We start from the raw sequence: 56,593 nt of genomic DNA on the forward strand, positions 1-56,593 counted from the left end.
CAACGCCCTAAGCCACGCCGTGGCCCTCGCCGAATGGATACTTTGGAAGCGGTTAGAGGATCCCTCTGGCCCACCAAACTGCCTGCGAACTTGTTTCTGCGAGCTGTGGTTCGTCAAGTGTGCAGCTGTGCTGTGTCGCGACGCGATCGGTCTTCGCAGAAAACGGACACATGATGACAAAGATGTCGCGCCAAAGCTCGATGACGCATGGTGGTGAAACAGGTTTTCACCACAAGGGGTCCAGGTAGACGAATGCCCCCGATCTATGCAGCTTTTGTTCGAGCCTGGCCCGCTGCAAAGGTAGGGTTCGCGTTTGAACGCGCAGAGACCCTGGTCGGCCGGTTTCAAGGTGAGCAGGGCGAGGCTGAGGGCGGTCCAAGCTTGACAATCGCCCGCGTCGCCCGTCCAATTCCCGCCTGACCTGCGCCTGACCCCAGCCAAACCGAAAGACGCGTGCATATGGATGAGCGGACACACCACATGCTGACGTCGCCGGCGGCGCCCTTGTTGGTGCGCATGGCGACGCCGAATGCGCTTGCCTTTGCTATTCAGTCGTCGGTGAGTTTGGCGGAGGTTTGGATTATTGGCCAATTGGGGACCAGTGCCTTGGCGAGTATCGCCTTGGCATTCCCGCTGTTGATGCTCATTCAAACCATGTCGGGCGGGGCGGCGGGTGGGGCGGTCACGTCGGCCATTGCGCGCGCCTTGGGGGCCGGTGACCGCGAACGGGCGCAACAACTGATTTGGCATGCTTTGGCCGTGGCAGCTGCAGGAGCCGGGTTGTTTCTCCTGCTCTTCTTGCTCTTTGGTCGCCCGCTGATCGCCTTTCTGGGGGGGCGCGGACAGATTTTGGAACAGGCAATCGCCTATTGCAGCGTGATTTTCTGGGGTGGGCTCTTTCTCTGGCTGGTGAGTGTGGTTGGTGCGGTGTTTCGTGGCATGGGCGACATGAAATTGCCGGCTGTTTTGATGGTCGCCAGCGCGTTTCTGCAAGTGCCACTGACGGCAGTTTTGGTGTTGGGCCTATTTGGTTCGCCTCAATTAGGCATCGTTGGCGCAGCTTTTTCAGCCGTGATCAGTGGTTTTGTCGTCAGCGCCATTATGCTGGTGGTACTGGCGCGTGACGGCCGCGTCATCCGTTTGGACCGCACCTATCTCTCATTCTCCAAAGCGCTGTTTCGCGACATTTTCAAAGTCGCAATGCCCGCTTCCCTGTCGCCCATTTTCACCATTTTCATCATTTTAAGCCTGACGGCCATGGTCGCGACCTTTGGGGAGGCAGCGCTTGCGGGCTATGGCATTGGATCACGCATTGAGTTTCTCCTGATCCCGCTCGTCTTTGGGATTGGCGCGGCCATGACGTCGCTCGTCGGCCTCAGCATTGGTTCGGGCAATGTGGAGCGGGCTGAGCATATTGGCTGGATCGGCAGTAGTTTTGCTGCGGGCCTTACCGGTATCGTCGGGCTGGTTTTGGCTCTGTTTCCAACTGTTTGGATCCACGCCTTCACACAAGACCAAGCAACCTTCGAAGCCGCCCGCAGCTATATCCAGATTGTGGGACCCTTCTTTGCGTTCCAAGGCCTAGGTCTGTCACTGTATTTCGCCAGCCAAGGGGCAGGGGCCATGAAGTGGCCTGTGATTGGGATATTGGCGCGGGTGGTGCTAGCAGTCGGGGGTGGGTGGCTTTTGGCCTTTGGCCTCGATCTCGGCCTCAAAGGCGTCTATATCGGCGCGGCCGCTGCCATGGCGACCTTTGGTGTGATTATCGCCGCGGCTTTGAAACTTGGAGCGTGGCGACGTCTGGCGGGATAAGACCTGCTGACACCTATGCCCCTTAGACAGCGACGCGACGAGCCAAAGCCCAAGCCGCCCGTATTTCTCAAGCAGACATTCAATAAAGTCTTGACCTAGGCTATGGTTAATGGAATGCCGGACGGGTGTTGTGAAACAAAGTTCAAATTGAGGTGTCAGATTTGATTTGGATGAAGGTTTGACTGTTAGTTTCAGGCTTGGGTGAGACTTGAGGTGCGTGAAGTGAAGCGGATAATTGGTGTTTCAGCGCTGGCGATTTCTGTTTGTGTGCCTGTATGGGCCGTTCAGGCCTCTGGTTTTGAGCCGCCTGTGGATGCTACGACGCCTCAAGCGGTAATGTCTGAACCCAGTTCCACCGCACCAATTCCCGTGCCTGCAGGAGAAGCCGCGCCGCCACAAACGACGCCGCCGCCTGAAGCCATCGCTGCACCCCCACCGGTTCCTGTGGAAGTTCCTGCCTTTGATATGGCCGCCACCGCGGCCCGCTTTAATGCCTTGGTGGGCGAAGCCGATCGCTTGACGACTTTGCGCACCTTAACCCCTGAGGCGGTGCAGGGCGCTTTGATGTCAACGGCGCGCTTGTCGTCATCGGGCATTTCAGAAGGGGCGGCATCTTACGCGGTACTTTCCGCCTCTGCCCATGCCCCCTTCGCGTCAAGCTTGCAGACAGCAGTCAATCTTTTGGGTCGCGATGCGGTGCTCGATCGATTGAAGAACGATCCAGAAGCATTTTTGGGTCTGGTGGCGTCCTCCAATGAGGCAGCCACCATTGCCAGCGGCGTCATGGCCGATAGCTTGGCCAAGATGGATAAGGCCACCCAAGTTTTGGGTGATGCGGCTTATAGCGTTCAAAAGGAAGCCTGGGCCCAGCGCGAAATGGACCCTCAACTGGTACTGGCCGCGCACCGGACGGCTTCGACAAGTCCCGCCGATATCAGCCCTTTGGCTGCCTCAGACATGCGCAACACACGCGCCGAACTACCCTTGGACAAGCGCTTTTTGGTGGCTGCAGCCTATCATATCTTGGGCGATGACGTGACTTCGACCAAATTGATCGCAAAGCCCGCTGGTAAAATGTGCATGAACCGCGTCCAGTTGAATGTGAGACAATGCTTGGCAGCCAGCCGCTATCCCTATGAGCATTTGTTCTGTTTGGCCCGCCACAGCTTCCAAGAATCCTCCGGCTGCGTGCGCGACACCATCAAATAGTCCTTTCTGGCCCATCTCAGCCTTTCTCCTTGCTCTGCCCCCACAAGACGCTAAGTCTGGTGGCAGAAGAATTTCATGGGAGTGGCCACTATGAGCAGTTTGAAAGATAAGACCCTTTTTATCACCGGGGCATCGCGCGGTATTGGTCTGGCAATCGGCTTACGCGCCGCCCGTGACGGGGCCAATGTGGTGATTGCGGCCAAGACATCAGAACCCCACAAGCATCTGCCCGGCACTATTCACTCGGCAGCCGCCGAGATTGAAGCCGCAGGTGGCCAAGCCCTGCCGCTGGTGGTCGATGTGCGCGAGGAAGCATCCGTCCAGGCCGCGGTAGACCAAGCCGTGGCGCGCTTTGGCGGCATTGATATTTGTATCAATAATGCCAGTGCCATCCAGCTCACCGGCACGCTCCAGACCGAAATGAAGCGCTATGACCTGATGCATCAAGTCAATGGACGGGGGACGTATCTGGTAAGCCGGGCATGTATTCCGTTTTTGAAGAAGGCGGCTAACCCCCATGTCCTCAATCTCTCGCCGCCTTTGGACATGAGCCCAAATTGGTTTGGCAATCATGTTGCCTATACGATGGCGAAATACACCATGAGTATGTGCGCTCTGGGCATGGCGGAGGAGTTTAAAGGGGATGGCATTGGCTTTAACTGCCTGTGGCCACGCACAGGCATTGCGACCGCCGCCATCCAATTTGCCCTCGCAGGCGACGAAGGGCTGCGCCACTGCCGCACCGTCGATATTATGGCCGACGCCGCCCATGTGATCCTCACGCGCGACGCGAAAACTTGCACCGGCAATTTCTTCATTGACGATGTCGTGTTGGCGGAATCCGGCGTGACATCGTTTGACCATTATCGGGTCGATCCCAGCAAGGATCTGATGCCAGATTTCTTTGTTCCAGCCGATACACCCATCCCGCCGGGCGTTTCCATGCGTGCGATTGGCTAGGTCGTCGACCCGAAAATTCGCCTGTCGCGAGAGCCCGATTGGACCGGGACCAAGCGGGGTCTCGGTCTTCTCTTCAGCGCCAGTCGATGGATCATTCAGGCTTTCTCTCACGCACGGCCATTAACTGCGGGGAACTGCCAAGAATTGTTAAAAATCGCAGGACTTTGGGGGTTTGCGGCCTTGATTTGGTCGCCATGAAGCGGCACGACCCAGAGTCAACACGTGCGAATCATCGCATAGAACAGACTTAGAATCGCGAGAAAAAAATGTTCGGACGCCTCTTCAACTGGTTTTCCAGCGACATGGCAATCGACCTTGGTACGGCCAACACCCTTGTTTATGTCAAAGGGCATGGGGTTGTTCTGAATGAACCTTCGGTGGTGGCCTATCGCCAGCGTGGTGGACGCAAAGAAGTGCAGGCTGTTGGCCATCAGGCCAAACTGATGTTGGGGCGTACGCCGGGTGAAATTCAGGCGGTTCGCCCAATGCGTGACGGCGTGATCGCAGACTTTGAAGTCGCCGAAGAAATGATCAAGCACTTCATCCGGCGTGTGAACTCCAACAAGGGCTTTTTGCGGGGCCGTCCGCGGATCATCATTTGTGTGCCATCAGGGGCAACACCGGTTGAGCGTCGCGCGATCCAAGATGCAGCGCTGAATGCCGGTGCGTCAGATGCGTATCTGATTGAAGAGCCGATGGCGGCAGCCATTGGGGCTGGCCTTGCCATTGATCAGCCCTCTGGTTCGATGGTTGTCGATATTGGCGGTGGCACCACAGAAGTTGCGGTTTTGTCGCTGGAAGGGATTGTCTATGCACGCTCCGTGCGTGTGGGTGGCGACAAAATGGATGAGAGCATCATCAATTTCCTGCGCCGGACCGAGAATATGCTGATTGGTGAGACCACGGCAGAGCGCATCAAAAAAGAAATTGGCACGGCTTTGCCGCCTGCAGACGGCTATGGCTTGTCTTTATCCGTCAAAGGGCGGGATCTTCTCAATGGCGTGCCGCGCGAGATCCAAATCTCGGAACAATTGATTGCAGAAGCTTTGTCTGACCCCGTTGATGAGATCATTGAAGCAGTTCGCGTCGCGTTGGAAACCACGCCCCCCGAACTGGCAGCTGACATTGTCGAAAAAGGCATTATGCTGACGGGCGGCGGCGCGCTGTTGCGCAATCTGGATGTGGTGCTGCGCGAGCGCACAGGCCTGCCGGTTTCAGTAGCCGATGATGCCTTATCGTGCGTGGTGTTGGGTACCGGCAAATGCGTCGATAATTTCGAGCAGTGGAAAGGCGTCTTGTCCAAAGTCTAAGCCGGATAAGCGCCCCGACTGGCTCGGGTCTATGAGGTGAAGGAGCAGGCATATGGCGCGCAGAGGCAATCGGCGAGCAGGGGGGGCAGGGCCACTCATTGGGGTCGCTGCGCTGACGGCGCTGATCTCTGTCGGGGCCACGATTGTTGTCACCGATCAACGTGGTGGTGCGGTTGCTGGTATTGCGTCTGATGTGTCCGGGGCCATTGGCGGGGTTTTGATGACGCCGGTTCGGTGGGGCGAAAATATCGTTACCTCCGTCGGTGCCTTTTTTGGTGGGGCCACCCTCAACAAACAGCTTCAAGAAGAAAATCGCGCGCTTCTGCAATGGCGAGACCAAGCTAAAGCCATGGCGGAGCGTTTGGACGCCTATGAGAAGCTGCATGGCGTTAAGGCCGAACAATTACCGCAAGGCTTGACCGGTCGCCTGATCAGCGAGAGCAGCGGGCCATTTGCAAAGTCTGGCATCGTTAATTTGGGTGCCAAGTCCGGCGTCAAAGTGAATTGGATCGTGCTCAATCAAAATGGTTTGGTGGGCCGGGTCATTGCTGTGGGCAACGACACCTCGCGTGTTTTGTTCTTAGCCGACGGCGATAGCCGCGTTCCTGTCATGGGCGAGATTACCCGGGCTCGCGCGATTGCGATGGGGGACAAGACATCTGCCCCCAAGCTGGCCCATTTGAACACGCCTACATTGATGCGCGATGGCGAGCGGGTCATGACTTCTGGCGATGACGGGATTTACCCACGCGGTATCGCTGTTGGACAAGCAGGCATTGCTCCCGACAAGCAGTGGCGGGTGCGCCTAGCATCCAGCGCTTCCCCGATTGATTTTGTTCGCCTCGTCCCGCCCTCCAATTTCCCGCCGCCGCTCGACCCTGTGACACCGCCAACTTTGGCCGCCCCGCCGACAGAGGCTGCGACAACAACGCCGGTGCAAGGGGGTGTTCTGCCTCTTGCACCCGATGCGGCCGGTGTGCCTACGGCCGCAACGCCGGAAGCCATCCGCGCGGCTCAGGCGTCGCGTAGCAGTGAAGTCGAGGCAGCACGTGCAGCCGCCGCGCGCCTTGCCAAGGAACGTGATGAAGCCCGAGAGCAAGCGCGCAAGGCCGAAGCCGCCCGTTTGGCAGCCGAAAGCCGGTCGGTTCCGGTAGCAGGATCGGCGACAGCATCCAGCGCTGGGGCAAGTGTGCCCACCACCCCTGCCGCACCTGCGGCCGCACCTACATCTGCGACCCCACCCAGCGGGGCACCCAAACAGTGAGCACGCTCTTGCCTGGCCGTCCTTCGACCAGGTCACGCCTCTTTTCCGGTCTCGCCATTGTGGCCGGGACAAGCTTGCTTAATCTTGTCTCGCTCAATCTCGGACCATTTGGCAGTATCTGGCCGGCTAGTTTGGTCTGGGCGGCGTGCGGCTGGGCGAATCAAGGACCAAACGCCTTGATTGGCGTTTTATTGTTTGTTCTTGGGCTATGGCTTGACCTTTTGACCGGCGGACCCTTGGGGGCGTGGGCAGTGGTTGCACTTCTCGCCCATGGATTGACCATTCTGACGGCGCGCTTGAGTGTGGCCATGGCCTCTACGCCTTTGGGGTCGGCCGCGATTACCGGCTTTTTTTTCTTGTTGGCGGCGTTCATCTTGTCGATTTCAAGTGGGAAAGGGTTTAATGTGCTGGCGATTTTGGTGCCAATTATCAGCGCGGTTGTAACCTATCCATGGCTGGCACCGTGGTTTGATCTGTCTGAGGATGAAGCATGAGCCAGAATGGTGGGCCAGATCTTTTTAGCCGTCGGGCCATGATCTTGTCCTCGCTCGGGGGCTTGTATTTTGCCGTCCTCGGCCTGCGCATGGCGCAGCTTCAGATTTTCGAGAATGAGGAATTCCGTCTCGAAGCAGCTGAGAACCAATTCAACCTTCTGGTCAATCCAGCTTCCCGTGGGCCAGTCTATGACCGATTTGGCGTACCGCTGGCCGTGAACCGGCGCGATTTCCGCGTTTCTGTCATGCGCGAGGATGTCGACGATCTACCCACCACCATCAAGGCCCTGGCTTCGATCTTGCGCTTACCCCCAGAGAAAGCAGAAGGATCTTTAAATGAGGCCAAGATTTCCCCCCGCTTCATGCCCTCGATGGTGGCTGAGAATTTGTCGTGGGAGGAATATTCAAGGGTTAGCGTCTATGCGGCCTCCTTTCCGGGCGTGCGGTGCGAAATGGGCGAAGCCCGCAATTACCCACTTGCTGAAAGTATGGCTCATGTGCTGGGCTATGTGGCCAAGGCCAATGACAAGGATGTTGCCGCTGACCCCCAGGCCCGTCATCCCGGTATTCGGGTGGGAAAAGAAGGTATTGAGAAGTCCCAAGAAAAAGGCCTCAAAGGTGTTCATGGTGCCACTAAACTAGAGGTCAATGCCCATGGTCGGGTCATTCGCGAAGTGGTCGACCCGCGCCTCAATCCCAAAAGCGGCACGCCAATCGTCCTCACCATTGACGCCGAGATCCAGCAAGTCGCCTATGATCAGTTTCAAGCCAAGGACAAGAGGCCAGTCGAGGCAGGTTCGGCTGTGGTGATGGATATCCATACTGGCGAGCTTTTGGCGCTGGTATCGGCTCCTAGCTTTGACCCCAATAAATTCGTGGACGGCATTAGCCGGACCGATTTCAACGAATATAATAATGCCGAGATGCGCCCCTTGTATCATAAGGCGGTGCGCGGCATTTATCCCCCAGGCTCGACCTATAAGATGGTGACAGCTTTGGCTGCCCTTGAGGCGGGGATTACCGATCCCGAAGAGACCGTCAATTGCCCGGGTTTTTACATGTTGGGCAATCATCGCTTCCATTGTCACGCCCGGCGCGGACATGGCAGTGTCAACCTCCATACCGCCATCAAAGTCTCGTGCGACGTCTATTTCTACGAAATGGGCCGGCGCATTGGTGGGGACAAAATGGCACAAGTCGCCCGCGAGTTTGGCTTTGGCCAAAGGTTTGATCTGGGCATTCCCGGGATTGCCGCGTCGCACGTGCCTGACAATGCTTGGAAAGTAAAAAATCGCGGTAAGCCGTGGCAGGTTTATGACTCGCTCAATGTGGCGATCGGTCAGGGCCTGATTGCCGCAACCCCGCTGCAATTGGCCGTGATGACGGCACGCATCGCCTCTGAGGGCAAAGCGGTTGTACCGCGTCTTATTCGCGAGGGGCCTGGGGCCGCCCCATTTACCCCCTTCAAGCAATTGCCTTTCAATTATCAGCATATGCATCTGGTCCACGAAGGCATGATTGCCGTGTCCAATGAAGCTGGCGGCACTGGTCGGGGGGATTTGGGTATTGAAGGCGTGCGCATGGCCGGTAAGACTGGCACCGCCCAAGTCCGGCGTATTACCATGGCCGAACGCCGAACGGGTGTGCGCTCAAACGCCTCGCTCCCGTGGAGACAGCGAGATCATGCTTTGTTTGTCTGCTACGCGCCCGCCGAAGCCCCGAAATATTGTTGCGCCCTTGTTGTCGATCATGGCGGGGGTGGTGGTGCTGCGGCCGCTCCGCGTGCGCGTGAGATCATGCGGGCCACCTTGCTGAAAGACCCTTCTTCCAAGCCCGCCTTCACGACCCGGGCAAAGACGGCGGATTTAGCCCCACCCGCCGATGGCACCCCACCGGGGGATGGCAAAGCATGACCTTCTTGCCGGATATGGAAAGCGGTCGCGACAGCTTCTTTGGAAAGCTGCGTCGAATCGAGTGGGGCTTGGTCTTTGTCATGGCCATGATCAGCGTGGTCGGCACCATTTTGTTGTTTGGCGCGGCGGGTGCGAGTTGGGAGCCTTGGGCAGGAGACCATATCATCCGCTTTTGTATCGTCACGTGCCTCATGCTGGTGGTGGCAACTGTGGACGTCCGTATTTGGTACCACTTGGCGTATCCCGCCTATATTGGCGTTTTCATCCTATTGATTGCGGTGGAATTGTTCGGAAAAGTCGCGTTGGGTGCCCAGCGTTGGCTGGAAGTGGGCCCCATCCGGTTGCAACCATCCGAATTCATGAAGATCGCCTTGATCTTGGCTTTGGCCCGCTATTATCAAGACGCTGAATCTGACCGCATGTGGACCCTTCGGGCCCATGCCATTCCGTTGCTGATGCTCGCAGCACCTGCAGCTTTAATCACGCTGCAACCTGATTTGGGCACCGCCATTATGGTGGCAGGGGTTGGGTCGATCATGGTGATATTGGCTGGCCTGTCTTGGTGGTATGTGGTGGCGGCGGCTGGAAGTGTTGCCACTTTTGCCTTGGCCGCCTTCTTTTTCTTTATGGCAGAGTTTCAAAAGAACCGTATCCTGACTTTCCTTGATCCATCGCGCGATCCTTTGGGAACCGGCTATCATATCACCCAGTCTAAGATTGCGATTGGTTCGGGCGGTTTGTTTGGTGTCGGCTATATGCAGGGCACCCAAAGCCAGCTCGATTTTTTGCCCGAGCGCCATACCGACTTTGTGTTTGCTATGCTGTTGGAAGAGTTTGGCATGGTTGGTGGCTTGTTTGTGCTGGCCCTCTACCTCGCCGCCATGGCTTTTGGCATTTATATTTCGATCGGCTGTCGCCATCGTTTCGGCAAGTTTTTGGCCGCTGGCGTCACGATGCTATTGTTCATCTATGTCGGCATTAATGCGGGCATGATTATGGGCCTGATGCCGGTGGTGGGCGAACCTCTGCCTTTTTTAAGCTATGGCGGTAGCGTCATGCTCTCGTTGATGTTCGGTCTGGGCCTGGTTCAAAATGCCAAAGTCTTCCGCGACAAAACGTTGGGGTCTGGCTTTAAATCGTCCAAGCGCGTGCGATAGAGGTGCACGAGGATACCTCATCTCGCGCGAAGCGACGCACGCCTTGCCTTTGCCACAGCAGAGCCGTTGGCAAAGGCGTTCACGTCATCGGTTCGGTGAGATAAGGGGGTGGTTTTTGTCCCTATTTCGCACTTTCAACCTTGATATAGGCGATCACATCGCGGCGATCTTTTTCTTGCTTTAGGCCCACAAAGCTCATTCGGTTGCCGGGCAGGAAGCCCTTGGGATCGGCGAGCCATTGGTCTAATTTCTCAGCATCCCACGTAAAGCCTGCCCCTTTGAGGGCTGGGGAATAATTGAAGCCAGGCACAGTCCCGGCCGTCCGGCCAAACATGCCATGCAAAGCAGGACCGACGCGGTTATCGCCCCCTTTCTCAATCACATGGCACGAACGACACTTGGCAAATTGCCGACGGCCATTGGCAAGATCGCCTTCGCTATAGGGCGCTGGAAGGCTGGCTAGGATTTTCGCATCTTCCGGGGAGGGACCGGCGGCGGCTGCAGCGGGGGCAGGGGCGGCAGGGGCAGCGGCCGGCGCCGGGGTAGCGGGGGCAGCCGCCTCCTTGTTGGGTGCTGCTTCGGGTGCGGTCTCCGTTTTGGCCGACTGGGGGGCTTGGCCGCAAGCGACAAGGGTTATCAGCGGGATCAGGGCAAGGCTGGTGCGGATCATCATGGTCTCTTCTCCACAGACTAAAGGGGGTGGGCGATGCGCGTGCAGACAGCCCGATAAGGGGGAGGTAGAGCGTTGAGCCAAAGCCGAACAGGGGTATGAGGCGGATCTGTCAGTCACAAGCGATCACTTCCCAGTGAGGGCTTTAAGCAAGAGAGAACCAGCCCAAAGGCAGTCCCGCCACAAGGCTTGTCAGGACGTTATGAATGGGGAGAATGGTGCCGATTGCAGGAATCGAACCCGCGACCGTCCGATTACAAATCGGGCGCTCTACCTGCTGAGCTAAACCGGCATCGGGGGTGTCTCTAAACGTTTTGGGCGAGGTTTTGCAAGGGAGAAGCGCAATGAAAGGGCAGGCAAAAAACAGCGTCACCCGCAGAGGGGCCTTAAGTCACCTTGCTGCGCCTGCTGCCATTTTGGCCGCGCCAGCCCTTGCAAGCGCTGCATCTGTGGCGATCCAAACCCGCAAGAGAAAGACCTATGTGCTGGTGCATGGCACCTGGCATGGCGGTTGGGTTTGGCGGCAGGTGGCCGAACGCTTGCAGGCTGAGGGGCACCGTGTTTTGACCCCAACTGCGACCGGCTGCGGGGAGCGGGCCCATCTGATCAGCCCCACCACCAATCTGTCCACCCATGTGCAAGATATGTGCGCGGTGATTGAGGCCGAGGACGCCGAGGAGGTGATCTTGATTGGCCATTCTTTTGGCGGGTTGACCATCACTGGCGTGGCCGATCGACTGGGCGACCGCATTGCCCATATCGTCTTCTATGATGCCTTCATCCCAACGCGCGCGCGACCGGCTTGGGTGATGCCCGAAGCTGACGGGGCTTGGCCCAAATGGTGGCTAGATCGCCAAACCCATTTCATCGACGGCTATAAGATGATTTTCTTTGATCATTATCCGATCAAGATGCTGGTGCCAGAGGAGGATGCGGCCAATGTCGCGCTTCTCAAACGTAAATTGACGTGGCACCCCGCCGGGCAATGGACAGAACCTGTAAGCTTTGCGCAAGGGGGGTGGGAGGACCGTCCCCGCACCTATATTCACACCACCTTACAGACATTTGCGCCCTCGTCGCCGGCCATGTGGGGGCCAGGTAAAGAGGCCGGTTGGCGCTGGATTGATGTGCCGACCACCCGCAACGGCATGTTGACCCACCCCGATGTGGTGGCAGCCTGTTTTGCCAGCTTGGGCTGATCTTTAAAGAATTTTCGCAGGACTTTACCGCCTTGGCGCATTGCACCAAAGCCCACTCCAGCCTAGTAAAATCAGATTCGAGTGCCGTAGCTTGCAAGCGCTGCGGGCAACTTACAGAGTCGTTTCAAGAGGGCACACATGGCCGATAGTGCAGTGTCAGCAGTCACCCAAGCCGGGGCAGGCGTTCAACAGACCTTGGTCTCGAATGCATTTCTGCTCGACTTTCTCCCCATCATCATTTTTCTGGTGATTGCGGCAGGCCTTGGTTGCGCCTTCATGTTAGCCTCTTGGGTGTTAGCCCCGTCGAGCCCTGATCCAGAAAAAGTGTCGACCTATGAGTGTGGATTTAATGCGTTTGACGACGCGCGCATGAAGTTTGACGTGAAATTCTATCTGGTTTCCATCCTGTTCATTCTGTTCGACTTGGAGATTGCCTTCCTGTTCCCATGGGTGTTGGCGCTCGATGAAATCGGGCCCTTCGGCTATTGGTCGATGATGAGCTTTCTTGGCATCTTGCTGGTCGGATTTATTTATGAGTGGAAGAAAGGTGCTTTGGAATGGAACTAAAGCTTCCCCCTCGTGCGGGATCGGCTCCCGCTACGCTCGACAAGATTGGCCCGGTCATTCCCAACGATCCCTATTTCTCGGGACTGTCTGATGAACTGGCCGATAAAGGGTTTGTGGTTGCAGCGGCAGATGATCTGATCACATGGGCGCGCACGGGCTCGCTCATGTGGATGACCTTTGGTCTGGCTTGCTGCGCGGTTGAGATGATGCAAGCTGCCATGCCACGCTATGATATGGAGCGCTTTGGCTTTGCCCCACGCGCCAGCCCGCGCCAGTCTGATGTCATGATTGTGGCGGGCACTTTGACCAACAAAATGGCCCCCGCTTTGCGCAAGGTCTATGACCAGATGCCAAATCCGCGCTATGTGATCTCCATGGGATCGTGCGCCAATGGTGGCGGTTACTACCACTATAGCTATGCGGTGGTGCGCGGCTGTGACCGCATCGTGCCAGTAGACATCTATGTGCCCGGTTGCCCACCAACTGCCGAAGCTTTGATGTATGGCATTTTGCAATTGCAGAAGAAAATCCGTCGCGAAGGAACGATCGAACGATGAGCGCTTTGGCTGATCTGCAAGAGCGCCTGACTTCGGCTCTGGGTGCATCCATCCTGTCTGCGACCCAAGCGACGGGCGAATTGACCTTGGTGGTTCGTCGCGACGATATTCTGGTTGTCCTGCAACATTTGCGCGATATTGAAAGCTTTTCTTCCTTCGTCGATGTGTGCGGCGCAGACTATCCAGAACGCGCGGAGCGGTTTGAGGTGGTCTATCATCTCCTGTCGATGAGCAAAAATGCCCGTATCCGGGTGAAAGTCACAACGGACGAAGATACGCCGGTGGCGTCGGCCTGTGCGCTTTGGCCAGCAGCCGATTGGTTTGAGCGGGAAGCCTTTGATATGTATGGCATCCTCTTCTCTGGCCACCCAGATTTGCGTCGCATCTTGACCGATTATGGCTTCCATGGCCATCCGCTGCGCAAGGACTTCCCGCTGACGGGCTATACCGAAGTCCGCTATGACGAAGCCCAAAAGCGGGTGATTTATGAACCCGTCAAGCTCGTGCAAGAATATCGCAATTTCGATTTCTTGAGCCCTTGGGAGGGGATGCTGCCTGGGGATGAAAAGGCCGCCGAGTAGGGGCGGCCAACTTGTCATCTCCGCCGAAGCGATAGCAAAAAGCCGGGACCTTGGATCGCTTATGCGCTCTCCATGAGTTGCGTTCGGAGGAGGGGGGGAGTTCAATCTGCAACCAAAACAACACTTGGAACGGCTCTATGCCTCGCTTTGCTCCCATGAGAGCCGCCCGATAATTTTTATTGCGCAAGCTCGAACACGGCCTTTGCGTAAGCATAGCCTGCAGCAAAGGTGTGTGTGGACGCCCTGGTTTTTGCAAGTGCTTTTTCAGTTTGTTTGGCTGGATCAGTTAAGTGCGGTCGTGTGTCCGGCTTCTGGTGCAGCCTTTCAACGACTGCGAGCCACGATGGTGTGCGCGATCAGGTTCATATCGTTCCAGCGTGCTTTGATGCACCTACCTTTGCTCTGAGTATCCTGATCGTGTTTCCTAAACTGTTGCGCCATACTCCCTGTTGCACTTGCCCTGACCGCCTCTGTCTGACGACTGATCTTCAGTGCTTGTAGATCATGTCGTCATTGGAGATTGATACACGCCGCCTTTGACCTGCAGAGCCCAGACGATACGCGCTATTTTATTCGCTAACGCTGTCACCGCTACCATGCGCGGTCTGCGCGCTAATAGCTTTGCCAGCCACAGATCCGGCACCGTGCGCGAACGAGCTATCGATGTGATCACCGTGCCCGCACAAATCACAAACAGCCGCCTCAAGGTACGATTGCCTTTCTTGGTAATCTTGCCAAGTCGTTCCTTCCCCCCTGACGAATGCTGTCGTGGAACCAAACCCATCCAAGCCGCATAATCACGACCCGAAGCAAATCCCCGCGCATCAGGCCCCAAGGCTTTAACCGCCAGCGCTGTGATCGGACCTATTCCTGGAATGCTCATCAAGGCCTTGTTCACAGGATCGCGCTTGGCCAGCTGTGTCATCTTCTTCTCAAGTGCGCCAATCTGCTCCTCAAGCTGTTCAATACTCGCCATCAGAAGCTCAAGCACCTCTCCGGCGACTTCTGGCAAATCTGTGGCCTCACCAATCAGCCCCTTCAAAGCCTCATAGCCCTTGTGACCTGTCGGCGCTGAAAGCCCAAACTCTGCACAATGCCCGCGCACCGCATTGATCGCTTGGGTGCGTTGACGCACCAACAAATCTCGGCTGCGAAAGACCATGGCTTGACTATGCTGCTCCGCGCTCCTGATCTCAACAAACCGCATCGTCGGACGGCTTGCCGCTTCACAGATGGCTTCAGCATCCGCCGCATCATTCTTCCCACGCTTCACATAGGGCTTCACATAATGGGCCGGGATCAATCGTACTTCATGACCCAATGCCGCTATCTCACGACCCCAATAATGCGCCGACGAACACGCCTCCATCGCAACAATGCAAGGCTTCTGGCTCTTGAAGAAACCCAAAAGCTGAGCACGCGACAGCTTCCTTGAGAATAAACACTTGCCAGACTTATCCCCACCATGCGCCTGAAAAATACGCTTGGCCAAATCTAACCCAATTATGCTAACCTCTTCCACGGACGCCTCCTTCGTATGTGACTCCAACAATCCACATACTGGCACATAGATGCCGTCAGGGGGCGTCCACCCCATCATTCCAAGTGAAACGACCATTAGTAAACCGCCCCACTCGTAAAAACAGTTTGACCTCAGGTTGAAATTTTGTGACGCTCAAGCTTGAACTTGGCGCGCGAGAGTTTTTGATGTGGCACTCTTTCTTGCAATCTCTTCCCTTGTATTTTGGGATCATGTTCATCGTAAAACTGCTCTTCACGCTCCAACGTAAGCGCAAAAGAGCTGCAGTCTTGGGGCGCGGTAAATTTCTTTTTTATTGCTTTCTTGAAGCTTCGATTGAAGCAACCATCTTTGCGTTTATCTTGTTTGCCATTTTCTTTTTGGATGAAAATGAACCCATGATGGGTGACTTTGATTTCAATTTATTGACCTTTTTGGTTGTAGTCGGTGGCGCTGTTGCGGTTGGCATGATTTTGCGTAACTTACCTTACATTCGCGATGCGCTAGCCAATTTGGAAGAGCCACCGAAAGCTGCAAAGTCCGAATAGGTTGCCGCCGCAGGGTGTGTCCCATCCCGGTGACGCTCTTGGCAAAAGCCGCTATTGACCCTCGTATGCATTGCCAACCCATCTTCTCCCTTGCCGATGCCGATATTTGGGTCGCAACCGATGCCGACCGGTCCGATTTGGCAGCCTTCTGTCGCGACAATCCGGAATATGATGTGTTTCTGACGGGGGAAGTGCCCGATGAGACCGAGTGGGCTGAGGATTTCATGACCGACCTACCGCCCGCATCTTTCAATTGGACCCATACCCACAAGCTGATCGCGCGCCGCCATCAAGATCCCGCCAAAATCGCCGCCATCCTCGATGTTACCGAAGACATGATCGACACGGGTGTTGGCCATATCGGCCTGTTTCAAATCGCGACCTCCTTGCAGGGTACAGGTTTCGCGCACCTTCTCTATCAAGGCTTGCAAGATTGGTTGGCCAGCCGTGGCATGGATGTGCTGCGCCTGGGTGTTTTGGAAGGCAATCCGCGCGGCATGGCGTTTTGGACCCGTCATGGCTTTTTAGAAACCCGCCAGCGCCAAGGTACCGCCCCGACTGGCAAAATCCATCAGAGCCATGTGATGTATAAGCCACTCACACCGCTCACGCTTGATGCCTATCGTTTGCGCGTGCCGCGCGATGATCCGAGTAGTTCTTAGCCTATCTTTTTCCTTTTATTCTTGCGGGTAATGTGTATATTTCTTGTCAGGGATACACATAATGCGCACGAACATAGAAATTGATGATGATTTGATGGCCGCTGCCATGGCGGAAGGCGGGTTTTCGACCAAGAGGGAAACCGTTGAAACCGCGTTGCGGGAGTTGTTGGACCGACGCAGACAGGGTCGCCGGTTGCGTGCTTTGCGCGGTAAGGTGGAATGGATTGGGGATCTTGACGCGATGCGGCGCGATCCGCTCGGTTCCCCATGATCATCGTTGATACAAGTGTTCTCATTGACTATTTCCGGGCGGTGGATAGCAAAGAGACCGCCTTACTCGATTTGTTCTTGGACACGGATGTTGAGATTCTGATCGGCGATCTGGTTTTGATGGAGCTTCTTCAGGGGTGCGGAACGAACAACAGGCACAAATGGTCCTTCAAGAATTGGGTGCTTACAGGACTATTTCGATTGCAGGCCCCGATTGCGCCATCCATGCCGCACAACATTACCGCCAGTTGCGAGGGATCGGCATTACGCCACGCAAATCTATCGATACGCTGATCGCAACGCGATGCATCATAGACGACATTCCCCTCCTTTTCAGCGATCGCGACTTTGACCCTTTTGTGAAACATTTGGGTTTGGTTTCTGCGGCGAATTCTTGAACGCATGCGCATGAAAACCGCAGGCAAAACTATTGATCCTGCGGTCATCTTGGCCCACAAGGACACGATGAATCGGGCGCGTTAAATCGCGCGTGACTTGGTAGGATTTTGACCCATGGCAGACGGCACACAAACCCTAGAAACCAATTCTTCTGCCGATCTTTTGCCGGGCGAGACCGCCATGCGCAATTTCAACATCAATTTCGGGCCACAGCACCCCGCCGCCCACGGCGTGTTGCGTCTGGTGCTGGAGCTGGATGGCGAGATTGTTGAGCGCGTCGACCCCCATATTGGTCTTCTCCATCGCGGGACCGAAAAGCTGATCGAGTATAAGACCTATCTGCAGGCCATGCCCTATTTTGACCGGTTGGACTATGTGGCCCCGATGAACCAAGAACATGCGTGGTGCTTGGCGATTGAGCGTTTGGCCGGGATTGAAGTACCCCGTCGGGCGCAATTCATCCGCGTGATCTTCTCCGAAATTGGCCGCATCCTGTCGCATATCTTGAATGTCACAACCCAAGCGATGGACGTAGGCGCGCTGACCCCGCCACTGTGGGGCTTTGAAGAGCGTGAGAAATTGATGGGCTTTTATGAGCGGGCTTCAGGTTCGCGGATGCACGCAGCCTATTTCCGCCCGGGTGGCGTCCATCAAGACCTGCCAGACGCTTTGGTGCGCGACATTTACGAGTGGTGCGACCCGTTTTTGAAGTTATGCGACGATATCGAAACCTTGTTGACTGATAACCGCATCTTCAAGCAGCGCAATGTCGATATTGGCGTGGTTGACCAAAAGACCATTCTCGATTGGGGCTTTTCGGGCGTGATGGTGCGCGGTTCGGGCATTGCTTGGGATCTCCGTCGCAGTCAGCCCTATGAAGTCTATTCCGAGCTGAAGTTCAAAGTGCCCGTTGGCAAGAATGGCGATTGTTATGATCGCTACCTGTGCCGGATGGATGAAATGCGCGAGAGTGCCAGCATCATCAAGCAATGTATTGAGATGATGCCCAAGGGGCCGGTTCTCGCAGAAAACTCGAAAGTGACCCCGCCGCGCCGCGCCGATATGAAGGGCTCGATGGAAGCGCTGATCCATCACTTCAAGCTCTATACCGAAGGCTTCCATTTGCCAGCAGGCGAAGTCTATGCTGCTGTTGAAGCCCCCAAGGGTGAGTTTGGTGTCTATCTGGTGGCCGACGGCACCAACCGGCCATACCGGGCCAAAATCCGCGCCCCAGGCTTTGCCCATTTGGCTGCGATGAGCCACCTGAACAAAGGCCACATGCTGGCCGACGTGTCAGCCATCCTTGGCTCGCTCGACATCGTGTTTGGTGAGGTGGATCGCTAGCCATGCCGCAAGTTGAGCCAACTACATCAAAATGGCTTGCGACGTTTGACGACCTGACTGCTTTGCCGAAGGCGAGGGTGGCTGTATTTGTTTATGCGTTGCTGTCAGGTTTGGCGTTAGTGGCTATCGGTGCACTCTTGTTTCCACTGCACAAACTTGCGCTGATCTATGTGCCAGTTTTGGGAACCCAATGGGCCTTTGAGCCGAGGTATGGCGGCTCATTTAATGCCGATTTAGGCGCTATGATCTTGACGATTTGTGGTGTCTTGGCTTGGACGAAAGTCCTACCATTTGTTAGCAAGATTGCTGTTTCGGCTGGCGGCAAAACGAAGGAAGTACCGCAATGAGCTCGATCATCGACGCAAACTATGCTGCCTATTCCGCCAATGACCTTGAAGGCGTGTTGGCGACCTTGGCGGATGATTACACCGTCTCGCCATTTGGTGGCGCCCCCTGGCTGACCAGCAAGGACGGAGCGCGCAAAATGTATGCGCGCCATTTGGTCGATTATCCGATGAACCGCACCGAATTATTGGGCCGGATGGACTTGGCCAATGTTACCATCAAGCGCGAACATTCCGAGCCGGGCGAAGGCTCTAAAGCCCCCGCCGCCGATGTGATGATGATTTATACCGTGCGCGATGGCTTGATTGCGCGCTGTGAATCGATCACCCAACAAGGCGATGAAGCAGCCGCGCTCGCGGTCGTGTCCAAACAGCTTGAAGCCTATAATAAGCAAGATCTCGATGCCCATGTCGCTTGCTTTGCCGATGATGTGGTGATTGCAGACCTTAATGGCGCAGAAAACTTGCACGGCATCGGCGATTATCGCGCCCGCTATCAAGGGGTGTTTGCGCAATATCCACAAAACCATGCAGAGCTTGTGAACCGTCTCGCCTGTGGCAATGTCGTCGTCGATCACGAGCGCGTCCGTCGCAGCCCTGAGGGCGAGCCCTTTGAAGTGCTGGCGATTTATACCATTAAAGATGGCAAAATCGCGCGCGTGGACTTTGTGAAATGAAGGGGCACTTGATCCTTGCTTTGCTGGCGCTGATGATCTTAGCAAGCTGTGCTTGGATTTGGGTGAGCTTGATCAGGCCAAATCCAAAGATCGTGGAACAGATGCCTGGTGGCTTAGTAAGGCTTCGGTTGGCACGTCTGACCGAGATGATTGCATTGCTTTGGCCTTTGGTTGGGAGGCTATTGCTGGCCTTACTTGGCTTTGATTTGCCAGACTATGCCACTTATATCGCACTTGGTCTTAGCTCGACCTCGTGGTTAGCCTTGAAGTACTGGAGTCCATTAGGGGCATTATGGAATGACCATGACCGTGCGCAATATGAAGTAGGCCGTCTTCAACGACTTCATGCCTATAATTCTAGACGATAGAGAGAGTCCTCTACCCATGGCCACACGTCGCCCAGCACCGATTGAAGTTCAGCCAAAGTCGTTAGATGTCTTGGCTACTCATTCCGTGCGCGACGGGAAAATCGCGCGCGTGGACTTTGTGAAATGAGTGACGGTGCCCTCAGCCATATCCTGTATCCTGTGATGATGCTGATAGTCTACCTCCCCATTGTTTTGCTGGGAGTCGGCAAAGAGTTTAGGCGACTGCAGGGACATTTTCAGGGCAGTGACGCTGCTTTGCGACGGGCATTGTATCTTAAAGGTCTGTTACCCTCGCTTGGGATGGGAATAGCCTTTACTGGCCTGGCCGTAGCGCAAGAACTCAATGGTTCGATCTGGTCTTGGGTCGTCGGGTTTACATGCTTGTTCGTAGCTGCTGGTGTGCTGTCGCTTTTCTACGTTGGTCCGCTCCGCCTGCTATTTGCCGAATTGGAAGACGCTGACATCTCCGCCCACAAATACACAAACTCCGACAAATCTCATCAAGGCAGTTAATCATGGCCACACGTCGCCTCGCACCCCCCGAAGTTCAGCCCAAATCGTTTGATTGGTCGGCAGAGAGTGCCGTGAAAGTTGCGTTTTGGCTGGGTAAATATCCAGAAGCCCGCAAGCAATCGGCGGTGATCCCGCTGTTATGGCTGGCGCAAAAGCAAGAAGGCTGGGTGAGCGAGCCTGCGTTGCGCAAGATCGCGCTCGACCTCGGCATGGCCTATATCCGCGTCTATGAAGTTGCGACTTTCTATACGATGTTCCACTTGGCCCCGGTCGGCAAACATCATTTGCAAGTGTGCGGCACCACGCCCTGCATGCTGCGCGGCTCTGGCGACTTGATTGACGTCTGCAAGAAACGCATTGGCCATCACCACCATGTCACGCCGGATGGCTTGTTCTCGTGGGAAGAAATGGAGTGCATGGGGGCCTGCGCCAATGCGCCCATCGTTGCCATCCACGATTATTACCATGAAGATCTGACGGCGGAGAGCTTGAGCGCGATTATCGACGATTTGGCCGCTGGCAAAGACGTCACGCCAGGTTCTGCCATTGGTCGCCTAACCAGTGCACCCGATGGCGGCCCCAATGTCTTGAAGGACGAGACCTTGTTTGACGGCAGCCTCGCCAAAAAGATCAAACTACCAAACTTGCCCGAGAAGGCTTAGGCGAAGGTCAGGGGCTGGATTTCCCATGAATACGGGTTCCAGTCCGCCCTTTCTTCGCCCGCAGGATGATCCAAACCGCGTTGGGATTCCTGTCACCAGTGACGCTGCCTTTTGGGCCTCCATGTTTTTGTCATGGATAGCCCAATCCGTTGATGATTTGCTTGTCGTTGATCGTTGGGCGCTCAATTTCATGGCAGTTGCAGCCGTTAGCCTGCTTGGCCTTGCGATTTTCAAAGGCATTGAGCGGCCTTGGCAGATTTCTATGCGCCTACCCCGCACCACCGCCTGGATCATGCTGGCCGTGATGATTGTTGTCACTGGGGTATGGCTTTGGTGTGGTCTGTTCTATACGCGCGATGTGGCCGCACGCTTGCTCTATGGCCTATGTGGCAGCCTCACAGCGTGGAGTGCTTTTGCCACGTTTCACGCATTAGCGACCAGCAGGGCTAAATCGGACGATCTTTAAAAGCTCACCCGGCTTAAGTGGGCGCTCGGCACTCATGCCATTGATCATCAAGAAGCGCTCGGTCTTGAAGTCGGGATAGGCCATGCGGGCAGACAGGCTTGCCACCGTGTCGCCAGCCCGGACGGTCACAATTTCAAGCTCACGTGGGCGCAAAGCCGCAATCTCAGTGGCCGATAATTCGCGGAAGGTTTGGGTGATGGGGAAGGTGGGCGACAGGCCATCGGCCGGGCCCATCATCACAAAGTGAAAGGCCCGCCCATTTAAGTTATAGGCAATCACGCCGACATCGACGGGCCCAGAGCGGGTTTGCGTGCGCGCCAACAAAGTAATTGTTGGCATGCCATTGGTTGTGCCAGGCGTTGCTAGTCCCAAAGTCGCTGGTGTCTGGCCTAAGGTCTCACGCGCTTTGGCGATGGCATAGGTATCCAGACCGCCGGATAAGGTGCTGCCACCGCCGAACCGGCCTTTGCGGCCATTTGGTCCTTCAATTTCAACAGCTTCTGTCGTGTTGTTGAGGGAAAATCCTTGCGGCACTTCAAAGGTAATCTTCATGCTGGGATGGGAAAAGCGCCGCCCATCGACAAAGCCTTGTTCGGGATCATCGCCTACGCGCAGGCCCGCTAACGCCGTTAAATAGGGACGCACGAGTTCTGGCGGCACATCGCGGCTGGCCTTGGCGGCACGGGCGGCATTGGCGGTGCGCGCAACACGCTCTGTCGTGATGGGGTGACTGCGCGCCCAAGTCGGCACATCGCGCGGCTGGCGGCTATTCACCTTGGCGTTGAGTGCTTCCTGCGCGGCTAAAGCCGCCAACATGTCGGACGCGGCAAAGAGATTATAGCCATTGGCTTGCAGATAGCGCACGCCATAATCGTCGGACTCATTTTCCTGCTTGCGTGAGTAGCTGAGCGTATAGACTTGCGCCAATTGCCCGGCCGTCTGCATGATTTCGTCGGATTTGGTGGCAATCCCAAGGGCGATGGCCCCTAAGGTTGACAGTGTGGAGGCTTGGGTGCGCTTCAGTGAATGCTTGCCGACAATATGGCCGACTTCATGACCCAACACGCTGGCCAGCTCGTCTTCGGAATTCATAATCGCCATCAGGCCGCGGGTGATATAGATGTAGCAGCCAGGCACCGCAAAGGCGTTGACGACGTCTGAATTGATCACGGTAAAGGTGCATTGGTCCTTGAGCCCGGCGGTGGTGGCTACCTTTGCCCCGACACCGGAGACATAGGTTGCAAGCGGGCCGGTGATGGCACCGCCAAATTGGGCAACGATTTGGGGATGCTGCTTGATGGCTTGGGCGCGCTCATTCGGCTTGATGATTTGGGCCGCAGCCGGTGTGGCGACAGGTGCGGCGAGGACGGCTAACGCTCCCATAAGAACCCAATTCTTGCGCATCACACTTCTCCAAGTTTGAAACTCATGATGGCGGCATTGGCTTGATCTGGCTAATCAAATTCGCAGGCTAGGCGGGCCGGTTTAGGATGACTAGGCAGTAGCTTCCTTCCTGCAGTGCGAATGCGCTTCTACCTGCAAATGTCGTTGGCAGGCTGGATGAAGCCCTATAGAAGCTTACACACGAACTATCCCGCTTAGCTGATCGAGTGTTCTATGATTGCCGATAAAGACCGTATCTTCCTGAACCTCTATGGCCGCCATGATTGGCGCTTGGAAGGGGCTAAGCAGCGTGGCGCGTGGAATGCCACCAAGGATATGATTGACGCAGGGCGCGATTGGATCATTCAGCAAGTCAAAGACTCGGGTCTGCGGGGCCGGGGAGGGGCGGGTTTCCCGACGGGCCTCAAATGGTCCTTTATGCCCAAAGAGGTGAAGGATCGGCCGCATTATCTGGTCGTCAATGCCGATGAGTCTGAGCCTGGAACCTGCAAAGACCGTGACATGATGCGCCATGATCCTCATTTGCTGATCGAAGGCTGCTTGATTGCCTCATTCGCCATGCAGGCTCATACCGCTTACATCTATATTCGCGGCGAATATGTGCTGGAGCGCGAGCGTTTGGAAGCCGCGATCAAGGAAGCATATGAAGCCAAGCTGATCGGCAAGAACAACATCCACGGTTGGGACTTTGACCTTTATGTCCATCACGGGGCAGGGGCCTATATTTGCGGGGAAGAAACCGCTCTGCTCGAAAGCCTTGAAGGCAAGAAGGGCCAGCCGCGCCTCAAGCCGCCATTTCCTGCCAATGCGGGTCTCTATGGTTGCCCAACCACGGTCAATAATGTGGAATCAATTGCGGTGGTGCCAACCATTTTGCGCCGGGGTGCCCAGTGGTTTGCCGGCTTTGGCCGCCCGAATAATACAGGCACGAAAGTCTTCTGCGTGTCGGGCCATGTCAACAAGCCCTGCAATGTTGAAGATGCCATGTCGATCCCGCTCAAATATCTGTTGGAAGAACATTGCGGCGGCGTGCGTGGGGGGTGGTCGAATTTGAAGGCCGTCATCCCCGGCGGGTCATCGGTGCGCATGATCACCCAGGAAATGGCCGAAGATGCCTTGATGGACTTCGACAGTCTGTCAGCCTTGAAGTCGGGCCTTGGTACCGCGGGCGTGATCGTGATGGATAAGTCGACAGACCTCATCAAAGCGATTGCCCGTCTGGCCTATTTCTACAAGCATGAAAGCTGTGGCCAATGCACACCGTGCCGCGAGGGCACTGGCTGGATGTGGCGCGTGCTGGAACGTATGGCGGTTGGACAAGCCGAACACCGCGAAATCGACCTATTGCTGGAAGTGGCTGGCCAAGTCGAAGGCCACACAATTTGCGCTTTGGGCGATGCGGCTGCGTGGCCGGTGCAAGGCCTGATCTGGCGCTTCCGCGGTGAAATCGAGGAACGTATCGACCGCTATCGTCTGGGCAAGCCCCACGTCTTAGGGGCCGCTATCGCAGCGGAATGAAGCCAGCGAAGTTTACCGCGTGTTGTCAAGAGCGTTTCTACCCACTGCCAAGTGGGCAGGTTCGCTTCCTTATGTTAGCATTAGGACCGATCCAAGCATGCTTTAGCAAGCCATGAGGCTGTGGCATGCTTTGGCAGGTGCTTGACGTGATTGCCAATTTGGCTGGCGGTATAAATGCTCCTGACCTGTTTGCAGACTAACTTTATTCGGAAGCCGAAGATATTGCGGCTTTCTGGGCTTTGAAATTGAAGCTTTTTCTGATTTCTTGACTGTTCATGATGCATCATGATAAAGCAAATTCTGTGGTTGAACTCAAAGGTAAATGGCAATGACGCAGCCGATCCTCGAAAAATTTGCAACCCAAGTTGAGGTCGAGAAGCTAGCAATAGTGCGCGAGTTAGCTCGTAAAGAAGGAAGGTTGTTGCAATCCCTCATTGACGAAGCGCTAACGGATCTTTTGGAAAAGCGGCGCCGAAGCCAAGTGCGTGCCTCAGTTATGGAAGCATATCAATCTAGCCACGAGACTTTTGCCCCACTCTATAAGAAACTCGCTGATTGACAGAGTATCTGACCTTAGATGAAGTGCTTTTGATACATGCTGACCAAATCGAGAGATATGGTGGCACCCATGGGGTGCGGGATTTGGGCCTTATTGATTCTGCGCTTTCAAGACCTAGGTCGGGCTATTATGGGTCCACCATTGAACAAGCTGCAGCGCTTTGGGAGAGTTTCGCCCAGAACCATGCCTTTTTGGATGGGAATAAGCGGACAGCATTTGCGGTAACATATACATTTTTACAAATTAACGGATGGCGTATTCGAGCCGGACCTGACGAGACCTATGACTTTATAGCTCATTTGTACTCGAGGCAGGCATTTGTCTTCATTCATCTTGTCGAATGGTTGCATTCAAACACGTCAAAAGCATAACGGTCGGAGGTGAGCGACAATTTTTGGGTCGCCGCCAAAATCACATAGCTCCAACGTCATTTTCGTCGTTTGACGAATAGCTAAGTGCGTGCCCAAATCCTGACTTTAGGTGAGGGTTTCAGGATGGCTTTGGAGCGGATCAGTCGGGACTGGCGATGGGCAAAGCTGGCCTTGGCACTGTGTGCTTTCGCGCTCACGGCGGCCTGCACACTCTTAGTCGGGCCATATTCATCGACCCGTGATTGGCCGTTTGGTAAGGATGTGACTGAAGTGACGTTGGAGCTTCAGCCGCTTGACTCTCTGTTTCCACCACCTCAAACAATTCGTTTGTCGCGTACCATGGATGGCATCCAGTTTTTGGCGTCGTCACCGGGTGAGGGCGACTTAAATGGCCGAGTTTCAATAAAATATCTGGGCTCAAACGCGCTAGGCCGCGTCTATGGCTATGCAATCCCAAAATCAGACCTCCCAGATAACATGGAGGGGCGCAAAACAGCGTCTGAACTTCGCTTAGGTCGACACCAAGCAGCCGCCGCCTACTATGGTATGATGTTGATCAAAGCCACACGGAGTGAGGTACCAGATCAAGAGCTGGCGCTTCGGGTGCCAGTCTGTGATGGGGCTTCGGCGGAAGAATGTACCTATGAAACTTCCGCCGCGGTTTGGGCTTTGTTGGCAGCAAAGGTTCCTGAGATGACGTTTGAAGATATGCCAATTTACGTCATTCGGCATTAGGGTCTTTCGTGCGAGACTAGGTTGTCTCCACGACGCGAAACATTTCGCCACTACCCAAATCGCGAACCAGATCGACGCGCCGACCATCCCAATGATAGGCGAGATGGCGGCCTTGGACCGGATTAGAGGCGCAATCTGGATAGAAGAGACCAGCGCATGTTCCCGCTGCGTGGCGCACACTGGGATAGACAATCCCATCAGACCCTGCTGCCCGAAGTGTCGCTGCCAAAGTCTGCGATCCGACATAAGAATTGGGATCAAGCGCGGAGGCATGCTCGGGTTCCCCTAAACGCAAATCATGCAAATCGGCGTCGACCGACAAGACGATCTCGCGAAACTGCGACGTCCAACCGGGGGCCTCCCCCGTGCGCGCCAAGAAGCGACCATGGTGGTGGATCGTTTCAAATAGCGCCGTTTCGAAATGGGCGGCGACATAAAGCACGCCATAGCTGCCGTCGCTAAAGCGGCTGGGTCGATCTGGGCTGATATGGGTGAAGGGGGCCATAAGATAGCTCGCCCCCGTGCCACCAACGCGGCGCGCAGGCGGCACCAGATCGAGATTGCCAATCGAAGCCATCAGGCGTGGATTGGTCTTTTGCTCGGCTGAGATCAGCAAAGCCCAGTCTTCTGGGTCAGCAATATCCTCAAACAAATCAATCGGAGGGAAGCTACTTCGGATGATCCGAACCGCGCTTTTCCAACTGACCTTGGCGAGAGGGAGGGCAGGCAACCCACTCACCAGCCTGCGCGCTCGGCATCGAGATAGCGGCGCACCCGCATCAAGTCGGTCAGCTCTCCGCCCAACATGATGTCGAGCGCACTGGTCCCGTCAAAGGCTGTGTTTGCCGTTTTGACCCACCTATAGCCGCGGCCGGGTTCGCTAAAGATAATCCGAAGCGCTTTGTGGATGCCCAATAGGTTTGACAGCCGCGCCCGCCCATCGCGCGACAAGCGCCCCGGCCCCTCTGCCTTCCAGCGGCGATAGCTACGAACTGGCATGTCCAAGAGAATGGCGGCCTGCTCATCCGTCACATCCCATTTGCCAAATAGATTAAGGGCGGCCCGAAACATGGCCGCACCCTCATCTTGGGTGATGGGTTCTGCCCGAAAGGCGGGGCCAGATGTGTCAATGCGTTCTAAAGCTAACATAGGGTCTCCGTTTGGCAGGATTTAAAGTAAAGGATGCCATTTGGCAATATAAATCAGCGTCCCTGCCGATATGGGCTTCGCCACCGTTCCAAATTGATTTACATAGTCATCACCTTCTCAAACCAAGGTGGAGGACAATCCGCTCCATGAAGCAGCCCTGCCAAGCCTGTCTCATTTTACGTCTGATCCTCGCCATCTTGGCCCCCCTTTGCATCGCTGGCTGGATCGTTTTGGCGCTGGTTTATGAGCTTGCTGTATCTGGCTGGATTTTTGCTGGTTTTGGGGTGAGTTTGGCGGTGGCAATTTGGGGCGTAGCGTCGTATCTCGGCGAACGGCGGGTCAGCTTGGCTGAGTCTGTTTCAAACGATGGGGCGAGAAGATGACGAAAATCGTCGTCGATGGAACCGAAGTAGATGTGCCTGGCGAGTACACGCTGTTGCAAGCGTGCGAAGCCGCAGGGGCAGAAATTCCACGGTTCTGTTATCATGAGCGTTTAAGTGTGGCTGGCAATTGCCGCATGTGTTTGGTCGAAGTCAAAGGTGCGCCTAAACCTGTGGCGTCTTGCGCCCAACAGGTCAAAGACCAGCGCCCCGGCCCAAATGGTGAGCCTCCCGTTGTTGTCACCAAGTCTTCGAAGGTAAAGGCCGCACGCGAAGGCGTGATGGAATTCCTGTTGATCAACCACCCGCTCGATTGCCCAATCTGTGACCAAGGCGGGGAATGCGACCTGCAAGACCAAGCTGTCGCCTTTGGCCGGGCTGGTTCGCGCTATGATGAGAATAAGCGCGCGGTTGAAGAAAAAAATATGGGCCCCTTGGTCAAAACGGTGATGACGCGCTGCATCCAATGCACCCGCTGCGTCCGTTTTGCGACTGAAGTGGCCGGCGTGTCAGAGCTGGGGGCCATTGGTCGCGGCGAAGACATGGAAATCACCACCTATCTCGAAAAATCTTTGACGAGCGAGCTGTCGGCCAATGTGGTTGATCTCTGCCCCGTCGGTGCGCTGACCTCCAAGCCCTATGCCTTTAATGCCCGCCCGTGGGAGTTGAAGAAGACCGAAACTGTGGATGTGATGGATGCGGTCGGCTCCAACATTCGCGTTGATGCGCGTGGCAATGATGTATTGCGCGTGTTGCCGCGCCTCAATGAAGAGATCAATGAGGAATGGTTGTCGGATAAGTCGCGCCACGCGGTCGATGGCTTGCGCCGTCAGCGCCTCGACAAGCCCTATCTCAGATCCAATGGCAAACTCGCCCCGGTCAGTTGGCCACAAGCTTTGGAAGCTTTGGCGGCCCGCCTTAAAGGGGATGCGGCAAGGATTGGCGCGATTGCGGGCGACTTGAGCGATGTTGAGGGCCTGAAATCCGCCCTGGATTTGTTGCGCGGCCTGGGTGTCGCCAATACAGATTGCCGTCAAGATGGTGCAGCAATTGGCCTGTCGGGGCAACGCGGCGAATATCTCTTCAACACCACGATTATGGGCATTGAAGATGCCGATGCCTTGTTGATCATCGGCTCTAATTTGCGTCTGGAAGCCCCGCTCATCAATGCGCGCGTTCGCAAGACTTGGCTGCGCGGCACGCTCGATCTCATTGGCGTTGTGGGTGAGGCAACCGACCTGACCTATGCCTATGAGCTTGTAGGGGCAGGGCCTAAGACTCTGGCTGATTTGGCCAAGGGCAAGGGTGATTTCTTCAAGCGCTTTGCCAAGGCTGAGCGCCCGATGATCGTCCTTGGCTTGGGCGCTTTGGCGCGTCCTGATGGCGCGCAGATTTTGAAACTCGCCGCTGAAATCGGCATGAAAGCTAAGATTGTGCGCGACGGCTGGAATGGCTGGAATGTCGTCCATACCGCTGCTGGCCGCGTCGGTGCCCTCGATTTGGGCTTCTTGCCAGCAGAGCAGGGCCTCTCCACCGCCCAAATGTTGGAGCCAGGCGCGCTCGACACCCTGATCTTGTTGGGGGCGGATGAAGTCAAAGCGCCTGCCGGAACCTTTGTGGTCTATATTGGCAGCCATGGTGACGCAGGCGCACAACAGGCCGATCTGATCCTGCCAGCCGCGGCCTATACCGAAAAGAGCGCGACCTATGTCAACACCGAAGGCCGCGTACAACAGGCGCGCCGGGCGGTATTCCCCAAGGGCGATGCCCGCGAGGACTGGGCCATCTTCCGTGCGGTCTCGGCGCTGGTAGGTAAGACTTTACCCTATGATAATTTGGATGCGCTGCGCGCTAAGCTGATGGCCGACAGCCCCAGCTTTGCCGGTCTCGACTTTGCACCAGGGGCCAGTACGCCTTTGGAGTTGAAGCTATTGGGAGTGGCAGGCGATGTGGATGCAGCGCCCTTTACCAGTCCGATTGCAGACTTTTATCTGACCAATCCAATTGCCCGGTCCAGCCAAATCATGGCGGAATGCTCGGCAGCCAAGAAAGCAGCCGCTCAGGCTGCAATAGCAGCGGAGTAGGGCCCTATGCAGGATCTCGTTCGCGATTGGGGCCCGGTTTGGGGCGTGATTGGTGGAGCAGGCCAGATCTTAGCGATCATGGTTATGCTGTTGTTGACCTTGGCCTTTATTCTGTTGTTTGACCGCAAGGTCTGGGCAGCAGTGATGATGCGCAAAGGGCCAAATGTGGTTGGCCCCTTTGGCTTGTTGCAAAGCTTTGCTGACTTTTTGAAGTTTGTCGTCAAGGAAATCGTGATTCCAGCTGGCGCGAACAAAACAGTCTTTATCCTGGCCCCCCTGATCACCATTACACTTGCCTTTGTTGCGTATGCGGTTGTGCCCTTCGCGCCAGGCTGGGTGATTTCCGACATGAATGTCGGGATTTTGTACCTGCTCGCCATGTCGTCCTTGGGTGTTTATGGCATCATCATGGGCGGCTGGGCGTCTAACTCCAAATATCCATTCTTGGGCTCGCTACGTTCTGCGGCACAAATGGTATCTTACGAAGTCTCGATCGGCTTTGTGTTGATCACCGTGCTTTTGGTGGTTGGCAGCCTCAACCTGACCGACATTGTCGACCATCAAAAGGCGGGCATTTGGGATTGGCACGCCTTTTCCTTCATCGGCGCCCTGATCAATCCTCAGGAAGGGGCAGGCGTAGTCGGCACGCTCTATGGCTTTATCGTCGGCCTAGTGATGTTCATGATGTTGGGCATTTTCTTTGTCTCGGCCTTAGCTGAAACCAATCGCCCGCCGTTTGATTTGCCCGAAGCTGAATCTGAACTCGTGGCCGGCTACCAAGTCGAATATAGCTCCACCCCCTATCTTTTGTTCATGATCGGGGAATATCTGGCCATCGTGCTGATGTGCGCGATGATCTCCATCCTGTTCTTAGGGGGCTGGAACGCACCTTGGGGCCCGATTGAGAACCCATGGGTCGGCTTCTTGATCCTCTATATCAAGATTTGGCTCGTCTTCTTCATGTTCGCCATGGTGAAGGCGATTGTGCCCCGTTATCGCTATGACCAGCTGATGCGTATTGGCTGGAAAATCTTTTTGCCCACGACCTTGGTCGCCGTGGCAGTGGTAGGCGGCCATGTCGCTTACTTCGGGAGGTAGATGATGGCGGGCATAAACTGGGACAAGGGCCTTACCTTGGATCAACGTCGTTCGCTGGTGACCGTGGCACTTAGCGCCATGAGCTTTGTTCTGGGCATCGCTAGCATCCTTCTTTACGCCGGTGGGACGGTTTCTGAGAATAGCTTGTGGCTCATCGCACTTGGTTCTTTTCTGTTTGTTGCGACCATCTTCCTCGCGATGTCAGGCGTTCGGGGGTTGTTGATGATTGATAAGCCATCGAAACATCATGGAAATGGGGATATGGCATGAGCATTGCCCAAGCTCTCAAAGGCGCTTTGATGCTCGACTTTGCAGGTGCCTTCGGCCTTGCGATGAAGAAATTTTTCGAGCCGAAATTCACCATCAACTATCCGTTTGAAAAGGGTGCGTTGAGCCCACGATTCCGGGGCGAACATGCCTTGCGCCGCTATGCCAATGGCGAAGAGCGCTGCATCGCCTGCAAATTGTGTGAAGCCATTTGTCCGGCTCAAGCCATCACGATTGAGGCAGAGCCCCGGGATGACGGCTCGCGCCGTACCACACGCTATGACATCGACATGACCAAATGTATCTATTGCGGCTTTTGCCAAGAGGCCTGCCCGGTGGATGCGATTGTCGAAGGTCCGAATTTCGAATTTGCCACCGAGACGCGCGAAGAATTGTTCTATGACAAAGACAAGCTTCTGGCCAATGGCGACCGGTGGGAACGCGAAATCGCGAAGAATCTAGAGTTGGATGCGGCTTATCGTTAAGTCGCAGACCGGGGCATTTTTGTAAAACGCGTGTCTGCTCCAAGCCGGGCAGGGCGCAAAGGGGAAGAGAGTAGCGATGATTGCGGTCGCCGCCTTTTACATTTTGAGTGCGATTGCGATTGCCTCGGCCTTTATGGTCGTGGTGGCTCGCAACCCTGTGCACTCCGTCTTGTTTCTGATCCTGACCTTCTTCACTTCCGCGGGCCTGTTCGTGCTTTTGGGGGCAGAATTCCTCGCCATGCTCTTGATCGTTGTCTATGTGGGCGCAGTCGCGGTTCTCTTCCTGTTCGTTGTGATGATGCTCGACATCGACTTTGCCGAGTTGAAGGCAGGCTTTTTCACCTATCTGCCGTTTGGCGGATTAATCGCGCTGATCTTGTTTGGTCAGTTTGTCATGGTTGGTGGGGCTTGGATTGAAAAGTCCGTATCCGCAGAAGCCATTGCTGCGCCAACACCGGCCGCTGCAGCAGTCACCAATGCCGAAGCTATCGGGCGCATCCTCTATACCGATTACATCTTCTTGTTCCAATCAGCTGGTATCATTCTGTTTATTGCCATGGTGGGGGCGATTGCGCTGACGCTACGCCATCGTGACGGCATCCGCCGCCAGAATGTCACCGCCCAAGTTGGCCGCACCCGCGAGGGCGGCGTTGAAATGACTGACCCGAAGCCGGGCGAAGGAGTGGTACTTTGATCGGCCTATCTCATTATCTGGCGGTTGCGGCCGCTTTGTTCACCATTGGCGTGTTCGGCATCTTCGTGAACCGCAAGAATGTCATCGTTATTCTGATGTCGGTTGAGCTGATCTTGTTGGCAGTCAACATCAATCTGGTGGCTTTCTCGTCCTTCTTGGGCGATCTGGTCGGGCAGATTTTTGCCATGTTCGTGCTGACTGTGGCGGCTGCTGAAGCCGCTGTCGGTCTTGCCATTCTGGTCGTCTATTTCCGAAACCGCGGCAATATCGCGGTTGAAGATCTCAATCTGATGAAGGGCTAACGCGTGTCTGCAGAACCTCACGCCACGACAGGCCTTGCCGAGACGCTTGCGACCATCGTCGTGTTCGCACCCCTTTTGGGGGCCATCATTTGCGGGCTCTTCAACCGCTTCATAGGCGAGAAAGTGGCGATGTTTGTTGCCACCGCCTTGTTGTTTGTCGCCGCAGCCTGTGCCGGAACCATCTTCATCGGCCATTGGCAGCACAGCCTGCATTTGCCGGCGGAACCCATTCGCATCGCGACCTGGATCCACGTGGGTGACCTGAAAAGCACTTGGTCCATCCGATTGGACGCTATCAGTGCGGTGATGATGATTGTGGTAACAGGTGTGTCGTCCTTGGTGCACCTTTATAGCTGGGGCTATATGGCCGAAGACCCGCATAAGCCGCGCTTCTTTGCCTATTTGTCGCTTTTTACCTTTGCCATGTTGTCGCTGGTAACGGCGGCAGACTTCATGCAGCTTTTCTTCGGCTGGGAAGGGGTGGGCCTTGCCTCATACCTCTTGATCGGCTTCTGGTATCACAAGCGCTCAGCCAACGACGCCCAAATCAAGGCCTTTGTGGTCAATCGCGTCGGCGATTTTGGCTTTGCTTTGGGCATTATGGCGGTCTTCTTTGTGTTTGGCTCGATTGAGTTCAAGGAAGTCTTTGCCCTCGTGCCTGAAAAGGTCGGCGTGATGCTGAAGTGGGGCAGCTATCAATTGCCCGCCATAGAAATCATCGCCTTCTTGTTATTTATCGGGGCGATGGGCAAGTCGGCGCAATTCTTCCTGCACACGTGGTTGCCCGACGCGATGGAAGGCCCAACCCCTGTGTCGGCCTTGATCCATGCCGCAACCATGGTGACGGCTGGTGTCGTGCTCGTCTGCCTGTGCTCGCCCATATATGAAGCTGCACCGATGACGGCAGGCTTTATCACCATCATTGGGGCGGTGACGGCCTTGTTTGCGGCAACCGTTGGCCTTGCCCAAAACGACATTAAGCGCGTGATTGCCTATTCGACCTGTTCGCAATTGGGCTTTATGTTCTTTGCTGCAGGCATTGGTGCCTATCAGGCAGCCATGTTCCATTTGTTCACCCACGCCTTCTTCAAGGCCTTGTTGTTCTTGGGCGCAGGCAGCGTGATCCATGGCATGCATCACGAGCAAGACATGCGCAAAATGGGCGATGTGGCCAAGCATATGAAGATCACCTTTGTGATCATGATTATCGGCACCTTGGCCATTACGGGCGTTGGTATCCCGCATACGCCATTCGGCTTTGCGGGCTTCTTCTCGAAAGATGCCATTATCGAAACCACCTATGCCGCTGGCATGACGGGCAATACTTCAGCTCAATTGGCCTTTTGGATGGCCTTGTTGGCCGCGACGCTCACCAGCTTCTATTCTTGGCGCTTGGCCTTCATGACTTTCCATGGCACGCCAAAATGGAAAGCCGATGGCGGTCATGGCCATCATGATGATCACAGCCACAGCGATGCCGCCCATGCCCATGGCCAGCCAGCTGTTGCCCATGTGGGTGAAGGTGGCTCCGACGCGGCTGGCAGCCATGATGACGACCATGGCCATCATGCGTGGCATGGCCCGCATGAAAGCCCGCTGGTGATGTTGATCCCGCTGGTGCTTCTGGCTTTTGGCGCGGTGTTTGCCGGCTCGATCTTCTATGACGCCTTCGTCGGCCATCATGCCAAGGAATTCTGGGGTAGCTCCATCTATACCGCGCCAGACAACACGGTCTTGAAAGACAAATATTCCATTCCAGGCTGGGTCTTTTATGCGCCTTTGGTGGTGATGGTGATCGGCCTTGCCGCTGCCCTTTACTTCTATTTGTTCAATGAAGGCCTCGGCAAAAAGATCGCCGACCGCAAGGGCATGGCGCACGCCTTCTTGGAGAACAAATGGTATTTCGACGAACTCTATGACTTCGTCTTTGTAAAAGGTGCCCGCGCGCTGGGCGACTTTTTCTGGAAAATCGGTGACGGCAAGCTGATCGACGGGCTTGGGCCCAATGGCATCGCCGCCGCTTTGAACTTCGGTTCGAAGAAAGCTGTGAAAATCCAGTCTGGCTATGTCTATCACTATGCCTTTTTGATGCTGATCGCGGCGGTCGCGCTTGGCGCTTTTGTTCTATTCCGGGGTGCCTGAGGCTATCATGGACACGCTGCCCATCCTCTCGATCCTCACCTGGCTGCCCGCTGTTGCGGCCGTCCTCATCCTGCTCTTGCCGCAAATCATCAAGAGCCCAGAGGCCGCGCGCGCCAATGCGGCCCGCTGGATTGCCTTGGTTGCTACCCTCATTGTCTTTGGTCTCGCGCTTTGGATGACCTTGGCCTTTGATGAAACCAACCCAGACTACCAATTCGTCGAACGGGCTGATTGGTATGGCATGATCCAATATCATTTGGGCATTGATGGTATTTCGGTACTTTTGATCCTGTTGACGGCCTTCTTGATGCCGCTTTGTATCTTGGCCAGTTGGACCTCGATTGAGAAGCGCGTCGTGGAATATATGGCGGCCTTCTTGATTTTGCAGACTTTGATGATTGGCGTGTTTTGCGCGCTCGACATCGTGCTTTTCTATATTTTCTTCGAAGCGGGCCTTATTCCGATGTATCTCATCATCGGGATTTGGGGCGGTAAGAACCGCGTTTATGCGGCCTATAAATTCTTCCTCTACACGCTTTTGGGTTCGCTCTTCTTGTTGATCGCTGTGGCGTGGATGGCGATTACCGCCAAGACGACCTCTATCCCTGACCTGCAAGCCTTTGGGTTTGCCAAGGATGCGCAAACCTGGTTGTGGCTGGCTTTCTTTGCCTCCTTCGCCGTGAAAATGCCCATGTGGCCAGTCCACACGTGGTTGCCAGATGCGCACGTGGAAGCGCCGACGGCGGGCTCTGTCATTCTGGCAGGGGTGCTGTTGAAGATGGGTGGCTATGGCTTCCTCCGCTTTTCCTTGCCGATGTTCCCAGAGGCCTCCAACGACTTTGCACCCTTCATCTTTGCCTTGTCGGGTATCGCGATTGTCTACACCTCGCTGGTTGCCTTCCGTCAGACCGACATCAAAAAGCTGATTGCTTATTCTTCGGTCGCGCATATGGGCTTTGTCACGATGGGGATCTTCTCGGGTAATGAGCAGGGGATCCAAGGTGCCATGTTCCAAATGCTCAGCCACGGGGTGATTTCGGGCGCGTTGTTCCTTTGCGTCGGCGTGATTTATGACCGCATGCACACCCGCGAGATCGCTCAATATGGCGGCCTTGTGAACCGCATGCCGATTTATGCGGCTGTCTTCCTCCTTTTCACTATGGGCAATGTCGGTTTGCCGGGCACGTCGGGCTTTGTTGGCGAAATTCTGACCATGCAGGGGGCGTTCAATGTGGACCCCGTGACAGCCATGGTGGCCGCCAGCGGTGTGATCTTGTCGGCAGCCTATATGTTGACGCTCTATCGCAAGGTGATTTTTGGGGTGATCGTCAATCCGGCGCTCAACACCATCACCGATATGAATGCGCGCGAGATCTTGATCTTCGTGCCTTTGATCGCGGCAGCCCTTTATCTGGGCTTCCAGCCCAACATCATCTTTGACCAGACGGCGACTTCTGCCGTTGCGCTCGTGGACGCCTTCCACGCCAACTTCAAGTGACCGGTGCGGTAATGGCCATCAACCAAACCATGACAGCAGAGCTCTTCTTCCAGCAGGTTCCCTATATCCTGCCAGAGATTACCCTTGCAGCAGGGGCTTTGATCATCATGTTGATCGGGGCTTTTATGGGCGACAAGGGCGCACGCTTGGTCACGTGGCTCTGTGTCGCAACCCTCCTCGCCGCAGGCTCGATGGCGGTTTTACATATGCCGCCAGAACAAGTGGTGGTCTTCTCCGGTTCTTATGCCGCAGACGGCTTTTCGGCCTATGCCAAGCTGATCATCGCCTTGACTGCCAGCAGCGCCCTTTTGCTCTCCATCGACTTTTTGGCCGAGAAAAAGCTCGATAAGCCAGAGTTTCCGGTGCTGGCCCTCTTAGCCACCTTGGGCATGTTCATCATGGTCTCTGCCCATGATTTGATCGCGCTATATGTGGGTGTGGAGATGCAGTCTTTGGCGCTTTATGTGCTTGCCGCCTATGCGCGCGATGACGCGAAAAGCTCGGAAGCGGGCCTCAAATACTTCGTTCTGGGTGCCTTGTCGTCGGGCCTTTTGCTCTATGGCTGCTCGCTTGTTTATGGTTTTACCGGGTCAGTCAATTTCGATGTGATCGCAGCACAAGTGGCAGACGAACGCTCTATCGGCGTGGTCTTTGGCTTGGTCTTCATCCTATGCGGGCTGGCATTTAAGATGTCGGCAGCCCCCTTCCATATGTGGACGCCCGATGTTTATGAAGGCTCGCCCACAGTATCGACGGCCTTTTTTGCCTCCGCGCCCAAGGTTGCGGCCTCTGTGCTGTTCGCCCGCGTCTGCTTTGAAGCTTTCGGGCCGCTGCAAAAGGATTGGCTGGGCATTGTGATCATTATGGCTGTCCTTTCTATGGCGATTGGCGCTTTGTTTGCGCTCCAGCAGACCAATATCAAGCGCCTGCTGGCTTATTCTTCGATCGCGAATATGGGCTATGTGTTGGTTGCTATTGCCTGCGGACCTGAATTTGGACCTAAAGCCCTTTTGGTCTTTGTTTCCATCTATGCCATCACGTCGGTTGGCTTGTTCGGGGTGGTGCTATCTTTGCGCAATGCAGAGGGCGAACGGGTAGAGACCATTTCGGCCCTCTCGGGCCTCTCGCGCTCCAACCCGCTTTTGGCGTCTGCCTTAACGATGCTGCTCTTCTCCGTCATGGGCATCCCGCCATTGGCAGGCTTCTTCGGGAAGTGGGAAGTGATTTTGGCGACCAGTGCGTCTGGCTTATTGCCACTGGCCATCGTGCTGATCTTGGCCTCGGTGGTGTCGGCCTTCTATTATTTGCGCATCATCAAGACGGTTTGGTTTGACGAACCACGTATGGCCATGGTGCCTGTAGGGGCTTCCACCACGCTGACCCTAACCGGAGCAACCTTTGTGTTGGCGGCCTTGACCTTGGTGATTGGCCTGGTCGGTTCTGCGGCTAGCATCGCTGGAGCTGGCTTCCATTGAGGCCAGGCCGAGCGGGTGGACGGGGCGACGTCCGACTTTATGACACGATTGATTCCACCAATGATGAAGCGCGCCGCCTAAGCGAAGGGGGTGAGATCGGCCCCTTGTGGGTGCGTGCGCTGGGACAAACAAAGGGCAGGGGCAGGCGGGGCCGCAGCTGGCTGGGGGAGCCCGGCAATTTGTTCACAACAGGCCTGTTCACCTTGACCTGCGGACCTGCAGAAGCTGCGAATCTGTCCTTCGTTGCCGCTTTGGCGGTGGCAGAAGCGATTGACTGCTTTGTGCCCCCCCATGAAGTTAGCTTAAAGTGGCCAAACGATGTTCTGATCGATGGCAGAAAGACCAGCGGCATTTTGTTAGAAAGCTGGCAGGGCCCGCACGGCTTTCACTTGGCCATTGGGATTGGGGTGAATGTGCGCACCAGCCCCGATGGGATCGACCAACCCATTACCTGTGTTTCTGATCATTTACGCACTGGCCAAAGCCCTGTCAGCGCGGAAATCCTGTTTGAGGGTTTGCAGGCGCGCTTTCACGACTGGTTCGACCTTTGGTCCCAACAAGGCTTTGCGCCAATTGCTAAGGCGTGGCTGGCACGCGCCTCTGGGCTCGGCCAGCCGATGATTGTGCGTTTGCCGCATGAGACGTTGGAGGGCCGTTTTCATGGGCTGGCCGCTGGTGGCGCGCTGCAATTGGAACAAGCCGATGGCACGATTGTGGATGTCACAGCGGGCGATGTATTTTTTGGCTAAGCTTGCCTGCACTTGTGGCACTGGCGCAGCCCCCACCGGACAGGCTAAAGAGAGCACGAAAATGGTAACCCACGTGGGCCGGGCCCCGTATCACAGACAGACCTAGGGGGATGCATGCTGCTGGCCATTGATGTTGGGAACACCAATTCGAAATTTGCGGTTCATGATGGTACCAAATGGCGCGGGACGTGGCGGGCGGCCAGTAATTCGTCGCGAACGGCAGATGAATATGCCGTTTGGTTGGATGCCGCCATGCGCTTTGCGGGCTTGTCCATCAATGACCTCAACCATTGTGTTATCTCAACAGTGGTGCCGCAAGCCTTGTTTCACTTGCGCAATTTGTCGCGCCGCTATGTGGGCGCAGAGCCCTGGGTGGTGGGGGAAAATGCCGAACTCGGCATTGATGTGCGCATCCCAAAACCATCGGAAGCGGGGGCAGACCGCCTCGTCAATGCCATTGGCTCGTTCATCCAATATGGCGGTCCATCCATTGTGATTGACAGCGGCACGGCGACTACATTTGACATCGTAGGCCCAGATGGCGCATTTGAGGGTGGTGTGATTTCGCCGGGGATCAACCTTTCCCTTCAGGCGCTGCACACAGCCGCGGCACGCTTACCGCGCATTGAAATTCGCAAGCCAGACAAAGTTATTGGGACCGACACGGTCGGCGCGATGCAGTCTGGCGTTTTTTGGGGCTATATAGAGCTGATTGACGGTCTGATTGGCCGGATTAAGGCTGAATATAATAGCCCCATGAAAGTTATCGCAACCGGGGGTGTCGCCTCTTTGTTTGAAGGCGCATCGACCCATATTGATCATTACGATCAAGACCTGACCACGGTCGGGCTATTGGAAATCTTTGAACGCAATGGCGGTAGGTCCGCCAATCGGAACCCAACGTGACAAAAACAAAAAATAAAACAGATGAACTCGTCTTTCTCCCCCTTGGTGGCTCTAATGAAATCGGCATGAACCTCAACGCTTACGGCTTCGGCCCGGAAGGCGATAAGAAGTGGATTGTGGTTGATGTCGGTGTCACCTTTGCCGGCGAAGAAGGCATTCCGGGCGTGGATTTGATTCTGCCCGATCCTGAGTTTTTAGAGACCAATAAGGACGATATTCTCGCCATCGTCCTCACCCATGCCCATGAGGATCATATTGGCGCGATGGGCTGGTTGTGGCCACGAATCCCGGCACCTGTCTATGCTACGCCATTTACCGCGCATCTCTTGCGCGACAAGCTGCGCGAACGCGGGATTGAGCGCAAAGTCCCGCTTCATGAAGTGCCCTTAAAGCACCGCTTCCAAATCGGCCCGTTCGACATTGAGTATGTGACGCTGACTCACTCGATTGCAGAGCCCAACGGGCTTGCCATCCATACGCCTTTGGGCACGGTCATGCATACGGGGGATTGGAAAATCGACATCGATCCCCTGATTGGCGAACAGACCGATAGCGGCCGCATTCGCCAGATTGGTGATGATGGCGTGCTCGCTATGATTTGTGACAGCACAAATGTGTTTTCTGAAGGCGAAGCAGGTTCGGAAGCTGGCGTGCGCCAAGGCTTGTTTGAAGCCATTGCGGAACAAAAGGGCAAGGTGGCTGTGGCGTGCTTTGCCTCAAACGTGGCGCGCATTTTATCGACGGTTGAGGCCGCAACTGCAGCCGGCCGTTCGGTTTCGCTGATTGGCCGTTCGATGTTGCGCATCACAGGGGCCGCCAAAGCCGTTGGCTTGCTGCAAGACGCCACCTTTATTGAGCCTGAAATGGCCCGCCATTTGCCAGACGACAAAGTGCTTTACCTCTGCACGGGCAGTCAGGGTGAGCCGCGCGCTGCTTTGGCCCGTATCGCCGAAGGCAGCCACCCCTTTGTAACCCTTGGACGGGGCGATACCTGCCTGTTCTCTAGCCGCGAGATCCCCGGCAATGAGCGCGCGATTCTAGAGTTGCAAAACAAGCTCGCCATGCGCGGCGTGACGATCATCACAGGCAAAGACCGCCATATTCACGTCTCAGGCCACCCGTGCCGCGATGAGTTGCGCGCCATGTATGAGATGGTGCGCCCACAAATTGCCATCCCAACCCATGGTGAACAGCGCCATTTGATGGAGCACGCCAAATTTGCGTTGAGCCTGCAAGTGCCTGAGGCTTTGGCCGTCAAAAATGGCGATATGATCCGCTTGGCCCCGGGCCCAGCTGCTGTGATTGATGAAGTGCCGAATGGCCGGCTTTTGGTGGATGGCGATGCGATCATTGCCTCTGACAGCGAGACCATTCGCGACCGGATTCGTTTGGGAGAGCATGGCTATGTAATGGTCTCCATCGCCATTGACGCCAAGGGCCGCATCAAAGCAGGCCCAGATGTCCGCGCGCGTGGCCTGTCTGAACGCAATGGAAGCCCCGCCGAGGGCCGATTGGAGCAAGTGGCCGATGCCGCAGAAGAAGCCTTTAATCGCCTTAAGCCAGATCAACGCATGGATGAAGAAACCGCGGAAGGCTTTGTCATGCGCGCTGTCCGCAAAGCTTGCGACCGCATCTTTAACAAGCGGCCCATTGTCGATGTGGTGGTGATGACGATTTAAGGTGGGCAGGCCCGCGTTTGGAAGTCCGTATGCGCCCAAAAAGGCAAAGCCCCGCGCGTGCGGGGCTTTGTAGACACTTTGGAAAGGTTGCGATCTCGACCCCAAGCAGCCAACCGAAGTTGAACCTAATTGTTGGCGTTACCTAAGCCCTAAAATTGATAAGTGTTCTTCTGGAAAAAATCAATTAAAGGTTAAAGCCGCGCTCTGCGAGCCTTCAAGTCTTCCAACCATTACCCCCTTTGGCCACGATTTCGAAAGTCTAAGGCGTCCCCAAGAACGTGAAGGCAGCAACCACATAGCCTTCCACACTCGACTTAACAGAGGCCTCTGGCTCAATCCGAAACAAAGGCGAGTGGTGGGGCGGGGCTTGGCTCATGTCATCGGTGATGCTGCCGCCCACATTGAAGAACACGCTTTTGATCCCGCCCCATTCCGGCGCGCCATAATAAGCGAAATCTTCTGCCCCCATCCCTGAGCGGGGAATCTTGGACATGCGATCGGCCCCAAAAGCTGTTTCCAAACTGTTGCGCAGTTTGGTGGCAGTGTCTGGATCATTCAGATTGGGCGGGGCTTTTTCTGCTAGATTGGTCACAATGGGCATGCGGTCTTCCGGCACACCATAGGTGCGCGCGACCCCATCAGAAATGCGCTTGATCCCGTCGAGCAGTTTTGCCCGCACTTCCGGCGTATCGGCCCGCACGGTCAGTTCCAAGCGCGCTTCTTCTGGGATGATGTTGCGCTTTGAGCCGGCATGCACAACACCCACCGTCACAATGCCAGGCTCTAAGGGCGAGATGTTGCGGCTTACCAACGTCTGCAACGCCATCACAAGGTTTGAGGCCACAACAACCGGATCAACGGTCTGTTGGGGCGAAGCGCCATGGCCGCCGACCCCACGCACGATAATATTGACGCCGTCAGAACTGGAATTGGCCACCCGGTTTTCCACCTTAAATTTGCCGCGCTCAAGGCCGCTGGCAATATGGAGCCCAAGCGCGATGTCTGGCTTTGGGAAACGCGTATAGAGGCCATCTTGTAGCATGGCCAAAGCCCCACCCAAACGCTCTTCAGCGGGTTGGAAGACCAGAACAATCGTGCCGCGCCATTGGCTCTTACGCGCCATTAATTGCCGTGCTGCCCCGATCAAAGCGGCGACATGCACATCATGGCCACAGGCATGCATGACGGGCATCTCAACCCCGTCTGCGTCGACTTGGCGCACTTTGGATTCATAGGGCAGGCCATTGCGTTCAAGGATAGGCAGGCCGTCCATATCGGCGCGCAGCATGATGGTTGGGCCGGAACCATTGCGGATCACGCCTACAATTCCGGTGCCCCCGACTTTCTCGGTGATCTCAATACCGCCAATGGCGCGAAGCTCGCGCGCGACCACGCCTGCGGTGCGAGTCTCGCGGAAAGAAAGCTCTGGATTGGCATGCAAATCTTCCCACAAGGCTTTGAGCGAGCTTGAATAATCAGCAGCCACACTGGCGCTTAGTTCCTGAATTTTCAGCGTTTGCACGGGCGAAGAAGCTTTGGGTGCGGCAGCGCCCAAAATCATCAGGGCGGCAATCGTGGCTAAAGTGGTTGTTCGTTTCATAAGCATCGCTCCAAGTGCAGCCCATCAATCACAGTTTCGTGAAGCTACGGACCTCCGCCCCACTTGTCTATCCAAAAGTGAAGCCTACCTGTCGGCTAAGATTGACGTAGCCGCCTAAAGCCATGATGGAAGCAGGCCACTTGCACAGGAAGCGCATCATGAAACTGGGTCGTCTTAATCACGTCGGCATTGCCGTTCCGTCTATCGCTGCTGCCTTAGAGAATTATAAGGCGCTTTATGGGGTCACTGACGCCGATATCACGCCCATACGCGATATGCCCGAGCAGGGGGTCAAAGTGGCTTTTGTTGATATTCCCAATAGCCAGCTGGAATTGATTGAGCCCTTGGGTGAGGCCTCCCCCATCCATAAGTTCCTTGAAAAGAACCCCAATGGTGGCCAGCATCATGTATGCTTTGAAGTTCCCGAGATTTATGCCGCCCGCGATGCCATGAAGGCCAAGGGGGCCACAATTTTGGGCGAACCACGCATCGGGGCTCACGGCACTTTGATTATCTTCGTGCACCCAAAGAATTCTAATGGCGTTCTGATCGAACTTATGGAAACGCCGAAAGGGGCCCACTAGATGGATTGGTTTACGGGGATCGCAATTTTCCTCACCATGTGGTGGGTCATTCTCTTTTGTGTCCTGCCGATTGGCGTGCGCAGCCAGGAAGAAAGCGGGGAAGTGGTTGCGGGCACAGACCCCGGTGCCCCCGTTATTGCCAATATTAAGCAGAAGCTCGTGTGGACGACGGCCATCACGTCCATCGTGTGGACAGCCTTCGCCCTGCTTTTGATGTCGGGATGGGTCTCTTTGGAGCATCCGCTCGGCCGTTTGATGGGGTGAGGGGGCTTTATTGCCCGCATAATCCGGTCAATTTCGCTTGTAAGCCCAAAACGAGAGCAGGGTTTGCCCCACATTTAGCCGCAACATGGGCAATGGCATGTTTTTTTGGCAATTGGGCAGCCGCCATGTTGCACCTGCGAGGCGGAAGGGCGATTGTGCACTTGCGAGACGGGCCTGTCGCCCCCTCGTAAATGCCTGATGGCGTTTCCTCCCAGAACCTTTGCGCCGCGCCTGACTCGTTCAAGCGCGGCCTTTTTTCATTTGGGGTGGGCAGTGTTGAAAGATGAAGCGCGTGAACCACCAGCTGCGCATCGTTACGCACGCCCCTCTTCCCCTTTGGCGACGAGGAGAGAGCGCTCGATGAAATCGAAACACTTAGACGCGCATTGGCACCCATTCTGGTCCACCAACCCGCTGTCTCAATCGCACTCCTCCTCGATCATCAATTTTGGGGAAACGCCGCTGGCAACACGAGCCAAATAGATGTGCTGGACAGAGATCGAGATTACCTTAAGATGTGCCTAGGGTATTGAGCATAAAAGGGGTTTTGGATGCGATCGCGCTTTCATGAAGCCAAAGGACGGACACGAACTGCTTCGGTCGGCGTAATCGTCACGGCTCTGCTTTTGAGCTCATGCTCTGGCGTTGATTTTTCCAGTGTCGGGTTGGGGCCAGCCAGTGAAACAGCGCTTCCAGAAACGGACTATGCGCGTTCTATGGATCCTTTTAGGACTGCACAGGAAGTTTGTGGTCTGAGTGCGCTCAATTTTTCAGGGCCAAACCCTGAAATCTTTGCTGGTGCCCAGCTTACGGTTCAATGGGAGACCGCGCGGCAATTGACGGGCTATTGCCGATTGCTAGGGCCCATTCCTGGTGGGACGTTAGATGTTGAGTTCCAAGGGACGCCAAGTGTTTTAACCGGCATGCGTGTTCAGGCGGGTAGTATTCGTTTTGCCCAGAAGTATGACTTGGTGGACTTGTTTGTTGCAGGTCAAACGAAGCTCGAACCTGGCAATTTTAGCTATTCGCCATCGGCGCTTATCTGGGCAAGTCTTGGTGGGCTGATGAGGCAACTTCATCCCATGCCAAAACAGGCCGCGGCTGCCTTTTTCCGAAAGGCTTGTAAGGCACCCTATCTGATTGGCGCAGACAAAAAGGACCCGACACTCACTATCGGGATCAAGCAATCCGAAGTGCTGGCCGTTGTCCGTGCCGATCAAATGCCCGAGCTTAACTCTGCGCCACCAAAGGGCCCCCAAAGCTTCCCAGCAACCGATTTTGTCGAGCATGATTTTTCAGACGGAAAATTTGGCGGCACGATTGGCTTTAAGGGTATGGCCTATTATAGCGCCTTCCTCAGCGAGGTTGGTCAGCCACCCAAGCTCGCTAGCATTGCATCAAAAACACATTGGCGCAGCGGCCCGGCTTTATGTCCTGTTGATGGGCCCAGCTTTACCCCAGCGCCGGCTGGTTCAGACGCCGAAAAAGTTCTTCAGATGGCGCGTGAACAGTATCGCGCGATTGTGCGCCCAACAGACGATAAATGGGTGGGCTCAAGTGTTATCAACGGGATTCAGGACGATAAAGGTAATCCGGTTTATTTTTGTTCCTCAACCAATCTCAATGACCAAACTCGCCCGGATTATTGGAAGTTATCTTGGGGCACGACCGAGCAAAACAATAGCTTTGACGTTGATTTCTTCAATGATGCACTGCTGGACAAAGACCAAAAAGTCATTGGTTTTTCGACCATTGCGCGCATTCGGGGAAGCCGATCGTACGAGTCCATTAGCTGCAACACAAAGATTTTTGATTGAGAGGATGAATATTGCTGCCCAATTTGAAGCCACGCTTCCCGACTTGACCCAGGGGAGCCCGCATCCCGCTGAATGGAACCACTTAGGCGGGCTTTGATGATCTCCACCAAACACCACCCGCAGCGCTGGCTAATTGCCTCCGCGCGCGGCACAGACTATGGCAGAGCATCTAAAAGAAGGTGATCGCCATGCGCATGTCGCGCTATTTCCTGCCCGTTACAAAAGAAACCCCAGCCAATGCTGAAATCGTGTCGCACAAGCTGATGCTGCGCACCGGCATGATCAAGCAACATTCTGCCGGTATCTATTCTTGGCTGCCTTTGGGCTTGAAAGTTTTGCAAAAGATCGAAGCCATTGTGCGCGAGGAACAAAACCGTTCTGGCGCGCTGGAAGTCTTGATGCCAACCATGCAAGGCGCTGATTTGTGGCGCGAAAGCGGCCGCTATGACGCTTATGGTGCTGAAATGCTGCGCATCACCGATCGCCATGAGCGCGACCTTTTGTTTGGACCCACGGCCGAAGAAGTCGTGACCGATATTTTCCGCAACCATGTGCGGTCCTACAAGGAATTGCCGCTCAATCTCTATAATATCCAATGGAAGTTCCGCGATGAAGTGCGCCCACGCTTTGGCGTGATGCGCGGCCGCGAATTCTTGATGAAAGATGCCTATAGCTTTGATTTGGATGAAGCCGGCGCACGCGACGCCTATAACAAAATGTTCCTGGCCTATCTCAAGACGTTCCAGCGTTTGGGCCTGCAAGCTGTGCCCATGCGCGCCGATACCGGCCCGATTGGCGGGGATTTGAGCCATGAGTTTTTGGTGCTGGCCCCCACAGGCGAAAGTGGCGTGTTTTATGATGCCATTTATGACGAGACTGATTGGGCCGGCATGGATATCAGCTTTGATAACAATGACGCGGCCCGCGCTAAACGCGCAGAAACTGTCTCTCGCATTGTGAAGGCCTATGCCGCAACCGATGAAATCCATGACGAGGCCCGCTTTGAGAGCGAAGTGCCAGCAGACCGCCGCCGCACCGGCCGCGGCATTGAAGTGGGCCATATCTTCTTCTTCGGTACCAAATATTCTGCCCCGATGAATGCCAAAGTCTCTGGCCCGGACGGGAAAGATGTTTTGGTGCAAATGGGCTCTTACGGCATTGGCGTCTCGCGATTGGTTGGTGCCATTATTGAGGCGAGCCATGATGACAATGGCATTATTTGGCCAGATGCGGTGGCCCCATTTGATGTCGGCGTGATTAGCCTGCGTCCGGGTGATGAGGCAGTTGATACGGCGTGCGAGCAGGCCTATCAAACGCTGTTGAAGGCGGGCCTTGACCCACTCTATGACGACAGCCAAGACCGACCCGGGGCAAAGTTCGCCACCATGGATTTGATCGGCGTGCCTACCCAATTGATTGTGGGGCCAAAGGGCCTTGCCAATGGTGTGGTTGAGGTTAAGGATCGCAAGACTGGCACCAAAGAAGAAGTATCTTTGGAAAGCGCCCTCGCGCGTTTGACCGCTAAGGCATCGGCATGAAAGCTGGCAGCGCGGGGCCATTTGGCATGTGGGAGCGCACGCTAGCCGCACGCTATCTGCGGGCTCGGCGTGAGGATGGCGGGGTCGCTTTGATCTCGCTCATCAGCTTTATCGGCATTTTTCTGGCTGTGGCTGTTCTTATCATCGTGATGAGCGTGATGAATGGCTTTCGGGCAGAATTATTGGGCCGCATTTTAGGGGTCAATGGGCATGTCTTTATTGACGTGCGCAATATGCCAATCCCAGAAGCGCGCGCCATCGTTGCCAAAGCCAAAACGCTACCCGGTGTGGTAGATGTCATGCCTAAAATCGATGGCCAAGTGATGGCCGTCGGCCAAGGCGGCACCCTAGCGCGCGGGGCGATGGTCACGGGCCTTGCGGCGTCCGACCTCGCCAAGCTTAAGATTGTTTCGGGCAATCTGGTCGGCGGCAATCTCAATAATTGGGGCAAGGGTGACTATGGCGGCGACGAGATCGCCATGGGCTCTCGCTTGGCCGAAGCCTTGGGCGTCTTGCCGGGGGATTCGGTACAATTGATTTCCCCACAAGGGGCCTCAACCCCGTTTGGCACCACCCCGCGGGTGAAGGATTACACCGTCTCGGCCATATTCGACATCGGCATGAGCGAATATGATGCCACCTTCATCTATATGCCGATCGAACAAGCCCAGCTCTTTTTCTCGAAAGAAACCTCTTGGGACACGATTGAGTTGCGGATTCAGGACCCAGACAAGGCTGATCTTCTGACGCAGGAAGTTGCGAAATTCAGCCAAAACCGCTTTGTGACTGACTGGCGTCAGCAATCGGAAAGCCTTGTCTCGGCCCTGCAGATTGAGCGGAATGTGATGCGCTTAATCCTGATGCTGATCGTTGCCATAGCCGCGATGAACATCATTTCTGGCCTTGTTATGCTGGTTAAGAATAAGGGTCGCGATATCGCCATTCTGCGCACCATGGGGGCCTCGCGTGCCTCGATCATGCGGGTATTCATGATGTCAGGGGCCAGTGTGGGCATTCTCGCCACCCTCGCCGGGGCCATTGGCGGCACCTTGTTTTGCCTCAACATTGGCACCATCCAAAAAGTGGTGGAGTTTGTGTTTGGCCCCGTCTTCAATGCCGACATCTATTTCCTAAGCCAAATCCCCGCCAAGGTGGAATGGCATGAGGTGATTACAACAGCGGTGTTTGCAGCCGTTGCCAGCATTGTCGCCACGCTGCCACCTTCATGGCGCGCCTCCAAGCTCGATCCGGTGGAGGCGCTTCGCTATGAGTAGCCCGGTTCTGCGCCTTACTGATTTACGCCGCGTCTATCAGACCCGCGCGGGCGAGCTTGAAGTTCTCAAAGGCGTCAATCTGACCATTATGCCCGGCGAGATTGTAGCCTTGATCGGCCCTTCTGGCTCGGGCAAATCCTCGTTGCTTCATGCCGCTGGCCTATTAGAAGCCGCCCAAGGCGGCACGGTCGAGCTTGCGGGCATTGATGCGACACGCTTGCCCGACGCCGCACGCACCGCGCTGCGCCGCACCGCGCTGGGCTTTGTCTATCAATTCCACCATTTGCTGCCAGAGTTTAGCGCGGTTGATAATGTCGCCTTGCCACAATGGATTGCCGGCATTGGCCAAGCAGAAGCGCGCACACGGGCAGAGCAACTTCTCGATATGATGGGGCTGGCTGACCGAAAAATGCACCAACCGGGCCAACTCTCCGGCGGTGAGCAACAGCGCGTGGCCATCGCGCGCGCCCTTGCCAATCAACCCGCACTTTTGATCGCCGATGAGCCCACCGGCAATCTAGACCCTGCCACTTCGAGCTTTGTGTTTGATACCTTCCGCAAAGCAACGCGGGAGGAGGGGACGTCCGCTCTGGTTGCCACCCACAATCTTGAGTTAGCGCGGCAAATGGACCGCGTATTCCGCATTGAAGGCGGCCGCCTGGTACAAGACTAAATCGGCTTTCTTGATGTTCCATGTTTCTGCAAAAAACCTCTTGCCATGAGAACAAAACAAGAATAGAACGAAGGCAGAACAAACGAGGTGAAACATGGCCCAACTTCAAGACGCAGCCGCTTTCGCAGCAATTCTCGCTTTCACCCTCATGGCTTGGGGTTGGGGCGCTGTCATCGGCTGAGGATGGCTTTGAGATTTCTGTCGGCGAGGGCTGACAGAGGCCGGTGAGTCCTGTCAGACTAAGCCCCTTACTGGTGGTGATTCAGTCGACGGATTCAGGTGGCCCTATGGCGGATGATACTTTCTCTAGCGGCGACTTCTCTGGCCAAGGTCAGGGTGTGGGTGAAGTCGCTGGGGCGGTTGGTTCACAATCTGTTGGGTTGGGTCCTGGTGGAGGTGAACCTAGTGGTGCCGAATTTGTTGGCGCCGGACCAAGTGGTTCCAAGCATGCGGTAAGGCCCACTCTGGCAGGCCCCGGTTTTGTGCATTTGCGGGTGCGCTCTGCCTATTCGCTGCTGGATGGCGCGATGACGGTTAAGAAGCTTGCGGGCTATGCGGCTAAGGCAGGATGCGTCGCCGTCGGCATCTCAGACCCAAACTTGTTTGGTGCGCTCGAATTTTCAGAAGCTTTGGCGGAAAAAGGCATTCAGCCCATCATGGGCTTAACTCTGGCTGTTTCCTTCTTGAGTCAAAAGCCTGGGGTCGCAGCAGGACCAGATGGCTGTTTGGCTCTGATTGCCCAGAATGAGAAGGGCTGGGCCAATCTAATGGCGCTTTCCAGCGTCGCCTTCCTGGAGGCACCAGCAGGCAGTCTGCCCCATGTCAGCCTAAACCACGTTCTGGAGCATAGTGAAGGCGTGATCTGCCTCACCGGGGGGCGGGAAGGGTTGTTGAACCGCGCTCTTGCCGCCAATCTGAAGACAGAGGCCGACATCTTGGTGCGGCACTTGGCCAAGGCTTTTCCCAATCGCCTTTATGTCGAGCTGCAACGCCACGGCTTGGCCGATGAAGCCCAGGTTGAGCCGCTTCTGATTGATTTGGCCTATCAAGCTCATTTGCCGCTGGTGGCCACCAATGATGTGCGCTTTGACAGCCCCGAGCGCCATCGCGCGCAAGACATTTTGATGTGTATTGGCCAGGCTACCCGTGTGGCTGATGACAAGCGAGAGCGTGTCTCGCCCAATCATTATTTCAGAAGCGAAGCCGAAATGGTCGCCCTGTTTGCCGACTTGCCCGAGGCTTTGGCCAATAGTGTGGATATTGCCCGGCGTTGTGCCATCCGCCCTCTGATGCGCGCACCCATCCTGCCGCGCTTTACGACAGCTGAAGGGCGCGATGAGCCCGAAGAATTGGCCACCCAAGCGCGCCAAGGCTTGCAAGCGCGCCTGTTAAAGCGCCCGCCTGTTGTCGCCCGCGAAATCTATGAGCAGCGGCTGGAACACGAAATCAATGTGATCAACCGCATGGGGTTTGCGGGCTACTTCCTGATCGTTGCCGATTTCATCAAATGGTCGAAGGAAAACAATATCCCAGTCGGCCCCGGTCGGGGCTCCGGCGCTGGCTCTCTGGTTGCTTATTCGCTGACCATTACTGACCTTGATCCCCTCGCTTTTGGCTTGTTGTTTGAGCGCTTCTTGAACCCTGAACGCGTCTCCATGCCCGACTTCGATATCGATTTCTGTCAGGAAAAGCGCGATCAAGTTATTGATTATGTGCAGAAGAAATATGGCGCAGATCGGGTTGCCCAAATCATCACTTTCGGCACCTTGCAGGCCCGCGCCGCCTTGCGCGATGTGGGTCGCGTTTTGGATATGTCTTACGGCCAAGTTGACCGTCTAGCCAAAATGGTGCCGAATAATCCCGCCGCACCCGTGACCTTGGCGCAAGCCATTAAGGATGAACCCCGTTTGCAAGAAGAGCGGTCGCGCGATGGGGATGTGCGTACGCTTCTGGATGCCGCGATTGAGCTTGAGGGCCTTTACCGCAACGCCTCGACCCATGCGGCTGGTGTGGTGATTGGTGATCGGCCCCTGCATGAACTGGTACCGCTTTATAAGGACCCGCGTTCCAGCCTGCCTGCCACCCAATTCAATATGAAATGGGTGGAGCCTGCAGGCCTTGTCAAGTTCGACTTCTTGGGCCTCAAAACCCTTACCGTGATTCAGCGCGCCTTAGACTTTTTGAAGGCACGCGGCATAGTGGTTGATCTCGACACCTTGCCGTTTGATGATCCCAAAACCTACGAGCTTTTGGCCTCCGGCAAGACCATGGGCGTGTTCCAGTTGGAAAGCCAAGGCATGCGCGACACGTTGCGCAAAATGCGGGCCGATACGCTTGATGACATCATCGCTTTGATCTCTCTTTATCGCCCCGGACCGATGAAGAATATTGAGACCTATTGCGACGTGAAATTTGGCCGCAAAGAAGCTGATTATCTGCATGAAAGCTTGGTTTCGGTCCTCAAAGAAACCCAAGGCGTCATCATCTATCAGGAACAGGTGATGCAAATCGCCCAAATCCTGTCGGGCTATTCCTTGGGCGAAGCAGACCTTTTGCGTCGCGCCATGGGCAAAAAGAAGCCCGAAGAAATGGCTAAGCAAAAAGACCGCTTTGTCAGTGGGGCGACCGAGCGTGGTGTGGATGCAGACCTTGCCGACCGCATCTTTGAATTGGTGAGTGAATTTGCGGGCTACGGCTTCAACAAGTCCCACGCCGCCGCTTATGCCGTTATCGCGTACCAAACCGCGTATCTCAAGGCCAATCATCCGGTTGAGTTCATGGCTGCGTCCATGTCGCTTGATATTGATGACACCGACAAATTGGGTGCCTTCATGCAAGAAGCAAAAAGCATGAAGATCAAAGTGTTGTCGCCCGATCTTAACTATTCAGGGGCGGATTTTACCGTCCAAGACGATGCCATTCGCTATGCTTTGGGGGGCATCAAGTCTGTGGGCGTCGCGGCGATGGCGCAGCTGGTGGAAATCCGTGAGGCAGGCGGCAAATTTAAGTCCCTGCATGATTTGGCTGAGCGGGTGGACCCGCGCGTTCTGGGGCGCCGCACATGGGAGACTCTGGCCAAAGCAGGGGCCTTTGACTCAATTGAGCCCAATCGCGCTTTGGTTTTTGCCTCATCTGATCAATTGGTTGCCCATGCCAATGCGGCCGCTTCCGACCGGCAAAGCGCGCAGACAAGCCTCTTTGGTGATGCGGCGCCGCCTCCGCGGGCACCTTTGCCCCATGTTAAACCGTGGTCGGCGCAGGAGCGTCTCGATCATGAGTTTGCCGCCCTCGGCCTTTTCCTATCCGGCCATCCGCTTGACGATTTGATTGAAGCGCTGCGCCGCCGCCAAACCGTCTTTTTCTCAGAGATTCAGTCTAAAATGCAGGGATCTGACGCGATCTTCCGCATGGCGGGTGTGGTCCGGGCCCGCAAAGAGCGGCCAGCGCGGGATGGCGGCAAATTTGCTTGGGTGACCTTGAGTGATCCGACGGGTGAGTTTGAAGTCATGATCATGCCTGAGACCCTGAATGAAGCGCGCGATTATCTCGAGCCCGGCACATCGGTCAGTTTCCGAGCGAAGGCGCGCCTGCGGGATGGCGATTTGAAGCTGTCGGCAGAAAAGATTGAGTTGTTGGACCAGACCGACATGTCGGGCTGTGCCGGGATTAAAGTCTTCTTGGCGCGTGGCGCACCCATCGAAGAACTTGCCCGTGTGACCGAAACCTTGCGCGGTGCTACCTCTTCCAGCTTTGGTGAATTGCGCGTCGTGGTTGAACTCGCCGATGGCCGCGAAGTCGAAATCCAAGCCCCCGGCCGCTTCCCCATCGACGTCGCAGCAAGGCGGGCCTTGAAAAGCGCGTCTGGCGTGGATTTGGTGGCGGAGTTTTAGGGGGGGGTCCATAGCAACATGACTTGGCGCAGCTCAAGGCGTGGCACCGCCTGATTGGAAGGTGGCCGACAATTGTCTTTGCACAAGGTGGTGGCCTTGAGCTGTAATCGGCTTTGTCGACACGTGAAGCGCGCTTCGTGCCACCCCGTCTTGTGCGCCCGGACACGCGCTCAACCTGTGCTTAGTTACAGTCCGCGAAAAAGGCCGTCGACGTTGACATGGCAAAGGCCAAAACCACCGCAAAGCCCCAGCCCTGCGTTGCCTCGTGGGAAGCGACTGCAGCCCGCTTAAACTCACTGCTTGTGCAGAGGCTCAATCCGCCTTCAGGGCGGCGAGTTCGTTGCCGCTGGGATCGCGGAAGTGGAATCGGCGGCCACCTGGAAAAGCAAAAACCGGTTTGGTAATCACGCCGCCCGCCCGCATCACCGCTTCAAGACACGCGTCTAGATCATCAACGGCGATGACGGGTAGCGGTGCAGTCGTGGCCTCGCTCAAGTCGCCCTGTAGGCCAATGTCCACATCGCCAGTTGTTGTGCACGAATAGCTGGGGCCATAGTCGGCGAGGGCAAAGCCAAAAGCCTCACCATAGAAGGCGCGCGTTGCCGGCAGCTCGGCGGCGGGAAGCTCAATATAACTGATCCGAGACATGATTTGAGCACTCCCAACGGGTTAGATTTTTCTGGGAGTGCACCCGCGCGTGGCCACCCGTTGCACGACCCGTCACGCGCGACGCAAATCCGCGATTAATAACGCCGATATAGCCCTGCCAGTACGCCTTGGACCTTGACGCGATCTGGCCCGAAAATGCGGGTTTCATAGCGGGGGTTGGCGGCTTCTAGAGCGATGGACTGTCCGCGGCGGCGCAAGCGCTTCAAAGTGGCTTCTTCGTCATCGACAAGCGCAACCACAATATCGCCAGATTGGGCATCATCGGTGCGGCGGATGATGACGAAATCGCCCTCCAAAATCCCCGCATCAATCATGGAATCGCCTTTGACTTCCAAAGCGAAGTGCAGGGCAGGGTCCAATTGGTCTGGGGCAGAAATCCGGTCAATCTCATGCTGGATGGCGGCAATGGGCACACCTGCTGCAATGCGACCCAAGACAGCAATGTCATTGGCGGCTGACGGTGGCGCAGCGGGAATGGCGGGCGCAGGCTTTGAACCCACAACCAGCGGCGTAAAGGGTTGACGACCTTTGGGCGGGGCCGAGGTGGTGGAACTATCAGGTAGTTTCAATACTTCCAAAGCCCGGGCGCGATGGGCAAGGCGGCGCAGAAAGCCGCGCTCTTCCAAAGCGGTGATCAGGCGGTGAATGCCCGACTTTGATGCCAAATCCAGTGCATCCTTCATTTCGTCAAACGAGGGCGAAACACCGGTTGCTTTGAGACGCTCATGAATAAAAAGCAAAAGCTCTCGTTGTTTGGACGTCAGCATCAACTCCCCCTATCTGAGGGCCGCGCCCACGCGCTTAGCCCCTATCAAATCCGATGGCACCGTGAACGATGCACGAACAAAGTAGCGATGTTCTAACTCTGTTCCGTTTTTACGTCTATAGGGTGTTCGAAATTTTTCCGCAGCCACAGGACGGCTTACCTACACATGCCCCTCTCGCCTGTGAGCGGCATGACTGCTAAGTCAGCCCGGATAGGAAAGAAACATGAAAGTCAGATTTGCACCTTCGCCCACGGGCAAACTTCACGTCGGCAATGTCATCACGGCCTTGCGCAATTGGTTGTTCGTGCGCCAGCATGGCGGCACCTTCCTGTTGCGTATTGATGATACCGATACGGCCCGCTCCACCAAGGCCTATGAGGATGGCATCCGAACGGACCTGACGTGGTTGGGTCTGACCTGGGATGAAGAAGCCCGCCAATCAGCCCGGTTTGACGTCTATGATAAGGCGCGCGACCGCTTGATCGCTGCAGGCCTGCTCTATCCCTGTTATGAGACAGCCGAAGAATTGGACCGCAAGCGCAAGATCGCTTTGTCGCGTAAATTGCCACCTGTCTATGACCGTGCCGCACTGGCGCTGACAGATGCTGAGAAGGCTGCCTTTGAAGCAGAAGGGCGCAAGCCGCATTGGCGCTTTAAGTTGTCGGGCAAGCGGGTTGCGTGGAAAGACTTGATCCGGGGCGAACAAACCGTTGACACCGCTTCCATGTCTGACCCCGTGTTGATCCGTGAAGATGGCGCGTATCTTTATACCCTGCCATCGGTCGTTGATGATGTGGATTTAGGCGTCACCCATGTGATCCGTGGCGAAGACCATGTGACCAATACAGGCGCACAGGCTGAAATCTTTGAGGCTTTAACCGGCGGCACCCGCCCAGAGTTTGGCCATTTCCCGCTCTTGGTCGGCGCAGATGGCGAGACATTGTCTAAGCGCATTGGCTCTTTGTCAGTTGAAAGCCTGCGCGAGCAAGGGGTAGCTCCACTAGCGGTATTATCCTTGATGGCGCGGATCGGCACGTCTGATCCGGTTGAGGCGGTCGATAATCTGGATGCGTTGGTGGCGGGTTTTGACTTCGGCAAGATCGGCCGCGCGCCCGCCCGATTTGACCCCGAAGATGTGCGTCGCTTGGATGCCCAATTATTGCAGCATGCCGATTATGCCGCGATCAAGCCGCGCCTTGCCGCCCTTGACTGTGATTTGGGCGAGGCTTTCTGGCTTGCCGTGCGTGGTAATCTGGCCAAGTTTGATGATGTCAGCCTGTGGGCCCGCGTGGTCCAAGGCCCGATTGAGCCCCAAATTGACGAGCCGGACTTTATCGCCACGGCGCTGGGTCTTTTGCCAACTGGACCTTATGATGAGACGTCTTGGTCAAGCTTTACCGAAGCGGTCAAGGCGGCCACGGGTGCGAAGGGTAAGGGCCTGTTCATGCCCTTGCGCAAGGCGCTGACTGGCCAAGAGCATGGGCCTGAAATGAAGAGCTTGTTTATGCTGATCGGGCCAGATCGGGCGGCTGCTCGCTTGGCGGGCACCACAGCTTAAGGGCGCAGGTTGTCGCGGTCCGCCCGCCAGTTTTCGGCTTCACAACGCGCGTGAAAATGGGCCGTGCCATAGATTTTGAAGAAGTCTTCTGCGACCTGCCAGCAGGAATCAAACCAGCTATCTTCTGGGGTGGGCATAATCCCAGTATTGCTGCGCAAGGCCCAGGACATGCTTTGGATCGGCCCAAATATATCATGGATCATTGGCCAAGACGCGGGCGTCGCAAGGTAGTTTTCACCGATTAAGCGGTTAAAGCGCTTGGTCCAAAAGCCGAATATATAGCTGACCAAGGCGGCGGAAGATGGCATTGGGTTGCCCTCCTTTAGTCGCGCAATAATCCCAAATTGAATGGAACCCAGGCGTAAGCTATCTGGGTCTGTATAAGTGTTAAGTGGCCGCAAAATACAGGTCGTCAGCCGGGCTAACGGGTTTTTTTGGTCGTCATCCTGCCCCACCCAAGCGCAGAATAAGGACATCCCCAAGGCATAGACCTCTTCATGTAGCGCCACATCATTGGGGAATTGGCGATACAGGGTGGCGGTTGACACACCTGCCCGTTTGGCAATCGCCGACATGCTGAGATTTTCAAACCCACGCTCATAATTCTCGTAAATGGCGGCAGCCAATATGCGAATCCGCCGATTGGCGGTATTGAGACGATTGATTTGGGGGCTCGCCATCTTTTCCAATTCACGAAACGCAAAGTCCATGAAGTTTTTGGGTGGTGGGCCAAGGGCTAGACTGCGCTCAAATTCCTCAATCAGCGGCAAGCTATCGCGCCCGGGGGCGGGGTCAATCTCGGAAGCTTGACGGGGGCTTTGGACCGGCGGTGTGAGCGTGTTCGCCAGCCAGTCCCATTGATAGGTTTTACTGAAAATCTGATATTTATGCGTGCCATAGACCTTAAAGAACCCCTCCACGACCTTTATCGCCTCATGGTGCCAGCTTTGGCTGGGCACATAATGGCCGCGCCCGCCCTGAAACCAGTGCAAGGCGCGC

The 56,593-nt window shown here is 55.7% G+C and carries 57 protein-coding genes and 1 tRNA gene (1 of these 58 cut by a window edge); 48 read left to right on the plus strand and 10 right to left on the minus strand.

The genetic code is table 11. The features are described from left to right. The first annotated feature begins 480 nt into the window (after positions 1–480). From B7364_RS13915 to rodA, 8 genes are all read left to right on the plus strand, one after another. The gene (locus tag B7364_RS13915; RefSeq protein ID WP_198534262.1) at positions 481–1,812 is read left to right on the plus strand and encodes an MATE family efflux transporter; all 1,332 of its coding nucleotides are present in this window, start codon (positions 481–483) and stop codon (positions 1,810–1,812) included. A 222-nt stretch (positions 1,813–2,034) separates the two neighbouring features. Further along, positions 2,035–3,021, plus strand: coding sequence for a hypothetical protein (locus B7364_RS13920; RefSeq protein ID WP_157893713.1), 987 nt, complete (start codon positions 2,035–2,037; stop codon positions 3,019–3,021). Positions 3,022–3,111: 90 nt separating this feature from the next. Then, positions 3,112–3,981: an SDR family oxidoreductase gene (locus B7364_RS13925; protein WP_085340649.1), complete on the plus strand. Its 870-nt coding sequence runs from the start codon at positions 3,112–3,114 to the stop codon at positions 3,979–3,981. Between the two features lie 266 nt (positions 3,982–4,247). Then, a complete protein-coding gene (locus tag B7364_RS13930) occupies positions 4,248–5,291 on the plus strand; it encodes a rod shape-determining protein (RefSeq protein ID WP_085340650.1) in 1,044 nt (347 codons plus the stop codon). A 52-nt stretch (positions 5,292–5,343) separates the two neighbouring features. Further along, positions 5,344–6,555, plus strand: a complete 1,212-nt coding sequence (gene mreC / locus B7364_RS13935; RefSeq protein ID WP_085340651.1) for a rod shape-determining protein MreC — start codon at positions 5,344–5,346, stop codon at positions 6,553–6,555. Continuing rightward, on the plus strand, positions 6,552–7,049 hold the full coding sequence (locus tag B7364_RS13940) for a hypothetical protein (RefSeq protein ID WP_085340652.1): 498 nt from the start codon (positions 6,552–6,554) through the stop codon (positions 7,047–7,049). The genes mreC and B7364_RS13940 overlap by 4 nt, the downstream gene beginning before the upstream one ends. Beyond that, a complete protein-coding gene (gene mrdA / locus B7364_RS13945) occupies positions 7,046–8,962 on the plus strand; it encodes a penicillin-binding protein 2 (RefSeq protein WP_085340653.1) in 1,917 nt (638 codons plus the stop codon). The genes B7364_RS13940 and mrdA overlap by 4 nt, the downstream gene beginning before the upstream one ends. Further along, a complete protein-coding gene (gene rodA, locus B7364_RS13950) occupies positions 8,959–10,119 on the plus strand; it encodes a rod shape-determining protein RodA (RefSeq protein WP_085340654.1) in 1,161 nt (386 codons plus the stop codon). Before mrdA ends, rodA begins: the two co-directional genes overlap by 4 nt. 121 nt (positions 10,120–10,240) lie before the next feature. On the opposite strand, the gene B7364_RS13955 is transcribed toward rodA, so the two are convergent. Beyond that, on the minus strand, positions 10,241–10,792 hold the full coding sequence (locus tag B7364_RS13955) for a c-type cytochrome (RefSeq protein WP_232780919.1): 552 nt from the start codon (positions 10,790–10,792) through the stop codon (positions 10,241–10,243). Positions 10,793–11,005: 213 nt separating this feature from the next. After that, positions 11,006–11,081: transfer RNA gene (locus tag B7364_RS13960), tRNA-Thr, on the minus strand. Positions 11,082–11,133: 52 nt separating this feature from the next. Between B7364_RS13960 and B7364_RS13965 the strand changes: the two genes are divergently transcribed. The 4 genes from B7364_RS13965 (at position 11,134) to B7364_RS13980 (ending at position 13,693) form a co-directional block, all read left to right on the plus strand. Then, entirely contained in the window at positions 11,134–11,988 is an 855-nt protein-coding gene (locus tag B7364_RS13965) for an alpha/beta fold hydrolase (protein ID WP_085340655.1), read from the plus strand. A gap of 138 nt (positions 11,989–12,126) precedes the next feature. Next, on the plus strand, positions 12,127–12,555 hold the full coding sequence (locus B7364_RS13970; protein WP_085340656.1) for an NADH-quinone oxidoreductase subunit A: 429 nt from the start codon (positions 12,127–12,129) through the stop codon (positions 12,553–12,555). Then, positions 12,546–13,112, plus strand: a complete 567-nt coding sequence (locus B7364_RS13975; RefSeq protein WP_106407650.1) for a NuoB/complex I 20 kDa subunit family protein — start codon at positions 12,546–12,548, stop codon at positions 13,110–13,112. The genes B7364_RS13970 and B7364_RS13975 overlap by 10 nt, the downstream gene beginning before the upstream one ends. Next, a complete protein-coding gene (locus B7364_RS13980; protein ID WP_085340658.1) occupies positions 13,109–13,693 on the plus strand; it encodes an NADH-quinone oxidoreductase subunit C in 585 nt (194 codons plus the stop codon). Before B7364_RS13975 ends, B7364_RS13980 begins: the two co-directional genes overlap by 4 nt. Before the next feature lie 502 nt (positions 13,694–14,195). Here B7364_RS13980 and B7364_RS13985 read toward each other — a convergent pair. Continuing rightward, the gene (locus B7364_RS13985; protein WP_085340717.1) at positions 14,196–15,215 is read right to left on the minus strand and encodes an IS110 family RNA-guided transposase; all 1,020 of its coding nucleotides are present in this window, start codon (positions 15,213–15,215) and stop codon (positions 14,196–14,198) included. Between the two features lie 230 nt (positions 15,216–15,445). Between B7364_RS13985 and B7364_RS13990 the strand changes: the two genes are divergently transcribed. From B7364_RS13990 to B7364_RS14040, 11 genes are all read left to right on the plus strand, one after another. Next, positions 15,446–15,760 carry a hypothetical protein gene (locus tag B7364_RS13990; protein WP_157893714.1) on the plus strand — a complete coding sequence of 105 codons (315 nt, stop codon included), beginning with the start codon at positions 15,446–15,448 and terminating at the stop codon, positions 15,758–15,760. A gap of 38 nt (positions 15,761–15,798) precedes the next feature. Beyond that, entirely contained in the window at positions 15,799–16,422 is a 624-nt protein-coding gene (locus B7364_RS13995; protein ID WP_157893715.1) for a GNAT family N-acetyltransferase, read from the plus strand. Between the two features lie 61 nt (positions 16,423–16,483). After that, on the plus strand, positions 16,484–16,693 hold the full coding sequence (locus B7364_RS14000; protein ID WP_085340661.1) for a type II toxin-antitoxin system VapB family antitoxin: 210 nt from the start codon (positions 16,484–16,486) through the stop codon (positions 16,691–16,693). 160 nt (positions 16,694–16,853) lie between these two features. After that, on the plus strand, positions 16,854–17,090 hold the full coding sequence (locus B7364_RS18455; RefSeq protein WP_456297788.1) for a hypothetical protein: 237 nt from the start codon (positions 16,854–16,856) through the stop codon (positions 17,088–17,090). 115 nt (positions 17,091–17,205) lie between these two features. Then, the gene (locus tag B7364_RS14010; protein WP_085340662.1) at positions 17,206–18,435 is read left to right on the plus strand and encodes an NADH-quinone oxidoreductase subunit D; all 1,230 of its coding nucleotides are present in this window, start codon (positions 17,206–17,208) and stop codon (positions 18,433–18,435) included. A gap of 2 nt (positions 18,436–18,437) precedes the next feature. Beyond that, the gene (locus B7364_RS14015) at positions 18,438–18,782 is read left to right on the plus strand and encodes a hypothetical protein (RefSeq protein ID WP_085340663.1); all 345 of its coding nucleotides are present in this window, start codon (positions 18,438–18,440) and stop codon (positions 18,780–18,782) included. Then, positions 18,779–19,456, plus strand: a complete 678-nt coding sequence (locus B7364_RS14020; protein WP_085340664.1) for a nuclear transport factor 2 family protein — start codon at positions 18,779–18,781, stop codon at positions 19,454–19,456. Before B7364_RS14015 ends, B7364_RS14020 begins: the two co-directional genes overlap by 4 nt. After that, positions 19,453–19,824 (plus strand): hypothetical protein, encoded by a 372-nt coding sequence (locus tag B7364_RS14025; RefSeq protein WP_085340665.1) that lies wholly within the window; start codon positions 19,453–19,455, stop codon positions 19,822–19,824. The genes B7364_RS14020 and B7364_RS14025 overlap by 4 nt, the downstream gene beginning before the upstream one ends. A 123-nt stretch (positions 19,825–19,947) precedes the next feature. Then, entirely contained in the window at positions 19,948–20,337 is a 390-nt protein-coding gene (locus tag B7364_RS14030; protein ID WP_085340666.1) for a hypothetical protein, read from the plus strand. Positions 20,338–20,339: 2 nt separating this feature from the next. After that, entirely contained in the window at positions 20,340–20,999 is a 660-nt protein-coding gene (gene nuoE / locus B7364_RS14035) for an NADH-quinone oxidoreductase subunit NuoE (protein WP_085340667.1), read from the plus strand. A 25-nt stretch (positions 21,000–21,024) separates the two neighbouring features. Next, a complete protein-coding gene (locus tag B7364_RS14040) occupies positions 21,025–21,465 on the plus strand; it encodes a TMEM199/VMA12 family protein (RefSeq protein WP_085340668.1) in 441 nt (146 codons plus the stop codon). Here B7364_RS14040 and B7364_RS14045 read toward each other — a convergent pair. Further along, positions 21,430–22,869: a M48 family metalloprotease gene (locus tag B7364_RS14045; protein ID WP_085340669.1), complete on the minus strand. Its 1,440-nt coding sequence runs from the start codon at positions 22,867–22,869 to the stop codon at positions 21,430–21,432. The two genes, B7364_RS14040 and B7364_RS14045, sit on opposite strands and share 36 nt — an antisense overlap. Before the next feature lie 213 nt (positions 22,870–23,082). Between B7364_RS14045 and nuoF the strand changes: the two genes are divergently transcribed. The 4 genes from nuoF to B7364_RS14070 all read left to right on the plus strand — a co-directional run bounded on the left by nuoF (position 23,083) and on the right by B7364_RS14070 (position 26,052). Then, on the plus strand, positions 23,083–24,387 hold the full coding sequence (gene nuoF / locus B7364_RS14050; RefSeq protein WP_085340670.1) for an NADH-quinone oxidoreductase subunit NuoF: 1,305 nt from the start codon (positions 23,083–23,085) through the stop codon (positions 24,385–24,387). A gap of 328 nt (positions 24,388–24,715) precedes the next feature. After that, positions 24,716–24,946 (plus strand): hypothetical protein, encoded by a 231-nt coding sequence (locus B7364_RS14060; protein ID WP_085340718.1) that lies wholly within the window; start codon positions 24,716–24,718, stop codon positions 24,944–24,946. Further along, on the plus strand, positions 24,943–25,317 hold the full coding sequence (locus B7364_RS14065) for a type II toxin-antitoxin system death-on-curing family toxin (RefSeq protein ID WP_085340672.1): 375 nt from the start codon (positions 24,943–24,945) through the stop codon (positions 25,315–25,317). Before B7364_RS14060 ends, B7364_RS14065 begins: the two co-directional genes overlap by 4 nt. A gap of 84 nt (positions 25,318–25,401) precedes the next feature. Then, on the plus strand, positions 25,402–26,052 hold the full coding sequence (locus B7364_RS14070; RefSeq protein WP_157893716.1) for a hypothetical protein: 651 nt from the start codon (positions 25,402–25,404) through the stop codon (positions 26,050–26,052). A 16-nt stretch (positions 26,053–26,068) separates the two neighbouring features. On the opposite strand, the gene B7364_RS14075 is transcribed toward B7364_RS14070, so the two are convergent. Beyond that, the gene (locus tag B7364_RS14075; RefSeq protein ID WP_085340674.1) at positions 26,069–26,791 is read right to left on the minus strand and encodes an RES family NAD+ phosphorylase; all 723 of its coding nucleotides are present in this window, start codon (positions 26,789–26,791) and stop codon (positions 26,069–26,071) included. Beyond that, on the minus strand, positions 26,788–27,201 hold the full coding sequence (locus B7364_RS14080; RefSeq protein ID WP_085340675.1) for an MbcA/ParS/Xre antitoxin family protein: 414 nt from the start codon (positions 27,199–27,201) through the stop codon (positions 26,788–26,790). The genes B7364_RS14075 and B7364_RS14080 overlap by 4 nt, the downstream gene beginning before the upstream one ends. Positions 27,202–27,347: 146 nt before the next feature. On the opposite strand from B7364_RS14080, the gene B7364_RS14085 reads away from it, so the two are divergent. The 13 genes from B7364_RS14085 to B7364_RS14145 all read left to right on the plus strand — a co-directional run bounded on the left by B7364_RS14085 (position 27,348) and on the right by B7364_RS14145 (position 40,960). Beyond that, positions 27,348–27,584, plus strand: a complete 237-nt coding sequence (locus B7364_RS14085) for a hypothetical protein (protein WP_085340676.1) — start codon at positions 27,348–27,350, stop codon at positions 27,582–27,584. Next, positions 27,581–29,665: an NADH-quinone oxidoreductase subunit NuoG gene (nuoG, locus tag B7364_RS14090; protein ID WP_085340677.1), complete on the plus strand. Its 2,085-nt coding sequence runs from the start codon at positions 27,581–27,583 to the stop codon at positions 29,663–29,665. Before B7364_RS14085 ends, nuoG begins: the two co-directional genes overlap by 4 nt. A gap of 78 nt (positions 29,666–29,743) precedes the next feature. Then, positions 29,744–30,763, plus strand: coding sequence for an NADH-quinone oxidoreductase subunit NuoH (gene nuoH, locus B7364_RS14095; RefSeq protein ID WP_408606346.1), 1,020 nt, complete (start codon positions 29,744–29,746; stop codon positions 30,761–30,763). A gap of 3 nt (positions 30,764–30,766) precedes the next feature. Next, positions 30,767–31,033: a hypothetical protein gene (locus B7364_RS14100; RefSeq protein WP_232780920.1), complete on the plus strand. Its 267-nt coding sequence runs from the start codon at positions 30,767–30,769 to the stop codon at positions 31,031–31,033. Further along, the gene (nuoI, locus tag B7364_RS14105) at positions 31,030–31,515 is read left to right on the plus strand and encodes an NADH-quinone oxidoreductase subunit NuoI (protein WP_085340680.1); all 486 of its coding nucleotides are present in this window, start codon (positions 31,030–31,032) and stop codon (positions 31,513–31,515) included. Before B7364_RS14100 ends, nuoI begins: the two co-directional genes overlap by 4 nt. Positions 31,516–31,591: 76 nt before the next feature. Next, positions 31,592–32,209 (plus strand): NADH-quinone oxidoreductase subunit J, encoded by a 618-nt coding sequence (locus B7364_RS14110; protein ID WP_085340681.1) that lies wholly within the window; start codon positions 31,592–31,594, stop codon positions 32,207–32,209. Further along, on the plus strand, positions 32,206–32,511 hold the full coding sequence (gene nuoK, locus B7364_RS14115) for an NADH-quinone oxidoreductase subunit NuoK (protein ID WP_085340682.1): 306 nt from the start codon (positions 32,206–32,208) through the stop codon (positions 32,509–32,511). Before B7364_RS14110 ends, nuoK begins: the two co-directional genes overlap by 4 nt. A gap of 3 nt (positions 32,512–32,514) precedes the next feature. Beyond that, entirely contained in the window at positions 32,515–34,653 is a 2,139-nt protein-coding gene (gene nuoL, locus B7364_RS14120; protein WP_085340683.1) for an NADH-quinone oxidoreductase subunit L, read from the plus strand. 7 nt (positions 34,654–34,660) lie between these two features. Then, positions 34,661–36,151 (plus strand): NADH-quinone oxidoreductase subunit M, encoded by a 1,491-nt coding sequence (locus B7364_RS14125; protein WP_106407651.1) that lies wholly within the window; start codon positions 34,661–34,663, stop codon positions 36,149–36,151. Between the two features lie 11 nt (positions 36,152–36,162). Continuing rightward, a complete protein-coding gene (gene nuoN / locus B7364_RS14130; protein ID WP_106407652.1) occupies positions 36,163–37,626 on the plus strand; it encodes an NADH-quinone oxidoreductase subunit NuoN in 1,464 nt (487 codons plus the stop codon). Next, positions 37,623–38,375, plus strand: a complete 753-nt coding sequence (locus B7364_RS14135; protein ID WP_085340684.1) for a biotin--[acetyl-CoA-carboxylase] ligase — start codon at positions 37,623–37,625, stop codon at positions 38,373–38,375. Before nuoN ends, B7364_RS14135 begins: the two co-directional genes overlap by 4 nt. Before the next feature lie 114 nt (positions 38,376–38,489). Continuing rightward, positions 38,490–39,281: a type III pantothenate kinase gene (locus B7364_RS14140; protein ID WP_085340685.1), complete on the plus strand. Its 792-nt coding sequence runs from the start codon at positions 38,490–38,492 to the stop codon at positions 39,279–39,281. Further along, positions 39,278–40,960: a ribonuclease J gene (locus tag B7364_RS14145; RefSeq protein WP_157893717.1), complete on the plus strand. Its 1,683-nt coding sequence runs from the start codon at positions 39,278–39,280 to the stop codon at positions 40,958–40,960. The genes B7364_RS14140 and B7364_RS14145 overlap by 4 nt, the downstream gene beginning before the upstream one ends. Positions 40,961–41,219: 259 nt before the next feature. Here B7364_RS14145 and B7364_RS14150 read toward each other — a convergent pair whose 3' ends face one another. Continuing rightward, a complete protein-coding gene (locus tag B7364_RS14150) occupies positions 41,220–42,560 on the minus strand; it encodes an amidohydrolase (RefSeq protein WP_085340686.1) in 1,341 nt (446 codons plus the stop codon). 158 nt (positions 42,561–42,718) lie between these two features. Here B7364_RS14150 and mce point away from each other — a divergent pair, with 158 nt between their 5' ends. The 7 genes from mce to dnaE all read left to right on the plus strand — a co-directional run bounded on the left by mce (position 42,719) and on the right by dnaE (position 52,600). After that, positions 42,719–43,144: a methylmalonyl-CoA epimerase gene (gene mce / locus B7364_RS14155; protein WP_085340722.1), complete on the plus strand. Its 426-nt coding sequence runs from the start codon at positions 42,719–42,721 to the stop codon at positions 43,142–43,144. Continuing rightward, positions 43,145–43,408 carry a DUF1467 family protein gene (locus tag B7364_RS14160; protein WP_085340687.1) on the plus strand — a complete coding sequence of 88 codons (264 nt, stop codon included), beginning with the start codon at positions 43,145–43,147 and terminating at the stop codon, positions 43,406–43,408. Positions 43,409–43,959: 551 nt separating this feature from the next. Then, the gene (locus B7364_RS14165; protein WP_085340688.1) at positions 43,960–45,225 is read left to right on the plus strand and encodes a hypothetical protein; all 1,266 of its coding nucleotides are present in this window, start codon (positions 43,960–43,962) and stop codon (positions 45,223–45,225) included. 188 nt (positions 45,226–45,413) lie between these two features. Further along, positions 45,414–46,763 carry a proline--tRNA ligase gene (gene proS / locus B7364_RS14170; RefSeq protein WP_085340689.1) on the plus strand — a complete coding sequence of 450 codons (1,350 nt, stop codon included), beginning with the start codon at positions 45,414–45,416 and terminating at the stop codon, positions 46,761–46,763. After that, the gene (locus B7364_RS14175) at positions 46,760–48,037 is read left to right on the plus strand and encodes a lipoprotein-releasing ABC transporter permease subunit (protein WP_085340690.1); all 1,278 of its coding nucleotides are present in this window, start codon (positions 46,760–46,762) and stop codon (positions 48,035–48,037) included. The genes proS and B7364_RS14175 overlap by 4 nt, the downstream gene beginning before the upstream one ends. Next, positions 48,030–48,710: an ABC transporter ATP-binding protein gene (locus B7364_RS14180; protein WP_085340691.1), complete on the plus strand. Its 681-nt coding sequence runs from the start codon at positions 48,030–48,032 to the stop codon at positions 48,708–48,710. Before B7364_RS14175 ends, B7364_RS14180 begins: the two co-directional genes overlap by 8 nt. A 287-nt stretch (positions 48,711–48,997) precedes the next feature. Next, positions 48,998–52,600, plus strand: coding sequence for a DNA polymerase III subunit alpha (gene dnaE, locus B7364_RS14185; RefSeq protein ID WP_085340692.1), 3,603 nt, complete (start codon positions 48,998–49,000; stop codon positions 52,598–52,600). A gap of 312 nt (positions 52,601–52,912) precedes the next feature. On the opposite strand, the gene B7364_RS14190 is transcribed toward dnaE, so the two are convergent. Both B7364_RS14190 and lexA read right to left on the minus strand, forming a co-directional pair. Next, a complete protein-coding gene (locus B7364_RS14190; protein WP_085340693.1) occupies positions 52,913–53,248 on the minus strand; it encodes a VOC family protein in 336 nt (111 codons plus the stop codon). Positions 53,249–53,343: 95 nt separating this feature from the next. Next, on the minus strand, positions 53,344–54,036 hold the full coding sequence (gene lexA, locus B7364_RS14195) for a transcriptional repressor LexA (RefSeq protein ID WP_085340694.1): 693 nt from the start codon (positions 54,034–54,036) through the stop codon (positions 53,344–53,346). 223 nt (positions 54,037–54,259) lie between these two features. On the opposite strand from lexA, the gene gltX reads away from it, so the two are divergent. Continuing rightward, a complete protein-coding gene (gene gltX / locus B7364_RS14200; RefSeq protein ID WP_085340695.1) occupies positions 54,260–55,594 on the plus strand; it encodes a glutamate--tRNA ligase in 1,335 nt (444 codons plus the stop codon). Here gltX and B7364_RS14205 read toward each other — a convergent pair. Continuing rightward, positions 55,591–56,593 carry the 3' portion of a TetR/AcrR family transcriptional regulator gene (locus B7364_RS14205; RefSeq protein WP_198534265.1) on the minus strand. 539 nt of this gene lie beyond the right edge of the window, so the window shows 1,003 of its 1,542 coding nt (coding positions 540–1,542); the start codon falls outside the window, past its right edge; the stop codon is at positions 55,591–55,593. The genes gltX and B7364_RS14205 overlap by 4 nt on opposite strands.

The sequence above is a fragment of the Aquidulcibacter paucihalophilus genome, from assembly GCF_002105465.1.
Classification (GTDB): Bacteria; Pseudomonadota; Alphaproteobacteria; order Caulobacterales; family Aquidulcibacteraceae; genus Aquidulcibacter; species Aquidulcibacter paucihalophilus.

Excerpts from the sequence above, each read along its gene's own strand:
- B7364_RS13915 (WP_198534262.1), top strand. The coding sequence starts at position 481 with ATGCTGACGTCGCCGGCGGCGCCCTTGTTGGTGCGCATGGCGACGCCG.
- B7364_RS13925 (WP_085340649.1), top strand. The coding sequence starts at position 3,112 with ATGAGCAGTTTGAAAGATAAGACCCTTTTTATCACCGGGGCATCGCGC.
- B7364_RS13930 (WP_085340650.1), top strand. The coding sequence starts at position 4,248 with ATGTTCGGACGCCTCTTCAACTGGTTTTCCAGCGACATGGCAATCGAC.
- mreC (WP_085340651.1), top strand. The coding sequence starts at position 5,344 with ATGGCGCGCAGAGGCAATCGGCGAGCAGGGGGGGCAGGGCCACTCATT.
- mrdA (WP_085340653.1), top strand. The coding sequence starts at position 7,046 with ATGAGCCAGAATGGTGGGCCAGATCTTTTTAGCCGTCGGGCCATGATC.
- rodA (WP_085340654.1), top strand. The coding sequence starts at position 8,959 with ATGACCTTCTTGCCGGATATGGAAAGCGGTCGCGACAGCTTCTTTGGA.
- B7364_RS13955 (WP_232780919.1), bottom strand. The coding sequence starts at position 10,792 with ATGATGATCCGCACCAGCCTTGCCCTGATCCCGCTGATAACCCTTGTC.
- B7364_RS13965 (WP_085340655.1), top strand. The coding sequence starts at position 11,134 with ATGAAAGGGCAGGCAAAAAACAGCGTCACCCGCAGAGGGGCCTTAAGT.
- B7364_RS13970 (WP_085340656.1), top strand. The coding sequence starts at position 12,127 with ATGGCCGATAGTGCAGTGTCAGCAGTCACCCAAGCCGGGGCAGGCGTT.
- B7364_RS13975 (WP_106407650.1), top strand. The coding sequence starts at position 12,546 with ATGGAACTAAAGCTTCCCCCTCGTGCGGGATCGGCTCCCGCTACGCTC.
- B7364_RS13980 (WP_085340658.1), top strand. The coding sequence starts at position 13,109 with ATGAGCGCTTTGGCTGATCTGCAAGAGCGCCTGACTTCGGCTCTGGGT.
- B7364_RS13990 (WP_157893714.1), top strand. The coding sequence starts at position 15,446 with ATGTTCATCGTAAAACTGCTCTTCACGCTCCAACGTAAGCGCAAAAGA.
- B7364_RS14000 (WP_085340661.1), top strand. The coding sequence starts at position 16,484 with ATGCGCACGAACATAGAAATTGATGATGATTTGATGGCCGCTGCCATG.
- B7364_RS18455 (WP_456297788.1), top strand. The coding sequence starts at position 16,854 with ATGGTCCTTCAAGAATTGGGTGCTTACAGGACTATTTCGATTGCAGGC.
- B7364_RS14010 (WP_085340662.1), top strand. The coding sequence starts at position 17,206 with ATGGCAGACGGCACACAAACCCTAGAAACCAATTCTTCTGCCGATCTT.
- B7364_RS14015 (WP_085340663.1), top strand. The coding sequence starts at position 18,438 with ATGCCGCAAGTTGAGCCAACTACATCAAAATGGCTTGCGACGTTTGAC.
- B7364_RS14020 (WP_085340664.1), top strand. The coding sequence starts at position 18,779 with ATGAGCTCGATCATCGACGCAAACTATGCTGCCTATTCCGCCAATGAC.
- B7364_RS14025 (WP_085340665.1), top strand. The coding sequence starts at position 19,453 with ATGAAGGGGCACTTGATCCTTGCTTTGCTGGCGCTGATGATCTTAGCA.
- B7364_RS14030 (WP_085340666.1), top strand. The coding sequence starts at position 19,948 with ATGAGTGACGGTGCCCTCAGCCATATCCTGTATCCTGTGATGATGCTG.
- nuoE (WP_085340667.1), top strand. The coding sequence starts at position 20,340 with ATGGCCACACGTCGCCTCGCACCCCCCGAAGTTCAGCCCAAATCGTTT.
- B7364_RS14040 (WP_085340668.1), top strand. The coding sequence starts at position 21,025 with ATGAATACGGGTTCCAGTCCGCCCTTTCTTCGCCCGCAGGATGATCCA.
- B7364_RS14045 (WP_085340669.1), bottom strand. The coding sequence starts at position 22,869 with ATGCGCAAGAATTGGGTTCTTATGGGAGCGTTAGCCGTCCTCGCCGCA.
- nuoF (WP_085340670.1), top strand. The coding sequence starts at position 23,083 with ATGATTGCCGATAAAGACCGTATCTTCCTGAACCTCTATGGCCGCCAT.
- B7364_RS14060 (WP_085340718.1), top strand. The coding sequence starts at position 24,716 with ATGACGCAGCCGATCCTCGAAAAATTTGCAACCCAAGTTGAGGTCGAG.
- B7364_RS14080 (WP_085340675.1), bottom strand. The coding sequence starts at position 27,201 with ATGTTAGCTTTAGAACGCATTGACACATCTGGCCCCGCCTTTCGGGCA.
- B7364_RS14085 (WP_085340676.1), top strand. The coding sequence starts at position 27,348 with ATGAAGCAGCCCTGCCAAGCCTGTCTCATTTTACGTCTGATCCTCGCC.
- nuoG (WP_085340677.1), top strand. The coding sequence starts at position 27,581 with ATGACGAAAATCGTCGTCGATGGAACCGAAGTAGATGTGCCTGGCGAG.
- nuoH (WP_408606346.1), top strand. The coding sequence starts at position 29,744 with ATGGTTATGCTGTTGTTGACCTTGGCCTTTATTCTGTTGTTTGACCGC.
- B7364_RS14100 (WP_232780920.1), top strand. The coding sequence starts at position 30,767 with ATGGCGGGCATAAACTGGGACAAGGGCCTTACCTTGGATCAACGTCGT.
- nuoI (WP_085340680.1), top strand. The coding sequence starts at position 31,030 with ATGAGCATTGCCCAAGCTCTCAAAGGCGCTTTGATGCTCGACTTTGCA.
- B7364_RS14110 (WP_085340681.1), top strand. The coding sequence starts at position 31,592 with ATGATTGCGGTCGCCGCCTTTTACATTTTGAGTGCGATTGCGATTGCC.
- B7364_RS14125 (WP_106407651.1), top strand. The coding sequence starts at position 34,661 with ATGGACACGCTGCCCATCCTCTCGATCCTCACCTGGCTGCCCGCTGTT.
- nuoN (WP_106407652.1), top strand. The coding sequence starts at position 36,163 with ATGGCCATCAACCAAACCATGACAGCAGAGCTCTTCTTCCAGCAGGTT.
- B7364_RS14140 (WP_085340685.1), top strand. The coding sequence starts at position 38,490 with ATGCTGCTGGCCATTGATGTTGGGAACACCAATTCGAAATTTGCGGTT.
- B7364_RS14150 (WP_085340686.1), bottom strand. The coding sequence starts at position 42,560 with ATGAAACGAACAACCACTTTAGCCACGATTGCCGCCCTGATGATTTTG.
- mce (WP_085340722.1), top strand. The coding sequence starts at position 42,719 with ATGAAACTGGGTCGTCTTAATCACGTCGGCATTGCCGTTCCGTCTATC.
- B7364_RS14160 (WP_085340687.1), top strand. The coding sequence starts at position 43,145 with ATGGATTGGTTTACGGGGATCGCAATTTTCCTCACCATGTGGTGGGTC.
- B7364_RS14165 (WP_085340688.1), top strand. The coding sequence starts at position 43,960 with ATGCGATCGCGCTTTCATGAAGCCAAAGGACGGACACGAACTGCTTCG.
- proS (WP_085340689.1), top strand. The coding sequence starts at position 45,414 with ATGCGCATGTCGCGCTATTTCCTGCCCGTTACAAAAGAAACCCCAGCC.
- B7364_RS14175 (WP_085340690.1), top strand. The coding sequence starts at position 46,760 with ATGAAAGCTGGCAGCGCGGGGCCATTTGGCATGTGGGAGCGCACGCTA.
- B7364_RS14180 (WP_085340691.1), top strand. The coding sequence starts at position 48,030 with ATGAGTAGCCCGGTTCTGCGCCTTACTGATTTACGCCGCGTCTATCAG.
- dnaE (WP_085340692.1), top strand. The coding sequence starts at position 48,998 with ATGGCGGATGATACTTTCTCTAGCGGCGACTTCTCTGGCCAAGGTCAG.
- B7364_RS14190 (WP_085340693.1), bottom strand. The coding sequence starts at position 53,248 with ATGTCTCGGATCAGTTATATTGAGCTTCCCGCCGCCGAGCTGCCGGCA.
- lexA (WP_085340694.1), bottom strand. The coding sequence starts at position 54,036 with ATGCTGACGTCCAAACAACGAGAGCTTTTGCTTTTTATTCATGAGCGT.
- gltX (WP_085340695.1), top strand. The coding sequence starts at position 54,260 with ATGAAAGTCAGATTTGCACCTTCGCCCACGGGCAAACTTCACGTCGGC.